Source organism: Pedobacter sp. MR22-3 (genome assembly GCF_026240075.1).
Classification (GTDB): domain Bacteria; phylum Bacteroidota; class Bacteroidia; order Sphingobacteriales; family Sphingobacteriaceae; genus Pedobacter.
In genome coordinates this window covers 230,687-288,357 of the sequence record NZ_JAPIVF010000005.1, presented here as the reverse complement: position 1 = coordinate 288,357, position 57,671 = coordinate 230,687, and the positions used below count along the sequence as shown (strand labels likewise).

Genomic DNA, 57,671 nt, shown 5'->3' with positions numbered 1-57,671 from the left:
TTGCTTTCGGCTTTAAAGGTTTGATGATCTGCCCAAAATTTCTGCCACTTTTGTTCTATTTCTTTGAATTGGTAATCCATTGCAAGTTTTAAATTTTTAAAGGAGCGAAAATACGGAAATAAAAAGCTTAAAAAAACAGAATAGATGACTATTCAAAATCCTTTAGGTTTTTAAAACCCCATAAGGATTGAAATATAAAAAAGCGCCATTGGCTATCAATAACCAATGGCGCAAGCAAACACTAGGGAATTAGATTTTATCTGGTGAGGTAATATACCTTTACAATGTTGGTTTTATCTATTTTAGCAGTAAACTGAAATTGCGATTGTGTCAGGCTTTTAACGGTTGCATTTGAAACACCTTCGGGAAAAGACATCACGAAATTGTCTCCAAGGGAGGTTGTGTACGTACCTATAGTACGCTGATTATTTAAACTCAATTCCACCTGGTCATCATTATCAGATTTGAAATCCAGATAATCATTAATGGTATAATTAAATGTTCCGTTAAGAGATGGGTTTGTATTTCCGGAAACTTCGATTTTATTGACGGTCCATTTCCCCATGATCCGGGCTTTTAAAGAAACAGTATCTTTTTTACAGGATAATAATGCTGTTGTTGCAATAAATAATAAGCCAATTACGGTAATTTGTTTTTTCATTCAGAATAGATTTTAGGTTTTTACTAGCATTATAAACGCCTGATCTCCGGATTTCGTACCGGTTTCAAAAATTTGGGTACTGCGCTGCAATATTTTCAAGTGAACTAAATCACGGGCAGGGCCGTTATATTCATTTAGAATAGCTTTATATTGGTGTTTATCAGGTATAATTTATATTTTCGCAAAAACAAAATTGAAATACATGGAAGAATTCGAAGTAAGTGACGCATCTAAGAAAACCAAAACCGTATATATCTCTACCATTATTAGTATTGCGCTGGTTTTATTAATGCTGGGCCTGCTTGGGTTGGTACTTGTACATGCCAAAAACCTGTCCAATTACGTTAAGGAAAATATTGTTTTAAATATTATTGTTGATGAAGGTGCAAAAGAAACGGATGTGCTGGCTTTTCAAAAAGAATTAAATGCCAACCGTGCCGTGAAGCAAACACAATATGTAAATAAAGAACTGGCGGCGAGAAACCTGACCCAGGATTTAGGTGAAGATTTTGTTAACTTTTTAGGCTACAACCCGCTTACCTCTACTTTTGATGTTTATCTGAAAGCGGAATATGCTAATAATAAAAGTATTGAAACTTTAAAAGCCAACATTGCTAAAAACCCTGTTGTAAAAGAAGTGGTATATCAGAGTTCTTTAATTGATATGGTAAATAAAAATATCAATACCATTGGCTTAATTATCCTGGCATTTGCGGCATTGCTTTTAATTATTGCCATTGCACTGATTAACAACACCATACGCTTAGCCATCTACTCACAAAGATTTTTAATTAAAAGTATGCAGCTCGTTGGTGCAACGAAAAATTTTATCCGACGTCCTTTTCTATTATACGCAGCCTTACATGGTTTAATCGCAGCTTTCATCGCGATTATTATCTTACTGGCTACATTAATATATGCACGGAAAGAAGTTCCTGAAATTATTATTTTAAACAACTATAAAGAGTTTGGCTTTGTATTCGTTGGCTTAATTATTATGGGCATTTTTATTACAGGCATTAGCACCTGGTTTGCGGTAAGCAGGTATTTACGTTTAAAATCTTACAATCTTTATAGATAATGGCATTAGAAAAAAAGACAAGTCCGGTAACGAAGGACGTAAAAAGTGAATTGGTTTTTACCAAAAAAAATTATCAGCTATTGTTAATCAGCATGGGTATTGTAGCACTGGGCTTCATATTAATGATGGGCACCACTGGCGATATTTATGATTTTAGAAGGACCTTACTCGCACCCCTCGTTGTGCTTTTTGGCTTTGCCTTCGGCATTTATGCAATTCTTAAAAAATAACTTTGCTTTAAATAAAGTCTTTTTTTAACTTTATGATATGACGACTACAAATCTGCAAATAGAAATAAATTCTTTGCCCTTGGATCTGAGACAGGAGGTGGCAGATTTTGTAGAATTCTTAAAAACGAAAAAAGCAAATAAACCAAAATTAAAGTCACGAGAATTTGGTTACGCAAAAGATAAAATCAAGTTAGCGGATGACTTTGGTGAACCATTGGAAATGTTTTCAGATTACATTTAATGGCTTTTTTGTTAGATACACATACTTTCCTTTGGTTTGTTGCCGGCGATAATCAATTGTCTGAATTGATAAGAAAAAAAATATTAAACCTTAATGAATCTTGTTTCCTAAGCATTGCATCACTTTGGGAGATTGCCATCAAAAAGCAGATTGGAAAATTAGTATTAAATGTAGGTTTTGATGAATTATCTAGATTTGCAGAAAGAAATCAAATTGAAATCGTTTCAATTAATGAAACCCATCTAACAACTTAACTAACTATTGCCTTGATCACCCATGACCCGTTCGATAGAATTATTGTATCTCAAGCACTATCAGAAGATTTAACTCTCATTTCAAGAGACAAAAAACTCAAAAATTATAAGATAAAATTACTTTGGGACTAACCCACATTTACCTACTATGAACTATTTCCAAGCCATTATCCTTGCCATTATTGAAGGACTGACGGAGTTTTTGCCTGTATCAAGCACCGGCCACATGATTATTGCGTCATCATTTATGGGCATTGCTAGCGACCCCTTCGTAAAGCTCTTTACAATTGCCATTCAACTGGGTGCCATACTCTCCGTAATTGTATTGTATTTCAAAAGGTTTTTCAAATCAATCAACTTTTATATTAAACTTTTGGTAGCTTTTATCCCGGCAGCGGTTTTCGGATTGCTTTTAAGTAAAAAAATTGATGAGCTTTTAGAAAGCCCGATGGCAGTTGGCATCTCTTTACTCGTTGGCGGAGTAATCCTTTTATTTGTAGATAAATGGTTTAATCAACCTACCATTCATGAAGAAGAAGAAATAAATTATTTAACGGCCCTGAAAATTGGTTTTTTTCAATGTATTGCCATGATTCCAGGTGTTTCACGCTCCGGAGCCACGATTGTTGGTGGCATGAGCCAAAAATTAAGCCGAAAATTAGCGGCAGAATTTTCATTCTTTTTAGCCGTGCCAACCATGTTTGCAGCAACAGGCAAAAAACTATTTGATTTTTATAAAGAAGGAAATACCATTACGCATGATCAGGCTAATCTTTTAATTATTGGAAATGTAATCGCTTTCATTGTCGCACTTTTAGCCATTAAAAGCTTTATCGGTTTTTTGAATAAGCATGGTTTCAGGGTATTTGGCTGGTATCGTATTATTGCAGGTTTAATCCTCATTATTCTATTGTACACCGGACATAACTTGCAAGTGATATAATCCGTATCTTTGCGGAAAAAAGATTTGTGAGTACAGAAAATTCTAAGTTTAAAGATTTCAATTTTGCCGAGGGCGAACTGCTTTTAATTAATAAACCCTACAAATGGACTTCATTTGATGTGGTGGGCAAAATCCGTAACGCTCTAAAACCATTAAAACTAAAGGTTGGTCATGCGGGCACATTAGATCCGCTCGCTACCGGCTTATTGATCATTTGTACAGGGAAACTCACCAAGCAAATAGATACTTTTCAGGCTGAAGAAAAGGAGTATACCGGAACCATGATGCTTGGTGCCACTACCCCATCATTTGATATGGAGACAGAAGTTGATCAGACCTTCGACATTTCAACCATCACTCCTGAACAGATATACAATGCTACAGCACCATTTATTGGTGATATTGAGCAATATCCGCCTGCACATTCAGCTGTAAAAATCAACGGCGAACGTTTATATGTCAAAGCCCGTTTGGGTGAGGCCGTAGAATTACGTAAACGTTTTGTAAGCGTTCCGGAATTTGAAATTACCAGAGTTGAACTGCCCGAAATAGACTTCCGCATTGTTTGCAGTAAAGGCACTTATATTCGTTCTTTGGTGTCTGATTTTGGGAAAGCATTAAATAATGGTGCCTATCTATCTAAACTCACCCGAACAAGAAGTGGAAACTTTTTGCTTTCAAATTCGTTTGAGGTTCTGGAGCTCGTTAATTATATTCGTAGCAGGAAAGAGGAAACTAAAATCCAGGAGTAAAAAATGAACCGAATAAAAAACAAGAATGCCCGGTTTGCAAAAGAAATTCTCTTAATTGTGGCGGGCGTTACTTCAGCTTGTTTTGGTTTAAAGAGTTTCCTGATGCCCAGTCATTTCATTGATGGTGGCGTGACGGGTATATCCCTGCTTTTAAGCACATTAACCGGATGGAACCTCTCCTACCTGATCGTCATTATCAATATACCTTTCGTTATCCTGGGTTTCAGGCAAATTGGGAAGGGCTTTGCCATTAAAACGGCAACAGCCATAGCAGCCTTATCCATGGCCTTAATTTTTTTGCCGTTTCAACCCATTACCCATGACAAACTCCTTATCGCCTTCTTCGGTGGTTTGTTTTTGGGAGGAGGAATTGGCATGGCCATGCGCGGCGGTTGTGTGATTGATGGAACAGAAGTACTGGCACTTTATATCAGTAAAAACAGTATCCTCACTGTGGGCAATATTATCCTGATATTAAACATCATCATCTTTGCCTTTGCAGCATACTTTTTAAATATCGAAACGGCACTTTACGCCATATTAACTTACCTCTCAGCCTCGTATACCATAGATTTTATTATCAACGGTATAGAGCAATACACCGGCGTAACCATTATTTCAGAACATCAGGAGGAAATAAAAGATTATATTATTACAGAGATGAAACGTGGTGTAACCATTTATAAAGGAGAGGGTGGTTATGGAGAAAGAAAAGATATTGACATCCTTTTTACAGTAGTCACCAAGTTAGAAATGAGCAAATTGCAAACAGCCATCAGAAACATAGATGCTGATGCATTTGTGATACAACAACAAATTGCAGACTTAAAGGGTGGTGTTGTAAAACGCCATGCTTTGCATTAATAAATATAATTATAGAAATTTGGGCGTGCCCCCAAGCTATGCAAGGGGCGGGCTGTACGCGATATCTTTTTCGTTTTTATGTACTGATATTATCCGTTAGAACGAAAAAGTATATCGCTTCCATCCCTCACGCAAACCCCATAGTTTAAAAAGATTATCCCATTGAAAATATACCATAACCTATCCGAATTTACCAGGCTTAGCAACGCAATCGTAACCATAGGTACTTTTGATGGTGTTCATTACGGACACCAGAAAATCATCAAACAGTTAGTTGCAAAAGCAAAAGCAGATCATGGTGAAAGTGTTATTTTAACTTTCTTCCCTCATCCACGGCTGATCATCGATCCCGAAAATCAGGATCTTAAAATGATCAATACCATCAACGAAAAAGCTGAAATCTTAAAAAGCCTTGGTGTTGATCATTTAATCATCACCCCTTTTACACGCGATTTTTCAAACCAGCTTCCGGATGATTATATCAAGGATACATTGGTTAATAACATCGGGACCAAACATATCATTATTGGATACGACCATCGTTTTGGAAAAGACCGTACCGGAAACCTTGCTGATTTAAAGGCAGCAGGTATTCATTTTGGTTTTACCGTTGAAGAAATTATGGAGCAGGATATCCACGATGTTGCGGTGAGTTCAACTAAAATACGGCAGGCACTTCTAGCTGGCGATGTCGGCCTTGCATCAGATTATTTAGGCTATGCCTTTTCTATTTTCGGGCGCGTAATTAAGGGCGATAAAATCGGCAGAACCATTGGTTTCCCAACGGCCAACATTTTTGTAGAAGAAACCTATAAACTGATTCCAGGCGATGGCATTTATGCGGTAACGGTTGAAATGGATGTCCGGATCCAGAAGTCGGGAGTTAATGCCTCAGCCCCTCAACCCTCAACCCTCAACCTTCAACCTTCAACCTTTAAAGGTATGGCATATATCGGTCAAAGGCCAACCATCAATGGCATGACGAGAAACATTGAAGTAAATATCTTCGATTTTAATCAGGAAATTTATGGGCAGGATATCAAAATGAATTTCTTAAAATTTCTACGCCATGATGTAAAATTCACTGGTTTAGAAGCTTTGAAAGTTCAACTTCAAAAAGATAAAGAAGATACACTGGCTTTCTTTTCATCTCTTAAATAGTTAAGCTTAATCGAAATTTAACTTTCAAAAAAGCCTCATTTTCGCTATATTAGCAGCAATGAGGCTTTTTTATATCCTATTTTTTTTTAGTACGCTGGTGAGTTTCGCAAACTTTGCTGCTCCAAAAAAAGATAATGCCTTAAAAATTAAATTGGTGCAGCGCGCTCCTATCTTAAAAAAAAGCATTTTTAAATTGCACTTTGGTAATAATCAGGAAAGTCTTCAAAAAGACCTGATCGATCATACCTTAGCTAAAATCCGTTTAGATCTACTTATTGTTGTGCTGATTGCTTTGCCTTTCTTTTTCTATTTGAAGATAGATGAGTTGGTATTAAGTCAACCTAGATATAAATATTGGTTTCTACTTAAAATGCTTTACCCGAAACACGTTTTCTGGTAATTCGCAAAGCCCACCACCATCAGGTGGAATACAACAACCGGTTTAGCCGGAAATCATTTTACCATTATACCGATTACCACCAATGCACTTACCAGATTTAATTGCCGATTTAGGATTAATCCTCGCCGCAGCGGGAATTACCACACTCATATTTAAAAAAATTAAACAGCCACTTGTTTTAGGTTATATTTTAGCAGGCTTATTGGTTGGCCCGCATTTAGATTTTTTTCCCTCCGTTACCGACACCAAAAATATTAATATCTGGGGCGAAATTGGTGTGATCTTCCTTCTATTCAGTTTAGGACTGGAATTTAGTTTTAAAAAACTGGTTAAGGTTGGCGGTTCCGCATCGGTGACGGCCATTGTCGAAGTTGTTTTTATGCTTTTAATCGGTTTCTCTGCCGGCAAATTGATGGGCTGGAAAACCATGGACAGTATTTTTCTTGGTGGAATTTTATCTGTTTCTTCTACCACTATTATTATCAGGGCTTTTGAAGAACTTGGCGTAAAACATAAAAAATTCGCAGGTCTGGTTTTTGGTGTGCTCATTGTAGAAGATTTAGTGGCCATCTTGCTACTCGTTCTCCTCTCTACCCTTGCGGTGAGTCAGCAGTTTGCCGGTAGCGAAATGCTGATATCAATCTTAAAACTGGCATTTTTTTTAGTGCTCTGGTTTTTAGGCGGAATATTTCTGATCCCGTCTTTCCTGAAAGCTACCAGAAAGCTGATGAATGACGAAACCATGCTGGTGGTTTCACTTGCCTTATGCCTGTTAATGGTGCTCCTGGCTGTAAAGGTTGGATTTTCTCCTGCATTAGGTGCCTTTATTATGGGCTCCATCCTTGCCGAAACTACACAGGCCGAAAAAATAGAACATTTAACCAAATCTGTAAAAGATTTATTTGCAGCAGTATTTTTTGTTTCAGTAGGCATGCTCATTGATCCAAAAATACTGATAGATTACAGCATCCCGATTGTTATTGTAACACTAGCCACTATTTTTGGAAAGTTTTTGAGTTCTAGTCTGGGCGCACTCCTTTCCGGCCAGCCGCTCAAAACTTCTGTTCAATCTGGAATGAGCCTGGCACAAATTGGTGAATTTTCGTTCATTATTGCCACATTAGGATTAACCTTAAAGGTAACCAGTGATTTTCTCTACCCGATTGCCGTGGCGGCATCAGCCATCACTACTTTCACTACCCCCTACCTCATTAAACATTCTGAGGCATTTTATAATTTCCTTAACCGGATTCTGCCTAAAAAATGGCTGGATGGGATTTCAAGATACAGTTCCAGTACGGCAGGAATGACCACCTTGAGCGACTGGAAAATTCTTTTGCGGAGTTATGCCTTTAATACAGTTATCCATTCCGTTATTATTGTGGCAGTTATTTTTCTGGCATCCCGCTATATTCAGCCCTTCATTGCCAAAAATTTTGTAAATGGAATTAAATCGACCATTATCAGCCTGGTGGTTTCATTTATTATCATGGCGCCTTTTTTATGGGCATTATCCATCAGAAGGATTCAAAAAACGGCTTATTCACACTTGTGGCTGAATAAAAAATATACCCGAGGACCATTAATCGCGATAGAAGTATTCAGAATAGCACTAGGCATCTTTTTCGTTGGATTTTTAATGTACGAATTTTTTGATACCTGGATTGCCGCCGGAATTGCTTTAGCTTTGATTGTGCTGATGATGTTTATTTTCTCCAGGAAACTCCAGGCTTTTTACAACCAGCTGGAAAAACGTTTCATTTTAAACCTGAACGCACGAGAAAATCAGAAACCAGATATTTTACCCTGGGATACCCACCTGACAGAATTAACGGTTTCGCCAGAATCTGAGGTGGTAGGACAAACACTCGCAAGCCTGATGATCCGTGAAAAATTTGGTGTAAACATTGCCATGATTGAACGTGGCAGAAACAGCATCCCCACACCTGGAAGAGATGAAAGACTTTACCCCAATGACAAATTGCTGCTCATCGGTGCAGACGATCAATTGGCAGCAGTAAAGGCAATTTTAGAGGTGGATGTACCGGAAACAGAAAGTGAGAAAAACTTCCCTGATAAGGAAATGACATTGCAGAAAGTGGTGGTAAATCTGGAATCTCCGGTTTATGGACTGAGCATCCGGAATGCAGGAATAAGAGAAAAAGCACAGGCATTAATTGTTGGCATTGAACGCGGATCAGAACGCATTTTAAACCCCTCATCAGACTTCACATTTGATAATGGGGATATCATCTGGATTGTGGGGAATAATAAGAAAATTAAAGAGGTGATATAGGTAGTCCAGAGTTTTTAGTCAGTAGTCTGAAGTCGATATAACCTCCTGACTTCAGACTTATTTTTATATCTTCGTGATAGAACCTAACCTATGAAAGTTGATATAGAAAAAAGTGAGTTTCTTAATGAGATGATTGAGCAATGGCAAAACGATGGCTTAATTAACGAAGAAACAGGCTACAAACTTCGACAAAGCTATGAAGCTAAAAATTTCGACTGGTTAAGACTTGCCCAGTATGCTTTTTGGGTAGCATTGGCCTGTGGTTTTATCGCTTTAGGATCGCTCTTAATTGATAACGCTATACTCAATTATCTTAAACGCGTTTACAATACTCCAAATATTGTTATTGCACTGGTATCTGCCGGGATTGCCGGATGGCTTTATATATTGGGTTTCCGAAGGAAGAAAAAATTGCCTAATCTCAGATTTAGCAATGAGGCCATTGTATTTTCAGCCATTTTACTTACGGCGAATGCCATTGCCTATTTTGGCAAATCACTGGATAACGGTTCTGGAAATTTCACCATTCTGATATTAATTTCTGTATTTATTTACGGCGGGCTTGGTTACTTCTTCAACTCAAGATTGATCTGGATATTTGCATTAATATCTTTAGGCGCATGGTTTGGTACGGAGACAGGTTACCTTAGCCGTTGGAATTATTATTTCCTGGGTATGAATTACCCGCTCCGGTTTGTCGTTTTTGGAGCCGTTTTAACCGCTGCTTCCTTTATCATGAAGGCCTTACCTAAAACCAGGCAATTTTTTCAAGTCACCTACATTGCAGGAATGGTTTATCTATTCATCTCATTATGGGCCTTATCGGTTTTTGGCAATTTCGCCAGTTTAGAAAAATGGTATGCAGTGCGACAGTTAAGTTTATTTTACTGGGCTCTAATTTCTGCGGCGGTCTGCGTACTCAGTACCTTATTTGGGTTAAAATACCGTGATGACATCGCAAGGGAATTTGGGATTACATTTTTGTTTATCAACCTCTATACCCGTTATTTTGAATATTTTTGGGATAGCTGGCACAAGGCGCTTTTCTTTTCGGTATTGGCCGCTTCATTTTGGCTGATCGGCAGAAAAGCAGAGAAAATATGGAATGTAGAATTTTTAAAGTAAGTCTTTCTTTGTATTAATTTATTGAAAGATTTAGCCAGATGTATTATGAAAATCGACAATCAAAATTTGTACAAAAAGGTAATTGAACTACTCAACCAAGCCAGACAAAGTATAGTACAAACTATTAACAATACAATGGCCATGACCTACTTCGAAATTGGTAAAATGATTGTAGAAGAAGAGTAGCATGGTAAAGAAAAATCTGAATATGGAAAACAAGTTTTAAAGGAACTTTCAGAAAAGTTAGTCAATGAATTTGGCAAGGGCTTTTCGGAAACTAATTTAAAGCAAATGCGGCAATTTTATATCAATTATTCAATTCGTCAGACGGTGTCTGACCAATTCAAACTTACCTGGTCTCACTATCTTAAACTCATGAGGATAGCTGATTTGAATGAGCGTAATTTTTTTTACGAAATAGAAGCCATAAAAAATAATTGGAGCTTATGAGAATTACAACGCCAATATGATTCTGCATTATATACGCGTTTAGCCTTAAGTAAGAATAAGAAAGAAGTGATTTCTCTTGGACAAAAAGGTCAGATCATTGAGAAAAACAAAGATTTAATAAAAGACCCTTATATTTTAGAATTTTTAGGCCTGCCAGATAAAAGTTTCTACTCTGAAAGCGATTTAGAGCAAAACTGATTGATAAATTAGAACACTTTCTATTAGAGTTAGGTAATGGTTTTACCTTTGTAGCCCGCCAAAAAAGAATAACCTTTGATGAACGTCACTTCAAAGTAGATTTGGTTTTTTACAATAGGATACTTAAGTGCTTCGTATTAATAGACTTAAAAATTGGCGAATTGAAGCATCAGGATATAGGCCAGATGCAGATGTATGTAAACTATTTTGATAGGGAAGTAAAACTTGATGATGAAAACAAAACTATTGGAATTATTCTTTGCCAGGATAAAAGCGAATCTGTAGTCAGATATACGTTACCAGAGAATAATGAGCAAATTTTTGCCAGTAAATACCTTACCGTATTGCCTAGTGAAAAAGATTTGATCCAAATCATAGAAAACCAATAAAAGTAACAACTAGCTTAATAGCATTATAATGCCTACAATAAAATAATCAATTGCTTCACTACTAAATAAGCTGCCAGCACATACAAAAATATGGCAATGGATTTATTGATAATCAGGCTGCTCAACGCAAATTTCTCCTGAATAAAAGTGGCAAAATGAGCATATACATATAAAGCTCCCGCAGAGCCAAAGCCTGATCCGATAGCAAAGACAATTAATGATAAATAATCTGTTTTAATCCATTCGTGCAGGATGACATAATTACCAAAAAATAGCCAAAAAGGAATTTGAACCGGATTTAATACCCCTAATATTAAGCCATACAGTACACTCCCACTTCGCTTATCATCTTTTTTACTACTGGTTTTCGGAACTTTTTTACGATTTACCCAAGTGATGGTTCCCATGACAATAAACATGAGAATCATGAAACAATCAACCAGTGTTCCCAACCGCACTTCACTTACCGCCTCATTGGGATTGATATCACTCATCGCCCAACGGGCAAAACGCATCATCCCGAAAGTAAAAAATACTTCTACACAGGAAAATGAGAAGATAAAGTACCATACCTGCCGCATGCCTTTATTAATAGTCAGCTGTGCAACCGTCAAATTAATGTTACCAGGGGGAATATAACCCATGGCGTTGAGGAGGATGCCTATAATAAAGGTTAGAAAAAGCATTGCCGAAATTATGGATTTAAATTTAAATGCGATGCTAAATATTTACCTGTATAAGAACTTTTCTCTTTTACCAAGTCTTCAGGTATACCTTCGAATACTAATTTTCCACCGCCATCACCACCTTCCGGACCAATATCAATCACCCAATCAGCACATTTGATCATATCCATATTGTGCTCAATAACCAATATCGTATTACCTTGTTCTATTAATGTATTCAATGCCTTCAATAATTTTTTGATATCGTGAAAATGCAATCCGGTAGTTGGCTCATCAAAAATAAATAATGTTTTATTGGCATTATTCCCCTTAATTAAAAATGAGGCCAGCTTAATCCGCTGCGCTTCTCCACCTGATAAGGTGTTTGAAGACTGCCCTAAATGCACATAGCCTAAACCCACATCTACCAGTGGATTTAATTTATTTAATATCTTCTGTTCGTCCTTAAAGAAATCAACGGCCTCATCAATGGTCATATCCAGGATTTCAGAAACATTTTTTTCTTTATAGGTTACATCTAAAACTTGTTGCTTAAACCGCTTTCCGCCGCAAGCCTCGCAAGGCAAATAAATATCCGCCATGAACTGCATTTCGATTTTAACCTCTCCTTCACCCTGACAAACATCACAACGGCCACCTTCTACATTAAAAGAAAATGCAGCCGGTTTTAGTCCTGCCGCTTTGGCTGCAGCCTGTCCTGAAAATAACGCACGAACATCATCCCAGGCCTTCACGTAAGTAACCGGATTGGAACGGCTTGATCGACCTATTGGATTTTGATCTACCATTTCTACAGCACTGACCAAATCTACGTTCCCAAAAATCCCATCGTATGCACCAGTTTGCTCACCGGCATAATTACCGATGGCCTTTTGTAAGGCCGGATAAAGTATTTTTTTTACCAAACTGGTTTTACCAGATCCTGAAACACCACTTACGGCAGTGAAAACGCCAAGCGGGAATTTAACATCAATGTTCTGTAGATTATTTTCTCTGGCACCTTTAATCAGGATGTGATCCTTCCACTTACGACGCTTCTGCGGAATGGCAATTTTTTCAATTCCCGCCAGGTAGCGGCCGGTTAAACTGTTCTGATCTTTTAGAATTTCTTCATAATTACCACTGAAAACCAGGTTTCCCCCATGCGTACCAGCTTCAGGACCAATATCAATGATGTAATCGGCAGCACGCATCATCTCCTCTTCATGCTCTACAACAATTACGGTATTCCCAACATTTCTTAGTGAAATTAAAACTTCAATAAGTTTGTTGGTATCTCGCGGATGCAGACCGATACTGGGTTCATCCAGAACGTAAATCGAGCCTACCAAACTGCTTCCTAAAGAAGTTGCCAGGTTAATCCTTTGCGACTCACCACCAGATAAGGTATTTGATAAACGATTAAGCGTCAGATAACCTAAACCTACATTATTTAAATAAAGGAAACGATTATCAATCTCTGCCAGTAAACGTTTGGCAATTTTCGCATCATTTGCACTTAACTTCAGGTCATTAAAAAATACCAGTGCTTTTGACAAGGGCATCAGCACGATATCGATAATGGACTTTTCAGCAATTTTTACATAAGAAGCATCTTTACGCAAACGCGATCCTTTACAATCCGGACAGGTGGTTTTGCCACGGTAACGGGATAACATTACCCGATATTGGATTTTATACGTTTGCTCTTCCAGTTCCTTAAAAAAAGCATCAAGTCCTGAAAAGTGTTTATTTCCCGTCCACAACAAGCGTTGTTCTTTGGCCGTTAACTGGCTGTAAGCCCGGTGAATCGGAAATTCAAATTTTGGTGCAGCCTTAATGAAATTCTGCAGCCAGATACTCATTTTTTCACCACGCCATGGCGCAATGGCATTATCATAAACACTTTTACTCTTATCAGGTATCACCAAATCTTCATCAATACCAATTACATTTCCATAGCCTTCGCAACGTTTGCAAGCACCATACGGATTATTGAAAGAGAAAAAATTTGGCGTTGGTTCTTCAAAGCGAATTCCATCCAGCTCAAAACGATCGCTAAAATGTTTGGTTTTTCCTTCAGCCTCTACATAACAATCGCCTTTACCTTCAAAGAAAGCCGTTTGTACGGAATCAGCCAGCCGGCTCAAAGTTTCTTCTTCCTGATTGGTAACCAGGCGATCAATCAGAATCTGTACCGTTTTATCGTCAGTCAATTCTGCATCCTTAAAGTCTGCATCATCCAGCACCGATTCAATTTTTAATATTTTATGATTAATCAATACCCTTAAAAATCCCTTTTGCAATAAAATGGCAAGTTCTTCTTTAATGGTCCTGTTGTTATGTGGATAAAGCGGACAAAATATAGTAACGGTAGTATCCTCGGGCAGCGCACCCACATAATCAACAACCGTACTTACAGAATCTTTTTTTACCTCCTTCCCGGATACCGGGGAGATGGTTTTTCCGATACGGGAAAACAATAACTTCAAATAATCATAAATTTCGGTAGATGTGCCTACCGTTGAACGGGGATTAGAGGTTATTACCTTTTGTTCGATGGCAATGGCAGGCGCAATTCCTTTAATGTAATCTACATCAGGTTTATTCATCCTACCCATAAACTGACGGGCGTAAGAAGACAGACTTTCGACGTAGCGACGTTGTCCTTCAGAATATAAAGTATCAAATGCAAGCGAAGATTTTCCCGAACCCGACATTCCCGTAACCACCACCAATTTATTTTTCGGAATAGCAACATCGATATTTTTAAGGTTGTGCACACGGGCACCTTTTATGATTATATTTTTATGCGGATCTTTTTCGGCCTCTTTTTTGCTCATGTATGGTTAAGAATATATAATGAAAACCCAAGAAAGTAATTTGGGTTTTAAGATGATACAAAAATAGGGTACTGAGATGGTTAATTTATTTTTTAACATTTTATTTTTTGCATTTTGGTAAAAAATAACTTTCTTTGAACATTAACGACCTCAGAACCAAACTAACTCAATCAAAAAAAACATAGGAGATCAGCTATAGAAATTAAACATCTACAAATTAATTTTTAGCAAACAGTACGGGATTTAGTGTAGGTAAACCTATGAATTTACAATCATATAACGATCAGGACCTTGTAAAGGTATATATTGCCGGAGACGAGAATGGATTGCAGGAACTTTTACGAAGACATAAAAGCAAGATTTATACATCCATTTATTTATTGGTTAAAGACCAATATCTGGCGGAAGATATTTTTCAGGATGCTTTTATTAAGGTGATCAATACCCTTCGATCAGGAAGATATAACGAAGAAGGTAAGTTTTTACCATGGGTAATGCGTATTGCGCATAACCTTGTCATTGATTATTTCAGAAAAGAAAAACGAACACCCATTATCACCAGTGCTGATGGAATGGATGTATTCAATATGCTACACTTTTATGATGAGAGTGCAGAAGAAAAAATGCTTCGCGATCAAACCCATAAAGATTTAAAAGCAATGATTCATTTATTGCCTGATGAACAGAAAGAAGTATTGTTAATGCGCCATTACGCCGATTTAAGTTTCAAGGAAATTGCTGATTTGACTGACGTGAGCATTAATACCGCTTTAGGCCGTATGCGCTATGCACTAAGCAATCTTCGGAAAATGCTTAAAACAAAGGAAATGACATACAAGGGGTAGCATAAAAGTTACAGAAATTATTCCGGGGTTTAAAATAAAGTATCTGAAGTACCGTTAAGTTTATAAACTTATCACATTCAGTGCTTATGACAAAAACCTCTACATCAAACTCAAGTGTAAATTCACCAATTCAAAACATGTTTCAGCCAAAAACTGACATAGAATCTGACACAGAGATCGACTTATTTTATGATCAAATAAAAGGTAAGTTAGATCGGTTAGCTAAAGATCCTCAGGATGAAACCATCAGGAAGATTTTAGCCTACAGCAGAAAAAAATAAGAATTTACAAGAGCTAAGGAAGGCTGTTCTACAGGTGTAGGGCAGCCTTTTTTTTGCTTTTTGATTGAGCTAACATTTTAATCATAGAAAATTCTCAACCCGTCTTCCTTTTTAAGATGTCCCGATTTTTACAATTGAAAAAACAAAAAACCATACCTTTGCATAGTGTAATTTTAACACTAAGCACAAATGAATAAAAATCTTCTTCCACTCACTTTAGGTGGTTTGGGTATCGGAATTACAGAATTTGTAATGATGGGATTGCTTCCTGATATAGCTAAAGATTTAACCGTATCTATTCCAAAGGCCGGCCATCTGATTTCGGCATATGCTTTAGGTGTTGTAATTGGTGCACCACTCCTTATAATAATTGCCGGCAAGTATCCACCTAAAAAGATACTAATCGCCTTAATGGTGATGTTTACAGCATTCAATGCCTTTTCAGCATTTGCGCCTACATTTAATACCTTATTTATTGCCAGGTTACTTTCTGGCTTACCGCATGGTGCCTTTTTTGGTGTAGGTTCAGTAGTCGCTAGCCGCATTGCACAAAAAGGAAAAGAAGCACAAGCCGTTTCGATGATGTTTATGGGTTTAACCATTGCGAATATAATTGGCGTTCCGCTAGGTACATATATTGGGCATAATTTCTCCTGGAGGATCTCTTTTGCGGTAGTGGTAGCTGTTGGATTAATTACTTTGTTGAGTCTTAAATTATGGTTACCTGCTTTAGAGGCGGCTAAAAACCGTGATCTGAAAGCTGAACTTGGCTTCTTCAAAAAGAAAGAAGCCTGGATTATTATTTTAATGATCTCCATCGGTACCGGTGGTTTGTTTACCTGGTACAGTTACATTGCACCACTAATGACAGAGGTTGCCGGTTTTTCGCCAGGAGCAGTTACCTATATCCTGATGCTGGCAGGCTTAGGCATGATGGCCGGAAATTTTATTGGTGGCTTACTGGCGGATAAATACTCACCAGCCAAAGCATCGGCCGTATTGTTGCTGGCCATGATGGTTGCCCTAACCATTGTACATTTTGTTTCTGCAAACCAGGTGCTGGCGCTGGTGATGACTTTTATTACAGGTGCCGTGGCCTTTTCCCTGGCCGCCCCCATTCAAATGCTCATGATCCAGTCGGCCAAAGGCTCAGAAATGCTGGCAGCATCTGCCAGCCAGGCCAGTTTTAATATTGGCAATGCATTGGGCGCATTTTTCGGTGGACTTCCGCTGGTTTATGGTTTCGACTACACCTCACCTGCTTATGTTGGTGCAGCGATGGCTTTAATTGGCGCTTTCTTTGCCTTCTGGTTGATTAAAAGCAAATCAAATAATAACATTGCCGAACCCAAACAAAAATATGCTGTGATGCATTAATTATTGTAATGGATAGCCAACATTAATGGCTTATCAGCAATTTGCTTATTATATTTGTCCATGCTTAAAAAAGAACGTTATAAACTTTTTGTAGAACATTTTTCGGCTAAGCAGCCTGATGCGGAAACAGAGTTACATTATCATAATCCTTATCAGCTGCTGGTTGCAGTAATTCTTTCGGCACAATGTACTGATAAACGGGTGAACATGGTTACGCCAGCCCTATTTCAGCGTTTTCCGAATGCAAAGGCCTTAGCTGAAGTCACTCCGGATATTGTGTTTGATTATATTAAAAGTATCAGCTATCCGAATAACAAGGCTAAACACCTGGTCGGAATGGCGAATATCCTGGTGAATGAATTTAATGATGTTGTTCCTTCAGGAATAGATGATTTACAAAAAATGCCGGGTGTGGGTCGGAAAACGGCAAACGTCATTGCTTCAGTGATTTATAATGCACCAGCGATGGCTGTGGATACACATGTATTTCGTGTAGCAAACCGTTTAGGTTTAACCAATGGCAAAACACCATTGGCAGTTGAAAAAGATTTGGTTAAAAATCTGCCTGAACAGGATATTCACATTGCGCATCATTGGCTGATTTTACATGGCCGATATGTTTGTTTAGCTAGAAATCCGAAATGCAAAGTGTGTGAGATTACATATATGTGCCGCTATTTTGAAAGATTAACCGCACAAACAGAACGTGATCAACTAAAAATGAAAATAATTTAATTTTACTATTGACATTAGCTAAAAAACAATTAACTTAGCTAAATATTTTAGCATTACAAATTATTAACATCAGTATATTTAGCCGACAATTCAATTATATTTACGGAATCAAATCTTAAAAAAATGGCAAGCGCAAATCCAGATAAATTAAAAGCATTACAGTTAACCTTAGATAAATTAGAAAAATCTTACGGTAAAGGAACCATCATGAAACTTGGCGATACCGCTATTGAACCTATTGATTTTATTTCTACAGGTTCCATTAGTTTAGATATTGCTCTGGGCATTGGTGGTATTCCAAAAGGAAGGGTTATTGAAATTTATGGACCGGAATCTTCGGGTAAGACAACTCTGGCTACACACATTATTGCAGAAGCACAAAAAAAAGGTGGTATCGCTGCATTTATTGATGCGGAACATGCCTTTGATCAGTTTTATGCCAAAAAATTGGGTGTTGATACTGATAACCTGTTAATTTCTCAACCGGATAACGGTGAACAGGCATTGGAAATTGCTGATAACTTAATCCGCTCCGGTGCCATTGATGTTATTGTGATTGACTCTGTTGCAGCATTGGTTCCTAAAAGTGAGATTGAAGGTGAAATGGGCGACAGTAAAATGGGTTTACATGCCCGTTTAATGAGTCAGGCACTTCGTAAATTAACCGGAACCATTTCGAAAACCGGATGCTGCTGTATTTTCATCAACCAGTTACGGGATAAAATTGGGGTGATGTTCGGTAATCCGGAAACGACAACGGGTGGTAATGCATTAAAATTCTATGCTTCGGTACGTTTAGATATTCGTAGGATCTCTCAAATTAAAGATTCTGATGAGGTTTCAGGTAACCGTGTTAAGGTTAAGATTGTTAAAAATAAAGTGGCTCCGCCGTTCCGGATTGCAGAATTCGATGTAATGTTTGGGGAAGGCATTTCTAAAAATGGTGAGATTGTAGATTTAGGTGTTGATTTCGGCATTATCAAAAAGGCAGGCTCATGGTATTCTTACGGAGATACCAAATTGGGTCAGGGTAGAGATGCCGTAAAACAATTATTAAGCGATAATCCTGAACTGGCTGAAGAACTGGAAGTAAAAATTAAAGCTGAAGTAACAGGTGAACACTTGCAAGAGAAATAATTAAAGTACTTTCATACATAAAAAAGCGTCCCGATGTAAAACCCGGGACGCTTTTTTGCTTTCATTAACCTGGCATTTAATAGCTTACTGAAATACCAAAATTGACAGAAGTACCTCTACCCTTCGAATAGAAACCAGGCTGCATAAACCACTGTGCCCTGGCAGGAAAATAATCCTGGTTAAAAATATTATCCACACCCAGTGAAAGTTTTGTATTCTTTTTAACCTGATAAATTCCTGCAAAGCTAAATAAGTTATATGCCCTTACCTCACCTTCGTTTCCATTGTATACACCATTGCTGTTTTTCTCAAATCTGTTACGGGAACCGATTCCGGTAAAATTCATGGTTAAATCCAATACCTTTAACGGGCTATAGGTTAGGGAAGCGGTAACTTTTGGTGCGGCAATACGGCGGCCATTAAGGTAAAGGTCTGCAGCATCGTTATATTGACCGTTTTTGTCGATATCGCGTTTACCTTCCGTATAACTATAACTTGCTGATAAACCAAGGCTCTCAAACAAACGGTAATTTGCAGCGAGTTCAAAACCGTATATTTTTTCCGGACTTCTCGCTGTATTAAACAAACCAGTCGCCGGATCATAAACGACTTCAATGCCCAATTTGGAAGTACTGATGTAAGCAGAAGCAGAGAGGATCAAGCCTCCTATTCTACTTTCAAAACCTGCTTCATAATTGTTAACCTTTACGGCATCAGTATTGATTTTATCTATGCTGTTTACTTTTGCATCACGCAGGGCAAGACCAATATCCATTACCGAAAACCCTTGTGAAAACCCAACAAAAGGGCTGAAGATATTGAACTTATTATACCTTAACCCTGCATTAAAAAGATATGTACTGTACTTTAGATTCCCTCCTTTTACATCAAAAGATGGCGTAATGGTGGTATTGTTAGCACCAGTAGTTCTTAAAGTACGGTAGTCATCAACAGCTATAGCAACATTTTCATAACGCAGGCCGGTTTTAAATACAAGATTATGCAGGATATTAAAATCTACTTGTGCAAAAGGGGCTACATTGGTCATGTCCATCGTCGGCACCCATATCCTGCCATCTACCAATGGCTGTGCTGTCTTATCTTTCATAAAATCAGCACCATAGGCAATGCTGGCTTTTAAAAAGTTAAAGTTGAGCAATGGTGTTTCCAAAAATAAACGCGCACCTTTTTTATCATTTCTTGCCAGCGACTGTCCATCTCCCCCATCAAAACGACCTAAAGAAACGTAGAACACATCTTTTCTTGTTTCATAATATACATCTGCATTTAAACTGGACTGAAGAAAAATGCTGTCAATCTTATATGATAAGTGCAGGTTGTGGTTATAATCTACACCAGTTGGAATACCCAAGGGTTTACCCAGCACACCCGTTGCTTTCTGCCCGGTTGCCAGATTACCATTAACAAGGGTAAAATTGCTGTTTTGCAAACTGCTGTAAGTGTTATAGGTAAACTGGATACGCTGGTTCATTGCCGGCACATAGCCGATTTTTGCAAAAGCATTGTAGCTATCTGTTTCACCTAAACTGTAATTTGGCCCTACCACATCGCCTTTAGCATCTTTATATTCACCGGTTTGTTCATACATCCCACTTACCACATAATCGAACTTGCCCAGTTTTCCGTAAAACATCTGGTTGATCCTGCCACCTGCTGAATTTTTAACTTTCACCATTGATCCGTTGAGGTTGACCTGAGTTTTACCTGCAAATTTTACAGCCGTATCCGGAACCATAGTGATGTAATTGACCAAACCTCCGGCAGCACCATTGCCATAAATTGCCGTTGCCCCTTTTACTACCTCAATTCGTTCGAGCACTGACGGATCAATAGACCTTAAATCTACTTCCGCATTCCTGAGCGGCGAAGATTGTGAAAAACCATCAATCATCACCAACATGGGGCGGCCACGCAGATTCTGCCCCACATTATTACCGGTTTGTGCGGTTGGTGCAAAACCAGGTACCTGATTGGCCAATATGGTACTTAAATCCGGGTTGATCGCCATCTCCCTCGAGAGTTTTTCCTTATTTACGATACTGACTGAAGTGGTAATGTTTTTGACATCCTCTGGCTTTCTGGAAGTAGATATCACAACGTCATCCAGTTTGTTAGGAACTGGATCTAAACCAATATTAATAATGGTATCACCGCTAAGGGATAAAACGTTTTTGGTAAATGCTTTGTAACCTACAGCCTGTGCACTCAGTATAAATGGAATACCACTTTTAATATACACAGCATAATAGCCCTTGCTATCAGCCTGAACTTTTTGCCCTGAAAAAGAAATGGTTACATAAGGGATTTCGCTTTTATTATCTTTAACATATCCCTCAACCTTTACATTTTGTGCATGCAAACGGAGAATATTTAGCGAGATGAGTACAATGATGAGTAGGCTTTTTTTCATCTATATTTGAATTTTTTCGCCAAATATAGTGAATCATACCTATCTAGATTAGATCTAAATAAAAATTAAGTCAGTAATCTAATTCTGACTGAATACAGCATTGAAATCTTTCGTGACATAGACAATCACCAAAAGTGCTGCGATAACCAAAGCACCTAAAATAATTACCCCCCAGCTTCCTTTCAGTTTATTTTTATCCTTCCGGATCAGGTAATATAAAATTCCGACAAGTGGTATTGCACAAACAATCCAAAATACCAATGATGCTCCAGTCATATATACGATTTTACTATTTCTTTTTTGTAATTACTCTTTCTTCAGCCAACTCAATACCTAACCAACTTTAACCTAAAACTCCATCCGTGCCATTGGCGATACTTCCTGTCCGGCAAAATCTTTCGCCAAAAACTTTTGATAACCGGCAATGGCAATCATTCCGGCATTATCTGTACAATACTGAAAAGCAGGAATATAAATTTTCCAGCCCAGTTCATCAGCAGCTTCCTGCAATCCCTTTCTTAAGCCCGAGTTGGCCGATACGCCACCTGCAATGGCTATTTCCTTAATATGATATTGCTTAGCCGCCTTTTTAAGCTTGTTTAATAAAATTTGAACGATACTATGCTGTACAGATGCGCAAATATCATTTAAATTTTCGGCAATAAAGTTTGGATTCTCTTTTTCCTGCTTCCTGATGAAATAAAGGATAGAGGTTTTAAATCCGCTGAAGCTAAAATTAAGTTCAGCAATCTGTGGTTCGGCAAATTTAAATGCTTTAGGATTACCCATTTGAGCATGTTTGTCAATTAATGGACCACCGGGATAAGGCAGCTGCAATATTTTAGCCGTTTTATCAAAGGCTTCCCCCGCGGCATCATCAAGGGTTTCACCAACAATTTCCATATCAAAATAATCTTTCACCAAAACAATCTGGGTATGCCCGCCTGAAACGGTCAGGCATAAAAAAGGAAAGTTGGGTTTAGGATCATCAATAAAATGCGCCAATATGTGCGCATGCATATGATTGACAGAAATTAAAGGTATATTTAAGGCGAGTGCAAAAGATTTTGCGAAGGAAACACCCACTAAGAGAGAGCCAAGTAAACCTGGGCCCCGGGTAAAAGCCACGGCATTAATGTCCTGTTTTGTAACCTTCGCGTTCTTTAATGCCTGCTCAACAGTTGGGACTATATTCTGCTGATGTACCCTGGATGCCAATTCAGGGATTACACCACCATAATTTTCATGAATTGTTTGGTTCGCAATAACATTGGCCGTAATTTTGCCGTTGTTACATATGGCGACTGAAGTATCATCGCAAGAGGACTCGATAGCAAGTATAACAGACAAATTATTTAAATTTTAAGCTGCAAAATTATTAAAAAACTATTTAAAATACTCCTTTGGGTAATTGCATCAATAATTTTGCTGCTTGCGCTTATTATTTTCTCACTACAATTTAAACCAGTTCAGACTTATGTTGCTCAAAAAGCCGCGGCATATTTATCTAAAGAGCTGAACACCACTATATCCATTAAAAGCCTTTACATCAAGCCTTTCAAATCAGTCGTACTGGAAGATCTGCTGGTTCTTGACTTACAAAAAGATACTTTACTGCGCACGCCACAGTTTATGGTAGATATCAATTACCTCTCACTGGAGAAAAAAATAATTGATATCAGTACCGTTCAAATCAATAACGGACAATTTTTCCTAAAGGAATTCAAAGATAAGTCATCTAACCTCGATTTCATCATAGACTACTTCGATTCCGGTAAACCTACTGTAAAGAAAAAGAAAACAAAGCCTTTTGATGTTAAGCTGGGCCGGCTCATTTTAAACGAATTTGCCTTCCGCTATACTAATTTTGCGGCAAAAGATCTTAAACAAGGCACAAGTGTAAACTTTGATAATGTTGATGTGAAAGCTTTAAGTGGCATTTTTGAAGGCTTAGATACTAAAAACCACTTATTTAAAACACAGATTAAAAACCTGACTCTAAAAGAAAAGAGTGGCTTTTACCTTAAAAATCTGACTGCCCAAACAACCGTTGACAGCAATGCCATAGAGCTAAGAAACCTTTTATTGGTAACTGATCATAGCCGGCTGACGAATTATTACCAAATGAAGTTCAAATCTTTTAAGGATTTTAACCATTACATCGATAACATCAGGATGAAGGCCGTTTTTAAAGACAGCCACATGTCATCCAGAGATGTGGCATTTTTTGCCCCGGAATTAAATGATATGAAACTGGACCTGGATATCGATGGGCAAATTACAGGCCTGGTGAATAACCTCAGGGCTAAAAAATTATCCATCAAAGCGGGTAAGGCCACTTATATTAAAGGAGATTTCGTACTTCGCGGACTTCCTAAATGGCGGGAAACTTTTATGGACCTTAAAATTGAAATGGCCGGAACCAATAAGACAGATCTGGACCAAGTTCTGGCGGGTATTACCAACAGCAAAAAGAAAATTATCCCTGTCATTGTAAATAAGTTTGGGAATATCAATTTTAATGGCAGCTTTACTGGTTTTCAAAATGATTTTATCGCATACGGTGAGTTTAAGACTAAATTAGGTAGAATCGTTTCGGATGTAAATATGAAGATTGACAAAAATGATGTCCCTTCTTATACCGGCAACGTAAAAACCTATGATTTTAACCTGGGGAACCTGATCGATGAAAAGTCTTTAGGCAAAATCACTTCTTCATTATACGTGAAAGGCCGCGGCACTGAACTTAAAAACCTGACCGAGAAAATTAACGGGGATGTTGATTATATCGATTTCAATAAATATAGATATCGCAACGTTAAAATTGATGGTACATTTGATAAAAAATATTTCGACGGAAAACTCAGCATTAATGACCGGAATGTTAAGCTTGTTTTTGATGGCGGTGTAAACCTGAATCCAAAACTCCCTGTATTTAACTTTAATGCAACCATTTCAAAAGCCAGGTTAAAGACTTTAAAATTAATGAAAGACTCTTTAACGGTTGATGCCAAATTCAGCACCAATTTTTCAGGAACCAACCTGAATAATATTGAAGGCAGTTTACTGGTTGAAGCAATCAGGCTTCAGAACCCCAAAGGCATTTACCATATTGACTCGGTACAGTTAATGGCAGAAGGAACGGGCATTAACAGGAACCTGAACATCAAATCAGATATTTTAGATGCCAGCATCAGCGGACAATATGATCTCAATTCTATTGTTTCCTATTATAAGGCCATAGCCAAAACTTACATCCCATCACTTAAGGCGGATATCATCAAATACAATAATCAGATCTTCAAGTTTAATCTGGTGGTTAAAAAGTTTGAACCACTGGCACAATTTATCTCTCCGGGTCTTGAGATGGAAGAAGGTGCCACCATAATCGGCGATTTTGATTCCAGGAACAATACGGCAACACTGTCTGGCTTTGTCAAGAAAATGAAGTACAATGGCATTGTAGTAAACAATATTATACTGGATGAAAACACCACAAAAGAGCAGCTTCAGCTAATTGTTACTTCAGATCGGGTACAGCTAAATGACAGCTTATTCATTAAGGATGTGAACATTTCCAATATTCTCCGAAATGACAGTCTCGCTTTTAACATTAAAATGTCTAACGCTGATGAAGCCAATCAACTGGATTTAAACGGATTGGTGGAATTTACCAAAAATCAGGATACCACAGCCCGGCTAAGCCTTTTACCTTCCATCTTAAAAATTAACAGTGAAGAATGGAGAATACAGGAAAAGGTAAGAATTATCCTGAATAATGGTAAAACACTCATCAGTAATTTTGATTTAACCAACGGGAACCAGCAGCTTACCGTTGATGGCTTATTATCTGCTGATCCAAAAGATTTGCTTCAGGTGGGTTTTAAAGATTTCAGTCTGAAAACGCTTAATCCATTTACAAAAGGCTTTGGGGTAAAATTAAGTGGAAATGTAAATGGCGATACCAAACTGTACGGCATATTAAAATCACCAAGAGCAACTGATAACCTGAAGGTAGACTCGCTTAATTTTAATGACATCTACATCGGAACACTTCAGGATACCTCTTCATTTAATGGCGAAAACAGTAAAGTGAATATTTTCACCAGAATAACAGCCGATGATACGGAAACTTTTAAACTCACAGGTAACCTGGATTTAAATGAGAAATTCATCGACATGAATGTTAAAATGAATGAAAGTAAACTAACCATTTTAGAGCCATTTGTAAAACAACTGGTCTCCAACCTGAAAGGAAATATATCGGCTGATTTAAGCGTAAAAGGAAGTTTAGATAAACCTGCCATTAATGGAGACCTGTCATTAGATGAGGGACAGTTAATGGTAAATTACCTCAAAACAACCTATGTAATTACGGATAAGGTAAATATTGAAAACAGTATCATTAACCTGGATAAATTCAAAATCCGCGATTTAGAAAATAATGAAGCCGTTGCAGATGGATCCATTGATTTGAATAAACTTGATGATCCTACGCTAAATATCCTGGTTAAGGCAAATAACTTCATTTCCTTAAATACGACGGCTAAAGATAATGCTGTTTATTTCGGAAAGGCTTATGGTACAGGCGAATTTAAGTTTAGCGGGCCAACCAGCAGGATGAAGATTGATATTAAGGCCAAAACCGAAAAAGGAACAGTTTTCAATCTTCCTTTAAACAGTTCTGAAACCGTTTCAGATAAAGACTTCATCAACTTTATCAGCCGCGATTCGAGTAAGGTGGTGAAAAAAACCACCAGTTTTGATGGCCTTACACTAACCTTCAAACTCACCATCGATCCCAACACCACCGCTAATATTTTCACTACGCTGGGTAATCTGAGTGGAAAAGGAAACGCCGAGCTGAACCTGAATATCAACAGCCTGGGCGATTTTGAAATGTCTGGCGATTATATCATCGAAACCGGTAGCTTCGATTTTACGGCACAAGAAGTGATCAATAAAAAATTCGAGATCAGGCAGGGTGGAACCATCAGGTGGACAGGTAACCCTACTGCTGCTCAGATCAACCTGAAAGCCGTTTATGCCTTACGTGCGAATTTAAATGAACTGTTTAAGGCCGCCAACAGGGATGCCAGTAGTAATGCCAACCAGCGGGTAGATACCGAAGTTGAAATGGGATTAACAGGATTACTGCTCCAGCCGGAAATTAAACTGGACATCAACTTTCCCTCACAACCTTCCATCAAAGAGCAACTGCAAACTTATCTGAGCGACCAGAATAACCTAAATTTACAAGCTTTCAGTTTAATCATCAGAAGGAGTTTTGCTTCAGGAAACGGCGGGGAATCAATCGGGAATCAATTGAGTTCTACCGCAACAAGTACGGCTACAGAGCTTGTATTCAACCAGTTTAACAACGTACTCTCTTCACTAAACCTGAACTTTGTGGATCTGAACGTACGTTCATTGAACGAAGCCAATGCTTCATTTAAATTCTTTAACAACAGGTTGATCATTAATGCCGGTATTGTCGACCGAAACAGTGTGAACGATTTTAATGTCATTAATTTCAACAATGATAATGTTGGCCGGGAGGTTGAAGCTCTCTTTTTAATCCGGAAAGATGGTAGCCTGACAGTGAAGGCTGCCAATAAACCACCTACGCAACAGAGTATCTTCCTGAATAGCGGAATCAGTCCGACTGCAAACGTAACTTCATTTGGACTGGTATACACCCAGCAGTTCGATACTTTTAAGGAGTTTATTCAAAAAATTTCAGGTTCTTACCGCAGAAACCTGAAACGCAGACAAAGTGAGGCACCGGTTAAAGTTAATAAATCAATCAGTAAAGAGGCGATTATCAATCAAAGCAAGGGAAATCAGCGGAAGTAAATTTTAGTTATCCGTTGATAGCTGGAGCCCGCTCTTTTTAAGGAAGAGCGCCTTACCAACAAATTCGTTATGAAGAGAAGGCTTCTTTACAAATGAGATTACTACCATTTATATAGCCCCCCTATCCACCTATCGGCACGGTTACCGATATAAAATCGGCATGTACCCCAGAAGGGAAAAGGCTCTGGGAAAAAAGCAATCCCTATTTGATCGACACTCCTCTAATCATAAAATACAGTAAATAAAAAGACCAGTGGTTAAACCACTGGTCTTAATTATTCTGAACGCCTGATTGCGGATTGAACCATAAACAGCATCTATCCTTTCATAATCGAATGCCCCATTTTATCGCGTTTGGTTCTCAGGTAACGCTCATTATGTACGTTGCTTTCAATTTCAATGGGAATATTTTCGATAACCTCTAAACCATAGCCAATCAAACCGGCTCTTTTAGTTGGATTATTGCTCATTAAACGCATCTTGGTAATGCCTTCTGACCTGAGTATTTGTGCGCCCACGCCATAATCGCGTTCATCTCCTTTAAAACCCAGTTTAATATTGGCTTCAACGGTATCAAAACCCGCATCCTGAAGATTATATGAGCGCAGTTTATTAATCAGTCCGATGCCCCTACCCTCCTGGTTCATGTACACCACAATGCCTTTGCCTTCCTTCTGAATCATTTCTAATGATTTATGCAACTGCGGACCGCAATCGCAGCGGCAGGAGCCAAAAATATCACCGGTAACACATGAGCTGTGTACCCTGGTCAGTACAGGTTCATCCTCTTTCCATTCCCCTTTCGAAATGGCCAGGTGTGTGGCATTGTTATCCAGCTGTGTGTAAGCTGTCATTTTAAAATCGCCCCATTCTGTCGGCAAATCAATGGTTACTTCCCTTTTAATTAAACTGTCTATGTTTAAGCGGTAAGCAATCAGGTCTTCAATAGAAATGATCTTTAACTGGTGTTGTTCTGCAATCTTAAACAGATCCGGGAGCCTGGCCATTTCGCCATCCTCTTTCAAGATTTCCACCAAAAGACCAGCAGGTTTCATTCCCGCCAAGCGGGCCAAATCTACCCCGGCCTCAGTATGACCAGCACGACGAATCACGCCGCCATCCTTCGCAATTAAAGGAAAAATATGTCCTGGTCTTCCCAGTTCTTCCGGTTTGGTTTGAGGATTGACCAGCGCCAGCATGGTTTTTGACCTGTCGCTTGCCGAAATCCCCGTGGTACAACCATGGCCTACTAAATCAACTGAAACCGTAAAATTGGTTTCGTAGGCTGCTGTGTTTTTCCCCACCATTAAATCCAGGTTTAATTCCTTACAACGCTCTTCAGTAAGTGGTGCGCAAATCAAACCCCGCCCATAGGTGGCCATAAAGTTAATGACTTCGGGCGTTGCATTTTCTGCGGCGGTAAGAAAATCGCCCTCATTCTCCCTGTTTTCGTCATCAACAACAATAATTACTTTACCTGCTTTAATATCAGCAATGGCTTCCTCTATGGTGTTTAATTTTGTTTGCATTTGTTCAAGGCATATTTATCTAGACTGATCAGGTTATTTACAAGGTGCTAAATAACATACAACTAATTTGCCGATACAAAGGTACAACCTTAACAGACAAAAAAATCTTTAAAATATCATTTATAAGTAAAGGAAAACGGCTATTGTTTTTGCTTAATCCGGAATAGTTTAATGAAGAACTGCTTATAATAATTGACATCAAACAAGGCCGAATCAACTGTAGCTTTATAAGTTAAAAATGCTGCCAGCGGAGACAATACAATCACGGCAATCCACATGGCTACGATTGGATTGGTTGAACCTTCACGGGCTGATTTTTCAGCAACTGTGGTGATGATGTGGTACACCAGGAAAAACGAGATGGCAATCACCACCGGCAGGCCCATACCGCCTTTGCGGATAATGGCACCCAGAGGCGCACCAATAAAAAACAATAGGATACAGGAAGCTGCCAGGGTAAATTTTCGCTGGTATTCTATCCGGGTAAAGATAAATTCGCCTACTAAATCGGCATGTCGCGGTGCCGTGTTAGATAAATTCTGCATCATTCCGGCCACGATGTTCACGGCATTGTCAAGGCTTGCCTGTTTTGACCCGTTCGGAATATCTTTAATAATGTTATCGCTGATTTTTTTCGGCGTAACCTTTAAACTGGAGTATCCTTTGGTGGTGGTATATTGTTTCAGGTTACCAGAGGCCATTCTTACGGAGTATCGCCCCAAGGTATCCAGTACCCTGGTTAATGAATCGCCTTTTTTAGCTATCCCCCTTAAATTCAGCATCGGTGTACTGTTTCCGAACGCATTAGGGTCTGTTCTGTTCATATCAAATGATTCGAGGCTAAACCTCGGCTCTGTTTCTTTAAAGCGGGTGCGGTTCAAAATCTGCCGTGGATTGTACGCCCCACTGGTACTGGCCTGCTCCTCATATTGTACGCCGTCTTTTAATTTAAGCAACAGGTATTTACCATCAGAAGTTTTATTCATTTCACCTTCTTTGGCCATGATCACTTTCGGAATCCCATTGTTGCCCCTGTGGTCGTATATGAGGATGCCGCTTAATTTTCCATTTTCATCTTTGGCATCTACCCGAATGGAGAAATTCGGAATACTATTGTTGAATACGCCGGGTTTGATCAGAAAAGATAGTTTTTTATTACGGATGTCGTAAAGCAATGAACTGAATTTCAGGTTCGCCTTAGGTAGCATGTAATTGGAAAAAAGAAAGGAACTGATCGTGAGCATGATGATCACCACGAACAAAGGTCTCATGGCTTTCTGCAATGAAATACCGGCAGATTTGATGGCTACCAGTTCATAATTTTCACCCAGCGTACCAAATGTCATGATGGAAGAAAGCAAGACAGACAGCGGTAATGCCATGGCTACGTTAGCGGCCGAGGCATAATACATCAGCTCTAAAATAGTATACCACTCAAAGCCTTTGCCGATTAAATCATCAATCCACTTAAACAGGAAAAACATCAAAAGGATAAACATTACCACAAAAAAAGTGGCAAGGAATGGCTTGATGAATGCTTTAATAAGAAGAAGGTGTATTTTTTTCACCCTACAAAGGTAAGCAATACGGCATTAAACTAGGCACCTAAAACGCTAATCAAATAATCAATTTGATTATCCCAGATCAATTTTTTCTCTGCTAGTAAGTCATCGGTGGTAAAATCGGTAATGGCCAGTGCTACATCATTGGTGAGTTCGTCCTGCACAATTTCCATTTCAAAATAGCATTGTGGTTCGTCATCCAACCACTTAAACTTAACCAGTTTGTTTTCTTTGATCGAAACCAGTTTAGCTTTCAGTTGCTCATCATCCCAGGTAAAGGTATAAACCTGATCGCGAAAATTTACATCGTCGGCAAACCATTGTGATAAGCCATTTGGCTCACTGATAAAGCTATACAAAATTCGTGGTGACGATTTAACCTCGTACTCAAGCGTAAATTTTTTCTTTTCTGCCATGTTCATTCATTACCAGAATAAATCTGGATGTATTTTTTTTTATTTTATTTTTCTAAAGAAAGGTAAATTATTCTATATTTGCAACTCCAAAAAATAACCAGCTAAATATTTGATATTATACACAAATATTTATACCCGGCGGGGTAGCTCAGATGGTTAGAGCGCAGGATTCATAACCCTGAGGTCGGCAGTTCGATCCTGCTCCCCGCTACCGAATCGGCAAAAGAGGCATAATCCAGAGATAATTCTGGTATGCCTCTTTTCTTTTTACTGATAAGTTGCTGAAAATAAGCTATATACAAAAACACTAAATTTATTTCAGTGGTTCGAACTTTATCATTTTTCTTATCATAACTCATACCACTAGGGAACAGTAATGTTTGGAGTTGTTGCTTAGTATGGTAATCACCAGAAAGCCAGTTTAAAGGTAGCTGAGTAGCATATTCTATAGCCAACCTAACACATTTTAAAAGGTTCGAACTTTTATTAGACAGGATGAGCAAATTCTGCTCAATTTCTCTTTTTTCGTCCGAATATTTCTCATGGTACTTTGTGTAAAGTTCCTGACTTATATCTTCTTCAATATATCTTTCCTCTAATCGCTCCACCTTCTTCTTAACTTCTCTGTGGCTGTTCTCCAACTCTAAAAGATCCGCTTGCTTATTTTGAGTCAACTGGTTAAATGTTGCAGCAACCTGCTCAACCAATAGTTCTATATATTCCTTGGCAATGTCAATTTTAAAGAAATCAAGTATATCTGCAAATCTGGAATTAAGAGAATCAGCATTTTTGTTATTACAGCAAGCTTTGGTTTTGCATTTATAATAATGTATATTCTTTTTGCGTGCGAGGTAGCCACTCAACGGCTTCCCGCATTCGGCACATACCATAAAGCGCTTCAAAGAAATGTGCACATTTTCTTCATTTAGTGAAAAACCATGGGGAATTTTTTCTAGCATACCGTTAACCTTTAAGAAAAGTTCCCTGCTAATTAATTTCTCGTGATTGCCCACAACCACTTGTCCCTCCAACATATTGTGCACCATCAAGCCACAATAGAATGGATTTCTAAATATTTCTGAGATACGCTGATGAATCAATTTTAGTCCTTTAGCCGCCAACCTATCGCGAATTACCTCATTTGACACATTTTCATAAGCTTTCCATTCAAAGGCCTGACGAATGAGCCTTCCCTTCCCATTTATGACAATCTGCCTTTTGTTCTTCGATCTGTCAATCTCAAATCCTAAAGGGGGATTAGTCGGCCAATCACCACGCAGTAACATCTCTTTTATACCAGCACTACATTTTTGCTTTCTCAATTGATTGTCAAACTCGCCAAACAGGAACAACAACTTTTGTTGCATCTGACCCGAAGCACTCGAGGTATCAATAGGTTGTGTTACGGAAATTATTTCTATACCTAAGCGCCTCAATTCTCCGCTAAGCCAGATTGAGTTGTCATTTCTTGAAAACCTCTCCAGACTATACACTAAGATAGAAGATATTTTTCCTTTGAATTTTTTCACGAAAGAAAGCATGGCGGTAAATTGCTTTCTCTCATCGTTCTCAGCGCTTTCGTAGGTTCCCCCAAACTGAGCGGCAATATTAAACCCAAATTTCTCTGCGTATAGCATACATGCCTTCAATTGGGTTCCCAGGCTTAAATTATCAGCCTGCTCTTTACTACTAACCCTTGTATAGATAACGCATTCCAAGCTTTTGGAAACTTTTTTATTTTGTTTCCCTTTTGCAAATGAGTCGAAAAAAAAGATGTCTGACATAAATAATACTTCTTTGATTACACTATAAGATACTAATAATCAATTATTTTATCAAGTTTTTTGCTCCTTTTTTTCACTTGCATTAAAAATGATTATAGACATTTTTTTGATAGTAAGGATCACATCATTAGCCTGCTCCTCGGTAAAATGTGAAAACATTTGCTTTGAAAGCACCTCTTCTATGGTTAGATCATGCTGGCGCACAATAGTTTCTATATTTAAATCAAACTCCATATCCATGACGTTTATTTTGAGTAACAAATATTTTTAGAAAGGTATTCTGAAGAATAACAGGATTGGATAATCACAATTAATTACGCTCCTGTTAGAAATAGATGCAAATAGGTATAAACTGGGGTACATCTATCATTAATGTACTCACATTTTGAGATGAGCACATGAGTCTCCTGTTAATAATTTATCTTTGCAAATCTGAATGATCTATCGCCAAAGAATCAATTACGCCATCGCGGATCACCTCAAATCCCGCTACACGATCTGTATTGTATATCGCGACTGTTTTTGGTGGCCAAAGTTTCGGGTCGTTTATTTTATCCCAGTCAATCCCAATGCCTGACGGATAATAATCCCAGTTCTCCCAGGCTCTCTCTTTAATTAAAAGTTCGTCGTAACCCAGTACCCTTGTAAGATATTCATTACGGTTACCTTCCCAGTTCATCCCGTAGCAGAGCAGATCAGCAACCTTGTAAAAATCAGAGAGCTGGTCATCGTGCCGGTGATTTAGGTATCGCTCGGAAACTCCTGCGCACAGCAAAATACTCCGGACGCGAGATGCGTCCAGAGCTTTGTCAGCATCCAAAATGCTGGCATCCTTACTGAGTGTTATCTTATAGATTTTGGCATATCCAAGATTATCAAACCCTGCTTCACCGTTCAGTCTTGACTTCTGGAGTACGAGATGGCTAAAAAGACAGGCGGCGTCCTCACTTATTGAAGTATAAAATGCATTTCCCAAAGTGAGAGCATTCCAGCCAACTCCTTTACCGGACTGGATGTTTATTTTCATACCGTCCAGTCCAAGCGAACCATGATAAAGTGCCAGCAATTCTGGGTTTATTTCCTTTACTTTCAAACTCCAAATTCCGTCTTTAGGTCTATCGGGTAGTTAGCTGTTAGCACCTCCGTCTTGCTTTTCTGCTTTCCTCCTTTTGCATTAACGGAAACCTGTTGCTTTACCGACCATTGATGCCAGCCATGTTCTTTGGCATATTTTTCCAATATTGGAGAGGGGTAGGAAGAGAGCAAAAACTTGCCTTTTATTCCGGCCAGTAAAAAAAGAAGGGCTTCAAAATCCCCTTCAGAATAACCGTCATAGTGACCACAGTCAGAGTTGTAGTAGGGCGGATCACAGTAAAAGAAACTATCTGCGGTATCGCGGCTTGCGATGATGTAAAGGGCATCTGCGCATTCTATCTGGCAGTTCTGGAGCCTGATAGCCATTTCTTCAACAAATCCTTCTTTCTTGGAATTTATTTTTTTTGTGGTGGTATTACCTGATTTATCATATCCCCAACTGCTGTCAAGCTGCGAAGAAAAGCTCTGTGATGAAGTCAACCAGACTGCCCATGCCCTTTTTATCTCCGAAAACATATCCGGATTGTTATAGATCACCGAAGCCTTTCTGTGCAGATCCCTGGAATGAAGAGAGATCCTGATCTCCTTTTCTAGTGAAGTAAAATCCTCCTTCGCTACCCTATAAAAATTCATCAGTTCTTTATTGGTATCATTAATTACCTCAACCTTTGATTGTTCTTTAGCAAAGAATACCGCCGCGCCACCAATAAAAGGCTCACAATAAAGCACATGTGGCGGAATTACCGAAACAATGCGTTTGGCTAATTTTTGTTTACCCCCATAATAGCTTATGGGGGTTCTTAATTTTAGTTTAGTCATAAATTCTAATACAAGTCGTCAATGCTTAAATCAACTTTTTTCCCCTCAACCATTACCGACACCCTGCACTTGATATCGGGCGTGGCCATACTTTCCACATGATAGCGCTTGCCGTTTAAGTTATGTAGCGGGTGATCTTCCTTGAGATCAAGGGTAACCCATCCGCTTGCGCGGATGCGGTCTATCTTAGCTAAAAGCTTTCTCATTTTTTCTTTGCTGTTACAAAGGATTATCTTCCTATTTCCTCGCTTTGGGAGGTATCACCATCCCGCTGGTTTTCCCAGGGAAACCGCTCTTCTGTATTGCTGGCATCGATTTCGCTTTTTTTGGAAGTTCTTTGCTCAGCCGAGGCCGTGCTTTCTTTTTGCTCTTCTTTTTTAGGAAAGATTTCATCCTGGCGGATAATGGCCATGTTCTTATCATAAACATCAAGTCCCTTAAACTGGGGATTCGCGGTTACCATTACAGCAACGGCTTTCTTACCCACCATCATCTCGGCCGGTGCCAGATGGCCACTTCTCAGCATTTTCATCATACCATCCTTTCCAAGTTCAGTAAGACCCTTGAACGGATATTTGTCTATGGCATCAGATAGCTCAAACTTGAATTCGGGGTAGAATTTTTTCAGGGGATGATTCCCGTAGGCATCCTGAATATCAAGGTTGAGCTTAAACCAAACCTTTTTCTTTTCCGAACCCTCACTGTTTTCCAATTTGGTGTAAACATCCCGTTCAAGTGAGTTCCCAGAGAGTAGTTTATAGGCCTGTAGCGCCGTAATCCGATTGTCCCTTTCCAGATCAAAGACTTGTCTGATAGGCAAGGCACTTCCGGCCTTATTCAGAGTTACCTCATAATCGTTCAGAAAATACATATCGCTCTGCTTGGAGCGGTTGAAGTTCAGCATGAACCTGACCTGATCGGAACCAATTGCAGGATTCTTTTTGGCGTTGGCAGATGTGTAGCTTTGCGTAACTCCGAGGGTAAAAGCAGGGAGTTCCCTGGAAATTGCTGATTCAAGAACATCGTTGAGTTTTGTTCCAAAGCCCAGATAGTCCAGGCTCTTTTTTAGATAATCTAAATTTTGTTCATTCATAAGAATATGTTATTAATTAATCAAAATAGGCTAAGCTGTTGCTCAGGCTGGGGAGGGCTATAGCCATTTTCCCGGGCGAGGTGTTCGCCAAGGGAGACTGCCAGTTCCTCGATGGACGCATATCCGCAATCCTTTAAAAAAGCAGAAAAGAGAAAATGTGACCGGTAGCCGGTGCTGGATATAATATTGGAATCTGAGCGAAACTCCAGGTGTACAACGGTTGGCTCTTTTTCATCATTTCTTTTGCTGGGCCAGTTGTACACATAATTGACATTGACATCGAATCCGAATACGCGGATATCGAGACCTATATCCTGTTTGAAAATTTCTGGAATCATGGGAATGGATTTTACCGGATTTGCAAAGGCCTTAGATTAGTCCTAAATCCGGTGATCTTACAAAACCTATTAAGTGAAAAGAGTGATTCCGCACATGAAAATTCGCATGACTTAAAAGTGAAAATCACATGATGGGATAAAACCAGAAAAGTTGCGTCAAATCCTTTCAGCCATAGCGAAATCTTACAGGTTAATACGATTGCAGGCAGATCATCTCCGAATACAGTCACGAATTTCGCATTGGGAAATACCAAGCTGATGCGTATTATACCTTCCGGAAGAGCAAGAAAACCAAACGTTGCCAGCGCGGCATCCCGAAATTTGACTGAGGTAGCATCTGATAGAACTTTTAGACAATCCCTTTTTTCATAAAAAAGATAAACGGTACGGATACATATCTCTGGCAGCCCGTAAGGAATCAGGTATGCGAAACCATCGCACATAACCCATTCTCTGTCCATATTTATCTGGATATGCTATGACTATAGCCGCGGCTATACTCGTTTTTGAACTCATCGAGTTCTCTCTGCTGCAACATCTCGTCTGAAATTGCGCCATCGTTTTTTTTCATTTCCAGGAATGCTGATTCAAAGCCTGGTGAAAAGGGAGTCTGATGAATACTTGAATCCATTATGGGAGCGAGATCTTTTAATAAAAAACCCGCGGCTTTACCGTCTTTCAAAAAAGTTAAGATAAGTGCTGTACGGCTGGCTACGATCCCCTTGGGCTCACTGGCCCTATGCTGAATCATCGTCCCATCGATTAGCTGCACAATGCGTCCTAGGGCAAAATCCTTACTTTTCTTTACATCTAGTTTCTCTCCGTTGATCTGAAATGGAACCTCTACCCCTTTTGGATCATAGGAAATGAACTCCCTGGTTTCACTATCATATTCAAATACGAGAGTCCTACTTGTGCCATCAGGAAAATTAATGGGTTTTGCAATATTCTTAACCTCTCCTGCGACCAGCGCATCAGCTTCAACATCCAATAAATCCGGAGACAGTTTCGGCTCCTTGTAAATAGGATGCAATTTTATCTCGTGGAGACTATCTTCATTTAGGTTTAAGGATAGCTTAGCATCCAGGCTATCAATAACAAAAGCCTCGCTGACCAGATTCTGTAGGTTCACTAAAGAAGTTCTCCTGCCCGAAAGAAGTGCAGCAATGTCTGTGTCGTCCAATAAGTACCTGGTCCCGTCGTATAGCCCTAGCCTGGATAGCTCTGCAACGGGCAGGGCCTCCTCGATAATTATATTTTTCATAAATTTCTTTTATCTGTTTAAATCAAGATGTGATTGGTTCACAGCTTCGCCAATTTGGTTAGCGTGCTTCTCATTTTGAAACTCAGCACCCATTTCGCGTTTGAGATATAAAAGCGCTGCGTAAAGTTTATCTTCCCGGCCCAATGTAAATGCATTGCCGTTCAGGCTTTCATGCATCTTCAGCCTTCCCTGTTTTAAATGGCCTAGAACCTCATAGACCGATCCGTTATATGGAATCTTATCTCCCGTGGTGAGATACCCAGAAGCTTTTCCGGGAGCAGGCTGCATCGCATTCAGGGAAACCTTTTCATCGGTAATCTCCTGCTTTCTTTCTATATCCATGATATAGCCAAGAATACGCTCGGCATCCATGGAAGCAGAAAAGATCTCAAAAGGATTGTTCTCCAGAATCGATATCCAGCTTTCCACATAGGCATAATGCTGTCCCGGGTCATGGCCTATACCAAGTTCCTGTCCAATAAGCATCGAAGCGATTTCTGCTCTGAGTTCCTCCCTGGCATAGCTCGCATCCCCAAAGCCTTTACCCATGTCTCGGTTCAACCGGTCTGGATGCCCCGTCCAGTGTCCCAGTTCGTGGAGCAGTGTAGCATAATATTTGTGGCTTTCAGAAAACCAGTCCTTGTAGGGAAGCGTAATAGCATCCCTTTTTGGGTCATAAAAGGCATTTGCGGAATATTGGTGAAAAATTACTGCGCCTGAGGAGGCAATGAGATTCTCTGCTCGCTCAACCGGTGCCCACTTCGTGCCTGGCTTTTCTCTTTCCAGTTTGGGCATGCCCTCGATCTGAGCGGCATTAAACACGTAAGCATTGCGAACAATGGCATGGGGAAGTTCCCTTGTTTCCTTTATGGGCTTTCCGAGCTCATCATGCATAACCTTTCCTGAAGCGTCGCGCCTGGTTCGCTCATCACTTGTTTTAACGAACTGGATGGGCATGGATTTCTCTCCCTTTCTCACCTGCATTCCGCTTTCCTCTGCCTGCCTGTAGGTCATCCATCTTGGATCTTCCCTACCTGCCATCAAAAGTGATAGCGCGTTGATTCCCTTGTATCTATTGCCGCTCTGAAAATTGTAAGGCATTAAAAGAGGAATGCCCGCTGAATCCCATGGAATCTGCCAGGGTGCGGTTCCGGCGCGGAGTGCCTCAATTACTTTCTCGGCAACCTGAACGTGCAGGGGTTTATGAACATCTTTTTTATCCATCTTGCTCTTCCTCCGTATCCGCAAAACCAATTCCGTAAACCCAGGCCTCGTCCTGATTCAGTTCCACTTCCTCTACCATCGCGAGTAGTTCCAGTTTTTGCCTTAGGGTCAAATAGGCTGAATTTTCCATAAAATTTATTTGATTAATTTTGGCTACTTTATAGTAGCGAAGAATAAAGTTTACAGGATCGATGTAGACTCGCCCGATGCGCAAACTAAAGTGCAGGTGTTCGCCAGTCACCCTACCGGTAGATCCCGTAACCGCTATAACTTCCCCAGAACGGACTTCCTCGCCCTTTCGAACCAGAATAATGGAGAGGTGGCCATATATGCTTTCAAGGCCTGAATGATCAATCCTTATAAATTTCCCCAGAATTGGATTAAAGCCTACGCCGGATACCTTTCCGGCAAGAAAAGAAAATACAGGCTCATTTCTTGCGTGAAGATCAATGCCACGATGGAAATCCGCAAAATGGGTAACAGGATGTATCCTTTTACCAAAAGCGCTATTTACCTTTATTGAATTCAAAGGGAAGGAGATTTGGGAGTAGCAGGATAGAGAAGAGCAAACAAAAATGAGAAGTACGCCTGCCAAAAGCCTAACGCTCAAAAGAAACCGCTTCGCTGACATTTATATTGTGATTTCGTGAAATATAGTCCTCCAGGGAAATCATGCTCCTTTTCATCACCTCTGGATTTTCGGCAGCAATCTTCATCGCAGCAGAAATGTGACCATAATCTGAATACTCCTGTTTCATATTAATATCGAGCAGGTCTTTAAAAGTACCGGCATCCATATCCTTTACCCCGGTCATAATATCCTGATAAAGCTCCCTTTTATCCTTTAGCACAAGGAGGGCATCTGAGGAATACCTGCCAAGTGGACCACCACCAAAGCCGACGCTAATGTTATCTTTTTGAACATCCGCTATTGCAATTACACCTATCTGACCCTGTCTGGAAACAGGATCTGTTGTCAGCTGAGGATTTACCACCACAAGCCGGCCGGTTAATTCTTCCATAAAAAATTGATTTTAAGATTGAAAAAAAATAGTTAGTTTATCTCTTCATACCGCCTGCCATGGAGGCTTTGGGACTTTCCCCATTTTTTGGGACGGTAGCCTCGGTTCTGAATTTTTTAACCAATACCTGTATTTCATCATTTATGCGCATGAAGTTTTTACGGAGAATCTCATCCTTTTTCCCTGCGAAATCATAATACAACGGCATATCAGGGTAAGCTTTTTCCTCTGTAGCTATTGCCTCCATATCAAGGTTCACCCTGCAGTTGATCGCCGAGGTATCAAATTTTCCGGTATATTCTTCTACCGCATCCGCTGCAAGCATACCAACGAGCTCTCCGGCCTTCAATGATGCGATCTTACCTGCAGGAATCAGCGATTCTAGTTTTTCCGAGAGCGACACCGATGTCTTGGTTCTATCAATGGACAAGCTCTCTGACTGTTGCTTAACTTTCCCAAAAAGCCGCTCCAGCCATTCGAGCGTTTCCTTGTTCCTTACCGAGCCAGAAAGTACATTCCCTACTACCGAGGTAATGGTGGTTGCGGTATCCTTTCCATATTGCTGCTGAAACTGTGGAAGCTCCTGGAGTCCCATGAGAACCGCTACCTTATTTGATCTGGCAGTGGCAATTAGATTTTCAATGCGGTGCACAAATAAGGTTGGCAGCTCATCGATAATCAAGGCCGAGGGCCGGTTTCCTTTAGAGTTGATAAGCCTGGTCAGCCTGTTGAGCACTACAGAATAGCAGGCGGAATTGATATTCTGTGTATTGGGGTCATTGGCAAGGACTAATATTGAGGGCTTCGCCCGGGATGAAATCTTTAAGTTGAAATCATCCCCGGAAAAAACCCAGAACGTCTCTTTAGTAGCTAAGCGGGAGATGAATACCTTTAGCGTTCCGATCTGCCCTTCTAGCTGGTTGAAAGCTTTAGCCTGCCATGCAGTGGCAAATGGAGAAAGTAAGCTTCCAAGCTCAGGATTGGAAAATAGCACCGAAAAAATCTGCTCATAACTGCAGTTCAAAAATGAAAGTACGTGCGGAAAAGTAGAATACTTCCCTCCCTGGTACTGAGAAAAGAAATAAATGCAGGAGGAGAGAAAATTTACCGCACTCTGGGTAAAGAACTGATCGCTACCACCGGATTTATCCCCTTTTTTCAAGGCTTCTACCAGTGCTTCCGCTGTTTCGCCAGCATCGGCCAGCGTTACTATGTAATCTGGTCTTAATACATTTATTCTCCTGCTCCGCTCTACTTGGGTTAAGTTGATGACATGAAAATCAAAGCCTGAGAGCCTGTCCTGCTTTTTACCCAGCAGGTAATGGTAATAGGCGATCTGACCCAGGTCGGGAAACTTAAAGTCATAACAGCAGATACAGAATTCCTTAAAGACAAGCTGGCGGATAAAGGGCATAACAATGCCAAAACTCTTGCCCGAGCCCGGGGTCCCGATCAAAAGCGTTCCGCGAAAGATGTTCTCTATGTTAATGAAGCCCGAATGTACTTTCTTGCGGTAATAAAAAAGTGAGGGGATGGTAACTGCAAATGGTCCGTTCACAGGCTTTCTTGCCTGCATAAAGGATTCTTCTTCGGTATTCCACTTATCCTTACCTAAAGAAGAGCTGATAATCTTGGAAACATTGTCCATCGCTAGGTGCACCAGGATCGTCCCTATCAACAATAAAGAGATATACCCGATATCCTGCCAGCTGGTCAGATAAAAAACCGCAGTCCCCTTTTCACCGAAAAAAAAGATACTGGCCGCCATTAAGACTAACCCCAACACGAGCGGATAAATGATCGCTGTTTTAGCATCAAGATCTTTTTCTTTTTTGCTCAGTGTCCCGATTGAAACCAGCGAGATAAGCAACAACGAGAAAAACCGGCTGTAGAGCGGGTGTTGGTAAATAATAATCCGTGACATACGCACCAGAAACCTGGCGAGCCCGATTTTCTCTGCACCAGAATCAGTTAACAGCTTAGTTGCATAGACAAACATGAGCACATCTAGCAAAAGGGCTAGATAAATGGCAAACTGAAGGAAGCGGTGCAGGCTCTGTTGTTCCTTGCTTTCTTCCATAATGAAACATTAAAAGGTGTCGGCGTTTAGGATATCGGAGTAAGTTAATGAAGCGCGAAGATTTCTTCCGGAAATCTGCTTTTCCGATAATTCAATACTGAATTCCTTGTCACCGGGAAAGGTGGTTTTTTTAAGGATATAAATATTACGATAGGATTTCGAAAATCTTTCAAAGGGATAAAGCTGAAAGACCGGCTTTAACTCTATGGACTGGACATTGGTGGATTTATTGATCTTTCTGTCGGCTATCTTAAACCTCAGCTCGTCGACATCAAAGATGAGATTTGTGGAGTTCTGGAAGCTCAGGTCAAGAAGGATGCAATCGCCAAGGGTATAAACCCGGTTGACAACCAGAGATATCCCGAAGGCTGATTCTTTTTTAATTCGGGAATCCCCTCTGCGCTCTAGCAGGGAAAGTGCATTGCTCTTCATTTCGTTCTGTGATAATCCTATCCCCGAAATATCAATGGATCTCATATAGGTTGGCAGGATATCGATTTGTGTGGAAACCAGCTCGGGATTGGTAGGCGATAAAAAGGAGAGTCTGTATTGTGCAATAAAGGTTTCTCCGACAATGGTAACCAAGCCAGCATCGCCGCTGGTACTAAGATTGGCAACAGAGTCTGGAATCGCCTTGATCCTGAGAATGTTCTTTTTCGGAAGGTCACCAATCAGCGAACTGCTGGATAGGTCTACATAGGAAATTTTCTCTGGCGAGATGAAATGGAGTGAAACTGAACCCGATATTCCGATTACCGGAATATCGGCAACGGTAACTGAGTGTGGCACTTGCGCATAAAGAGCCAGTGAGCTCAGGAAAATCTGAGCTAGGAACAATATTTTTTTCATGAAATTCTAATAAGATTGTTGTTTTCTTTTAAGCTCATTGGGATCAATGAGATAAACCTGGGTATTGTATCTGACCTTGACCTTATTGGACCTGATCAACTTGTTTACCGCTGTTGTTGTAGACTGGAACATCTTGGAAAGCACCCCCATAACGAGTTGATTGTTTTTTTCCGCCATCTGCTGGATGGTAATCCCTTGCGTGCTTGAACTGCTCATGTCCCTGGTAAATTCGCGAAAGGCGGATGATGGAACATAAATACCGGCCATTCCATCGTTGTCATAAACCTGAAGATTTACTGGCAGAATTTCCCCGCCATGGAATACAGATGAGATCACCAAGGATACCCTCTGGGCAGAAAACCCTGAAATAGTTGCATAGAGGTAGGTACCTTTATGGATCATAAACTTGCCGGCCATGATATCATCAGTCAGCCGTACTCGCAGGCGTGATCCTGAAAAGCCGGTAATATCCTGATCAATGATCGCAGAAATAGGGCATTCGCCATCTCCTGAAACTATGGTATTGAACGCCCCCGAAACGCCAGGCGATCTTTTGACCGGAATGATCTTCCTGCTTTTGGCTTCTGCTTCGGCCAGTTTCAGAGCTCGTTCTTTTTCCATATTCTCCCTTACGGCGGGATCATTAGCTTTCCCCATACTGTCCACAAGAGCCATCTGCGCCCGAAAAAGCTGCATGGGATCGGATGGGTTTTTAGAGTTATCAACCTCCTTATTCACCCTGTTCTCCTGCATTTTTATCTTCGAGAGTGCCGAGGCGAGTGCGATGTCCTGCTCGGTTTTGGAAGGGTTCCGTGACTTTACAAATCCCTGTCCTGCCGCAGAATATCCATGGCTCACATTTTCCGGTCTGCCTGGCATAGCATATTTTGCCTTCATTACCTGGTCAATGGAATCTAGGATACGCTTTTCCCTCAAATTGTAGGATGAGCTTACTTCTGCAAGCTGCTGGTTTTCTTCACCAATACTACCAACAGCAGTGTATCCATCGGCCTGCTTGAATTTATTTCTAAAGGCATCCAGCTTTCCCGAAAGCTCCTGGTTTCTCACCTGCTCGGAAACATTTGCCACGTTGGTCTGTAGCGAATCTCTTCCCAGGACTATTTTACCTTCTTTTCCAAAACTGCTTTTATAGACATAAAAGAAGAGAAAAAGAAAAGGCAGACAGATTATGGGAAGCGCGTACCTGGGCTTTTTTAGATCTATTTTTTTCATATATTTTAATTAATTCTTCGTGTGGCCGGCACGCTCAAGCTCGGCTACCATACTGACCATGAGCAGGCTGTCCTGGCTATTTAGCGTTTCCTTGGCCAATAAAACTTTCAGCGCTTCCCTAATTTCCAGAGTTCTTTTAAGCTTACTTACAGTTGTTCCTATCTCGCTAAGTCCGCTCTCAACTTTTAGCAGTGCTTTTTTTTCTACAGGGGCTTTTTTTGATTCCATTCTCAGCAGCGTAAAGCACAAGAGAAAGGAACTGGCTAGTAGCAGCACCATAGAAGAGAAGATAACCTTCGGATATTTTTTGAAAAAACCTGATATGGAGGCCAGGAGGCGTTCGATCAGATCAGAGAACTCATTTCTGAGCTCTGAAAACACAGTTGTCTTTTTCATTGGAATGCATTTTTATCTATAGTTGAAATATCCCTGTTCTCTAATGTCTTCCATCTGGTAATTAAGACCGCGTGGGGATTATTTTCAGATCTTGTTTCAAGATCGACCAAGCTTCCCTCCGTGGTAAGCGAGCGGGTGACGCTTGAGCTTCTCCTGTCTATTTTCTGGGTACCATAATACCGGAAATACATTCTTTTTTCATCTAAAAAAATAGAATCGGTGCGGAGCGTGAGTACAGCAGAGGAGGAGAGAATAGAGGTAAAAAAACCTTTTTCCTTCAGGTTATTATACTGAAGGGCACCACTTTCATCAATAAGGTACATGGCCTGTTTCATCTGATATTCTATGAACTTATCATCTGGTACCAGTGAAAAGAAAAGAGAATGGAATTTTGCAATATGTGCCCGGTATTCTGCTGCTCTGTTTAGCTGCACATCGGTCTGTTTTGCCAGGATTGGTGTTCCCGAGGGGTCAAGAATATAAATACTTTTACGAGAATCCCTAACATATCCATAGGCAAAAAAAGAAACAACAGCGACTACCGATAGACAGAGCAAAAAACTTCCCAGCGAAAGGAATGTGGCCAGACGGATTTTGGATTCGATACTTTTTATCATCATCTCTCTATCCTCCCATTATCTGTCCAGCAACCCTGGTCATGCTTGATGCACCTCTTCCCATAGAACTTGCGGCAGAAGACACACCCGATGTGGATACTATCCATGTTGAAATGCTCGGCACGGTAAGCATAGTTAGTGCACCGATGATAAAGGTTACGATTACCATTCCAAAGGAGAGAACTCCATTACTAGCAAACCAGCCGAGCTTTTCAAGGCTTGCCCCTCCAGTCCCAACAAGCTCCTGATAACGGGTAATTTCCGCCTCAAGTGCATAATGCTGGAAAAGGGACGCTACATACATCACCAGATATGCAATCCCTGAATAAAGGTTGACCGAAATGAACCTGGCAACCCAGGTCGAAAAGGAATCCCTAAAAGCTGGTAGAATGGAAACAGCTACTGAAAAGGGACCTAGAATGATGAGTATCGTGGAAAAAATGATCTGGATGATAAAGATTATGTAAGTACATATCCTGAGTATCCAAATCGCTAGCGTTTCCAAAAGAGAGGTAGCCAAAAGCTGCAGCCCCACCTCCAGCCGGTTTCTCATTTCCACTATCGGGTTCCAGACTTCGGAAAACCCTTCCTTTACCGAAGACTTAACAGATTCCCATGCATTTTCATACCAGGTATCCGCTTCTGTCTTTGCTGTCTGCGTCTCGGCCTGAATTTTATAGAGCTGATCAGAAACCTCTACCATGAGCTTCGCCCGCTGTAGCCTGAGATCATTGATCTCTGCCTGGCTGCCATCGAACATTGCTGAGGTATTCTGTTCTACTACATCGGTTGGATACGCAAGGACCCGGGTAAAGATGCTCCACCATAGAATCACCATGGTCAGACCGAAAGGACGGAGCAGCGGCATAATTTCAAGCTGTTTATCCCCGGAGATCATTTCATAGCTTTTGATAGCAAAAAAGATGAGCATAAAAATTGCCGCCAGTGCCTGCGCATCTGCAATAAAGGCATCATAATGAGTCCAGATCGTACTTTTCATCTCATGCAGAAAATGCATCATCCCCTCTTCATACACGCCGTTGCCCTGAAGAAAATTAAAAGTGTCCTTGAACGAATCGGGCACTGCCTGCACAAAAAAACCGGCTGTGCCGGTTATAACATTTAAAATATCCATTGCTTATAGTTTTGATTTTTTAAGAATATCATTGGCAATCTGGATATCGCTCTTTGGGGATGCTGGTCTATGAACTTCACCGGCCCGTAACTTCTGGACAGATGAGCGGATAGAGAGATAGGTTTTTGCCCTGGATTTCTTGGTTTCCCAGCTTGCCGAGAGTTTTCTGAATTCAGATAGCATCCTGTGGTAGGCCATTATCCTTGATCCCCGGTCTAAGGTAGTCGACCTCGCGATTTCCAGCCTTTCAAGAAGTGCACTGCTTTCCTCCCTGTACCAGTCAAACAGCCCCATAGAGATTATGTATTTCTGTTCTGCAAGCGAAAGGCCTGCAAGCATATCGGCATCTGCCTGATTTAATAATCCTTCAAACTCGTTGCGATAGTACATTAGCCAAAGGGGATCGGCAAAAGAAAGTGCCGAAGAATAATTGGATGCCTCGCTCAGCGCAGTATTGCGTAGGGTATCCGCATACAGTTTGTAGAGATTATCTGTGTTCTGCATGGCAGCTGCCAACATCAGCCGTTGCGTTTGTGGACCGAGCGGGCCAAGGGGTCTTAGATCCGTTTTGGGATAATTGGGGTGAAGCGCCCAGGTAATCCAGTAATCTGGATTAAGCCCCAAAAAACCTGGTTTGGGCGTAAACTTATCCGCATCCCATTGCTTGAAGACCATTCGTTCCTGCTGGTAGGTAATGTGTTTGTCGGTAATTTTCTTCTGTGCCCAGAGGAGCGTTGAGAGCAAACAGAGGAAAAGAAGCAAAAAAGGTTTTTTCATGGTTTTAAAAGTTTTGATTTGAATAAAATATCACTCCCGAGACGCAGATCCTGATTGATAAAGCCCTGATAGGGATTAAGCGAACGGAAGACTCCATTCATTTTTGCCCAGTACATGGATTTTTTCATGCTGAATACCAGGGCACGGATGACGCGGAGCTCTAGGGCAATTTTCTTAAGCAGCGCATCGCGCTTTTCGAAATCCATGAGGACGTTTTCGCCTTCCTTCAATACAAAAGCAGAGACTTCTGAAAATAGGTTTACCCCCCTATCTTTTACCTGGCGGGAAACCTCTTCTGCAAAAAGCAGCAGATGGGGATCTGATTTGGCGATATCAATCATCCCGGCACTTTCCGATGAAATCTCGGCAACCAGTGAGCCGATCTGTCTGACCGCGATTGCTGTTTTGAGCCCCTGATCAACTTCTCTTAAGGAAGACAGGATTAATGACTGAACCATAACGACCGCGCCCAGATTGAGATTAATATCCGAAAGGCGGTTGTTGATCGTATTTAAATAACTGTTATACGTATTTTCAGCTGCCAGACGTACTGCTCCATTTTCATTTACGATATTAAAATGCCCGCGGTCAAAAACTAGCCTTTGAGCTTTACTACGATAATGACCAATCAGCATTAAAAAAATTAAAATAAGCAATTTCATAACATCAGTTTTTTAGGATATCTTTTTTTCGCAGCATTTCATCTACCAATTTTTTATCGGTATTGATAAATTCTGAGAAAGGGTTTAGCTGATTGAAGACCTTTTTTCTTGAAGAATATTGAAGGGTTACCGCCAGTCCTGTGGATGCCCCGGCTATCAGGCGGAGTTCAGTGAGCACATGGGAAAAAAGCATTTTGCGGTCGCTCTGCTTCATCTGGTTGATGTCTTGCATAGAAAGAGCAAGTCCGTACAAAAAATTCAGCAGTTCATGTGCCCGATCCCCCATATCCAGCTCTGCCTGTATGGCCAGAACGGAAAGTACAGGATCGTCCTTGCATAAATCAAAAATCATCCCCTGGCTTTCGGTAATATCAGCAATCAATGGATAGGCTTCGATTCCGATCTGCGCCGCATCAATGGCAAGTCCCAAAGTCTTGAACCGGGACTGGATATCCCTGTATTTATTCTTTAATCTTACCATCAGGGTTTTGTTTGCCTCCTCATTTGCAGTGGATCCCGCCTGCCTGTCCCTCGCATCAGACTGTTTTCCGTGTTCTGTTTTGCTATTACCCACAAGCTGGTGCAAAAGCCCGACATTCAACTGCGCATGAGCAGCCATTGATATCAAAATCATAGCCGTGAAAAATGCTGCGCTTTTCATTGCTTGAGCCTCTTGGCATTCCTGATAATATCGTCCGCTATGCATTTATCAATATTGATATATCCTGCATAAGGGTTTAGGGAATTTAAGATTCCGCGCTGCTTTGCCCAGTACATCGTACGGTACATGCCGTAGGCCACTCCCCGGAGGATGGTAAGTTCTGTGACGATCCTATTGAGAAGCTTTGCCCGTTCACCGGAATCCATCAGTACCTCCCTCCCGTCTTTTAGTACAAAAGAGCTAACCTCGGTAGCAAGGTTGATCGAACGGGTTTTGAACTCCCTTGCGCCACCCTCAGCAAATAGCAGTAATACTGGGTCACCAGAGGCTAGATTAATCGCCTTATTCACATCAATAACAATATCCTGAGAAATCTCATAAATATCCTTAACGGAAAGCAGAGACCTCATTAATCCTGAAACCTCAGATAAGCCTCTGTAAATAGTGGACTGAAGGTCATTTACAATTCCAAGCTGACCAGTTACCGCGAGCTGTGCCCTTTGCACAAGAGTAAGGTTGTCGCTGGTTCGGGACAGACCGCTGTTCATCACCCCTGCATGGGCGGCCGTGGCCGCAGCGGTTGTTGGGTCAACGTATATTTGTGCGGAGGCCGATTGCACGAAGATTCCAAATAAAAAATAGATGAATATTTTTCGCATAAAAATAGAATTTAACTTGTGATCGATGAATTGACTTTCTTGACAAATTCGGGAAGAGAGATTGCGCTCATTTTCATATCGGCAACGAAATGTTCCAGTCCCAGAGGATAAGAACCGTAACGCTTGACATAAGATTCGACAGCAGTCTTTTCGGGTTTTTCGGTTGTGAAGGTTAAATACTGAAAAAGCGACACTTCAACGCCATAGACCTCCCCTATACTTCCGCGCTTAATGTAAACCTCCTTGAATTTCCCGCGTCCGGCCTTATTTTCAAGCGCATTGATGGTAAATATCTTTCGCTGCTCTACCTCACTGAGCGCCAGGAGCTTTGCTACCTCTGCATAATTCCCCCTGAACTTGGATTGATCGAGCAGGCAGATGGTGTCGGAACTGGCCAGAATGGAATCCTTTATTACAGCATTTCCGATAATATCGCCCAGTTCCTGCGTCACCACAATTGGCTCTCCCCAGAATTTCCTCATCGTTTTATAGAGGTAAAGAATGTAGTTAGCCATTAGCGGAGATGCGATTGCCTTCCACGCTTCTTCCAAAATCATCGCTTTTCGCTGGCCTGTACGGTGCCTCATTTTCTGCAGTACCAAATCCATAATCACCAGCGTCACGATTGGAAAAAGAACCCTATTTTCCTTGATTGAATCAATTTCGTAGACAATAAAACGCTCTGTAAAATCTGAAAGATCAGCGCTTTCGTTGAGCAGCCTACCGTACTCTCCGCCAAGACAGAATTTTTTAAGTACATAACGGTACTCATCAAGATCGAAACTGATCTTCTCATTTTCCTTGATCTCCGAAATCTTAACGATCGAATAATGGTAGAAAGAATCAAAACACAGCGCATAATCAGCCTCTCCTAAAAAGAAGTCTGAATAGTAGGCCGAGAGTACATTTGAGAAAACCGTATCCTCAATCTGCGATACGCTTCCCTCTGCACCCTTTAAAAGAAGTCCGATAAGTGTTTTGAGGAAATCCTTCTTTTCGATGTTATATTCTGCTTCAGAAATAAGAAAGGGATTCATCGTGATCGGATTCTCCTCGGTATAGGTGTAATACTTTCCTCCAAAATAATTGCATAGCCCGGAATAGGAATGTCCTACATCAACGATCACGATGTCGTAATTATAAAGCATATACTGTTCAAGCAGGCTGTTCATAAAAAAGGATTTACCAGTACCAGAGCTGCCCAGAACAAATTTTGAACGGTTGGTAATCCTGCCAGATTCCATAGGAAGATCTGCTGGATCTATGCCTACAGGGATTCCTCTCCTATCGGTAAAGCGCATGAGAAACTTGGAGGGCTCATCCCGCATCAGCCGTTCCTTGTAGAACAGGCAAACGGCCGCATCCGAAGTGGTGAGGAACCAGTCGTATTTTTTCAGTTCCACTGCATTTCCAGGCAAGGCACTCCTAAAGAGTTCCATCTGGTTATAGGCATTCTTGGAGGGGATAATCCCCTGCTGAAATAGGGAAGCTTCAATAAAGTTACAGCTGGTATCCAGAAGTGGAAGTTCGCAGCAGACCAATAAAGAATAGTGCGCATTGACGAGCAATTGGTTTTCCCTTGCCACATCGATGAGCAACTTATCGATATCCTCCACACACATCTGATTGGCTGGATCAGGAACTCCGGAATGCCGCTTGCGCTTCAGCTGCAGTTTGTTCAGGGTAATGCCCTGGGAAGGAATTTCAATTAATTGGTTATAAACAAGACTTTCAATACCCGGAACTGATGACAGGAAAGAAAGGTTGTCCATCGGAAATTCCTGTAGTCCTTTTCCGTCGTTCGCCATTAAATATGGCCCAATGGATTCAGGCATGTCAATGGAATCGATATTGACCAGGCTCATGCAGCGGATCACCTTTTTCCCAATACCTATTTCAGTATCCCCGGCCCTTAAGTTATTGAGCGAAAAATGGTCTGAGGAGAAATCCATGGCAAGCATCCGCGAAATATAGCGTTCTATCTCACCCTGGGGCAGTACTTTTGGTGATACCGATGCTCCTTTCAATAGTTCACAGACCTTGGCAATATTGGATACAAAATCCAAAAGGGCTTTCCTGTCATAAACGTACATTGCCCTTCGTTTGACCTGACGGGTTATAACCAGATAACTAGAGTGCTCAATATATTCCCTCCCTGAAAAATGCTCATCGTATTTTTGCTGAAGGGGTTCACTTTGCACTTTCGCCTGATAAGTTCTTTTAAAGAACACATCCTGTTTCTGAATGATATACCCTTCACTCAATATCTTGATCACATTGAGAAGCAGAAGATGAAAGGCCTGGTAGCCTGCCGGATCAGCGGAATAAATAAGCACCGGATTTTCGATAGAAAGAATTACTGAAAAATCGCCTGACTCACCATAAAGAACGGAAAGTCCGCCTATCTCTTCTATTCCGGCATATGGCAGTTTAAATTCCTGTTTTCCCATAACCTCGCCTTAAATAAATACGATGAATGAATATCTCCCTGGATCTGGTCTTATCATGAAGACCGGATGCCTGCTTGGAATATGTGTAGAGAAGCCCACCGGCTATTGAAAGAATGGTTAAGAGGCCACCGATATACATATTGAGGAGCGCACCGGCTAGGCCTCCGGTGACCAGCCCAAGACCTAAGGAAGAAATGCCATAAGCAATATACTTCCCCTTGAAACCCCGATAAACGAGGGGCTTTTGAAGCCCCTTGTAAACTGGATACATCCTCATGCTATACGCCAAAGAAAGCCTTGATCACTACCGATACCAGAACCAGAAAAAGGCAGGAACCTCCCCAGCCCATAATTTCTTTGTTGATGTCCTGATCTCCGGAATTCCATTTGATGTAGACACGTACCCCGCCGATAATACCTACCACGGCACCAATCGCAAGGGTGAGTGTAGAAACCGGATCTACATAAGAGGTCAGCGAGGAAGTCGCCGCATTAATTCCTGTTGTTCCTCCCCCAGTCTGGGCGGAAACTGCCTGCACTAAACCCAATAGCGCGGCCAATGACAAAAGTCTTTTGCTTTTTCTTGTCATAAAAAAATTGATTTAAATTGAATAAAATTGTATTTACAGTCCGAAAAGACCGCGCACTAATACACCGATGAGAGATAAAAAGAGGCATGAGAAGAACCATCCCATAACCTGCGCGTCGATGTGGTGCTTGCCCATCTGCCAATTGGCATAAACCCTAAGCCCACCTAGGATTCCTGCGATTGCGCCAATAACCAATACCAGATCCGAGAGCGAAAAATACCAGCCTTTCACCTCTGCAGAGGCGGAATAAAACTCTGAGATTCCTGGTTGAGCATTAGCGGAAAAAGTAAAGAGCAAAAAAAAAGCAACTGACGCTGCCCTTAAAAAGAATAAAGAAAACCTCATGGAGTTTAGTAAGGTATTGCCCGCGTATGTTCGATGAGGTTGTCCTTCGCAAGGGAAAAAAGCTGTTTTAGTCCAATGCCTCCACTTGAGCTAATTGGACCTGTTGGCAAATAAGGGGCTGGTTTTTCCTTTTTTTCTGAATCCGTAGCACCAGCCTCCTCTGCTTTCTCTTCCAGGGTAATCAGCTCAGGGGTAAATGTTTGTGCAAAGAAAAGCTCGTCTACCGCAGTTTCATCTACAGTGCCTCTTTGAGATATAAAAAGATCAAAAAATAAGTTCAGTAAATAATAAACCAGATATACAATAAAGATTATGGTCAAGAAATTAGTCCAGCTCATGGGTCATTTTTTTTAGGGTTTGTGAAATATATTCATTTAGCCAGGGGTGGCTTTTTAAAAACTGGTGGAGGGAAAAAACAATGACCCGCGTCATATCGATATTGGATGCGGCCTTTAATTGCCTCAGCTTGCTCATTGTACGATTATCAATCCGGATAAGGATTTTCTCCTGCCCATCCATATTAAAGTCCCGCAGGGATGAGAGAAAACTAGCTAGACGCTTGGCGTTCACGGCCGTTTCTTTGGATTCAGTTTTTTTTACACCAATCTTTTCAGCGCCATGACTGGCCTGGGATTTTTCCGGCAATCCCTTTTCTTCTTGGATCCTTGATTTCAATTGATCGGCAAGGGACTTGATTTCGCTCATGTCGATATACCTTTCTTCATAAAGCTGCCATAGATAAAGTCCATTGCCGGCATAAAAACTGGAATTAAAGAGGCCGGGACATGGATGGTTCCTACCCGCTGAAAATCGATGCGGTCAGAAATACCGGGAGAAATCTTTCCAAATCTGGATAGTACCTTGTCTACCTCTTCCCTGGTTTCATACTTTACGGTTGTTTTAATCCTATTTGGCACATACACCATGGGTGATAAATTATTGATCTCCCGACATACAAGCGAAAAGAGCACTGTACTGTCTACAGAAAATTCATCATAATTAAACGGGCAGATAATGAGTTCCGCGGAACTGATAATGGGAATCAATAGGTCATCGTCCATTTTACCCGGAAGATCAATGAGCACAAACTCATCCCTATTTTGGTTAAGCAGTTCCAGCAGAGCCGGGAAGTACTTAAGATCAGAGGGAATAACCTCGTAGAGGGGATCGTTCTCCAGAATTTTTGCCTTTTCAAACTTGCCTGAAATCGAAGCCTGGTAGTCCATATCCAGAACGGTAACCTTCTTTTTTTTAAGCATTGAGAGGAAATAGGCCAGTAACAGGCAGAGTGTACTTTTACCGGCTCCCCCTTTCTGATTTCCAATTAATATAACCATAAGCATAAAAATTTAACGTGTATTGGTTCTTGCTTTTTTTTGCCTGCGCCTATTCCGTCCGAGGATCTGCTCATCATCAATATCATCAGAGATGTCTATATCCAAAGAGAATTCGCCAATGGATATACAATCATGCATTTCAACCTCGTCAGCAGGAAATATTGACTCTGATGGATTTTCAAGGAGCATCTCTTCCTTTGGAGAAAACTGATTTTCATAAATACCCTCCGAAATGGGTATTAACGTTTTTAAGTCTTCGGTTTGGCGTAAAGTCTCCATAAACTTAGTTAGAGACATAATATCGCCACCTTTAAAAACTTCCTTGGTGGAATGGTCTAAAATGGTATAGCCATATGGCGGCTTGTCACCTTTAAAATGAAATACAAACTGAAGGCCGAATGAAGAAGATAATTTTTCGCTTAACTCAGAGTTATAGCCTATTACTTTTCCTTTCTCGCCACTTGGAAGATCTTCCCTGATCGCTTGAATTCTGGAATCGGTAATTGGCCTATACTTTGCAAAAATCTGTTTTAACTGTTCCTTTCTTTTCTGATCAGGTGAAAACCGGGCAATTTTTTGTTCTATTATGGTTAAGTTTATACTGCCTACTTTTTCACCATACTTTGACAGATCAAGCGTATCCTCAATAACTTTCAATGCATATCCCTGTCTTTCAAGCAACATCATAAACTGCGCCTTATTGGAGAAGCTGTATTGAAGTGCCTTTATCAAAGCTTTTTCGGCAGCTTGTTTCTCATCATTTCCGATAAGTTTATTGAGCACCCTGTAAGCCCTGATCTTCTCAAAGCTGTCGGAAATCTTTTTCCCTTCCAGGTCTATTCTTGAAGATACCATATGGATGTGATTATTCTGCGTGTCCTTGTGGAAAATGAGAAGGTAAGGCTGATTTCCATATCCCATCCCCTCTAGCCAACCTTCGGCCAGTGTAACTAGTTCCCCTTTGTCTAAGCTTCTGCCCTTTGGAGATATCATTGCATGAAATTGTGGATATACAACCCTGCGGTTTCTGCTCGCTAGGGATGAGAGGTAGTTTACATAATCTCCAGGCCTGATCTCAGATAGTCCTTGCAGCGCCCCAAAACCGGATACCTTTACCAGTTCTCCCTTATTTTTTTCAACTTTATTGGTATTGTACCTAACTGCCCTAAAAGTCTTTGATTTCCAAAGAATTTTTACAATCATAAATTAAGCCTTTAATAACCTGAGTAATTCCCTGGTTGCTCTCTCCATTCCTCTAAATATTGAAATGTAATCAGTAAAAATCGTGTTGAACTGAAGTACAATTTCAGCAGAGAGCATTCCTCGTTTATTTAAAAAGTTCGCATGCCGGGCAAGCTGGTTAATGTTGTTTCCTGACCTACCGATCTCTGCACCGATCTGGTTCAGGTGTTTTAAAACTTCGACAGCATTGATTTTATTTGAAACCGCAGAGGAGATTAAAAGCCTTTGCCGCAAGAAATCACTTTCTTTCAATCCAAGGGAAAGCCAAAGGTTTCGGAGTAAAGCATATTCTTCCTCGGTAAATCTGGCCTTAATGAACCTGGTTCTTTTACCATCTAATTTTAAAGGCCTCCCATTCTTTTTCTTGGTCATATTCAACAATTAAGGGACATCCTCCGAAGAAGAAAAAACTAGTTGCGACGTTTTTTCCATCCCGCTACGCCCAAAGGCGAAAAAAAAGCGGGCAAGTTATAGGGTTTTTGAGCAACAAAAACACAACTTGCAGGCTAAAAAACCAAAATACACCTACAATAACGAAAGGATAAAAACCAAAAAATTTAAGCTTGGTTTATTAGGATTTTGTTAAAAAGTATTCCGGCAAAACAGAAAGCCTAAAGCTATCTTTGCCAGATGGAGCTGCAGGAATTAGAAGAGTTTTTCAAGAATTGCCAGAGACCGGAAATGCCGGTGTTTTTAAATGAGGCAACAAAAGTAACTGACTTTGATTTATTTCTAGAGAGCCATTTCGGGCCACTTAGAGCTAATCCGGAAAGTAAAATCAATAAGCCACTATTAGTAAGACTAAAAATGATGAAACTTATCATTGAGTCTAACTAGCTAAATATATATCCACATATTTCTATATAAGAATATCCACATATACCGATAGAGGCATAGCTCAATATTTACATAGTTATATATTCATATATCAACGTGTTATACCAAAACCATTCTCTACACTAAAAGGCATAGGCTTAACAATAGATTTTTCAATTTGCCTTAGATCAGCCACAAGCTTTTCATTATAATCCTTAAACCCTGCATATTTGAACGAACAGTCTATACTTCCATGTACATCTCGGATAAATTCCTGCGCAGCAGATTTTCCTGCTTTATCATGGTCAAAATAAAGTTCAATAGAACCAAACTGGTTTGACCTACCCTTGGCAGCCTGTAGAAACGAAAGGGAATTTAACACCAATATGGATGCAGGATCCTGTGGATGTTCGACTTTCCAGCTCAGAAAATCAAAGTAACCTTCAAAGACACCTAGCCTGTCAACAGCCCCCTGCAAAAAACTCATTCCCTTGTGCCCCAGGCAACCCTTAAAATATTTGTTGCGTACCTCCCAGCCACCATTCTCATTTGGCCATGCAGAAGCAAAGTAATTCCTGCGCTTATTGCTGCTGTCCATGACCGAATAATAAAGTTCATATAAATAACCACCTGCAACGCTTTGCACTCCCCTGCCTTTAAGATATGAGCTGATGACATCGTTGCCGATTGATTCATTTACTACTTCTACTTCATATCTTGGAACTTTGAAGGGCAAGGGCCTTCGGGAATTATCAACAGGCACATCCGCGGTTCTCTCAAGGTTTATTTTTGCATACTCTACGATTTTTTTAAGAACCTCAGGAAAGCTTGAGGGATACCAATATGCGAGGCCAAAATCGATTATGCTTCCGCTTTTTATTCCCGATACTCCTGCACCGCCATGGTCAAACCAGACCCCCAGATTATCATTTACACAAAGTGAGGCAGTATATTCTTCACGCAACATACTTAGAAAAAAATACTCTCCCCCCGATACTTTCTGGGGACTGAACCCCAAGTTCTTCAAAAGATCGAGGAGCGATACTTTCTCCTTGATCTCATTAACGTTTAAAAAAGCTGACATACCGATTTAGTTTTAGAATTTTCAGAAACAAAAAAGGGGCTTATCGCCCCTTTAAGATAGAACCCAAAAAGAAGGGCCTCTATATATTGTAACTTCGGAACTACTCGCGTCGATTTCTACAAACCGGACTTATCGTCTGCCAATGCGCTTTCACCTTTTTGACGTCATCTCAAAGCTTCGCAAAATTCCCTTCAATTTAAAGGGTAATGTTTCATTCCTGAATGTCAAAGACCAACTCTTTTGTTGGCTCAAAATTCAGGAAGTATGCTGCGAGCATTTGACACTTTTCAAAAAGTGGGTACGATTTTTTAATTCCTTTAACGTAGCTTAATCGTAGTGGTTTTCGGAATGGAAATGTTGTAGCTTACCGATATTACCGTAAAACCCTCACATCGAAGCGTAAATTCTTGACAAAACTTTAGAACTTGCTAAAATCTCTACAAATCCTGGCAATAAGATTTTAACACTTTTTCAAACTTGTGTTATACTTTCACTACCAAACATTTTTAAAAATTTCTTTCCGGACACATAGCTTTACATTGAATTTGTTAGAAAAAATCCCAGAAGAATCATCTTAACTGAAGCGTTGTTTACTGATAATATGATTGTTGATTGCACTTCTCATACCATCGAGATAAACTGTATACCCTTTGCTCTTCCTTCTGGATATATCGATGAATTTTCGGTAGGCAACACCCAGGTCTATATTCAAGGTTCGCTCAAGAATATCCACGACCTGGGAAATGTCAGCTTTTCCATTGTTTAAAGAACCCATAAAGTATATGCCATAGGCGAGCTCAACCAGATTAACTTTGTCATCGGTCCATTTCAGCTCCGAATTTTTCGCAAGAAGGTGATAAAGGGAGGAATCGGGATTGTTATAAATCAAACGAATCCTGGTCAGCAAAAATTCGCGCAGCTGCTCGTATGCACGGAACTTTGCAAAAGTATAATCTACATTGGTATCAAATTCGTCGTATTTCAACGCTGGAAGAATCCCCTGCTTGTTTTTTCTGAGAAAATATTCCTGGTCCAGGGCAGTTTGATTGTTGAGGTAATATTGGTAAAGGAATTTATTTTGCTCAAAGTATCTTCTCAGGAAATCTATTTCCAGAACATAATAACTCCTAATTGCCTCGTCCGTATCAATCGGAATATTTGATAGAATATTGAATTGCTCCACAATCAAAATTTTACAGCAATAGAATTTCGGTTTGTGTTCTTTAAAGAATAATATCTCTTCCATTTCAGAAGAGAAACCCAATTGGTTTACCAACGTGTTCAAACGACTGATATCCTTTTCGATAATGTCTAGTGAGAATGAAAATCTGGTTAGGTCACTGATGGGTTCTTGTTTTACAGCATGCAGTTTTGCGG

59 protein-coding genes, 1 tRNA gene and 1 pseudogene (2 of these 61 running past the window's edge) are annotated in these 57,671 nt (G+C 40.3%); 20 read left to right on the top strand and 41 right to left on the bottom strand.

Going from position 1 to position 57,671, the window contains the following annotated elements; all coding sequences use genetic code 11:
- Both leuS and OQ267_RS13800 read right to left on the bottom strand, forming a co-directional pair.
- Positions 1 to 80 carry the start of a leucine--tRNA ligase gene (leuS, locus tag OQ267_RS13805; RefSeq protein WP_265836366.1) on the bottom strand. The gene continues 2,746 nt to the left of window position 1, outside the view, so only the first 80 of its 2,826 coding nucleotides appear in the window; it begins with the start codon at positions 78 to 80; the stop codon falls past the left edge of the window.
- A gap of 176 nt (positions 81 to 256) precedes the next feature.
- Complete coding sequence (locus tag OQ267_RS13800; protein ID WP_265836365.1) at positions 257 to 661, bottom strand: hypothetical protein; 405 nt, start codon at positions 659 to 661, stop codon at positions 257 to 259.
- Positions 662 to 863: 202 nt separating this feature from the next.
- Between OQ267_RS13800 and OQ267_RS13795 the strand changes: the two genes are divergently transcribed.
- The 13 genes and pseudogenes from OQ267_RS13795 (at position 864) to OQ267_RS13735 (ending at position 11,045) form a co-directional block, all read left to right on the top strand.
- Complete coding sequence (locus tag OQ267_RS13795) at positions 864 to 1,742, top strand: cell division protein FtsX (protein ID WP_088300315.1); 879 nt, start codon at positions 864 to 866, stop codon at positions 1,740 to 1,742.
- Positions 1,742 to 1,972, top strand: a complete 231-nt coding sequence (locus OQ267_RS13790) for a DUF3098 domain-containing protein (protein ID WP_265818994.1) — start codon at positions 1,742 to 1,744, stop codon at positions 1,970 to 1,972. The genes OQ267_RS13795 and OQ267_RS13790 overlap by 1 nt, the downstream gene beginning before the upstream one ends.
- 37 nt (positions 1,973 to 2,009) lie before the next feature.
- On the top strand, positions 2,010 to 2,213 hold the full coding sequence (locus OQ267_RS13785; protein WP_265836364.1) for a DUF2281 domain-containing protein: 204 nt from the start codon (positions 2,010 to 2,012) through the stop codon (positions 2,211 to 2,213).
- Positions 2,213 to 2,467 (top strand): type II toxin-antitoxin system VapC family toxin, encoded by a 255-nt coding sequence (locus OQ267_RS13780; protein ID WP_265836363.1) that lies wholly within the window; start codon positions 2,213 to 2,215, stop codon positions 2,465 to 2,467. The genes OQ267_RS13785 and OQ267_RS13780 overlap by 1 nt, the downstream gene beginning before the upstream one ends.
- 148 nt (positions 2,468 to 2,615) lie before the next feature.
- The gene (locus tag OQ267_RS13775; protein ID WP_088300319.1) at positions 2,616 to 3,410 is read left to right on the top strand and encodes an undecaprenyl-diphosphate phosphatase; all 795 of its coding nucleotides are present in this window, start codon (positions 2,616 to 2,618) and stop codon (positions 3,408 to 3,410) included.
- 26 nt (positions 3,411 to 3,436) lie between these two features.
- A complete protein-coding gene (truB, locus tag OQ267_RS13770; protein ID WP_088300320.1) occupies positions 3,437 to 4,162 on the top strand; it encodes a tRNA pseudouridine(55) synthase TruB in 726 nt (241 codons plus the stop codon).
- Between the two features lie 3 nt (positions 4,163 to 4,165).
- A complete protein-coding gene (locus OQ267_RS13765) occupies positions 4,166 to 5,026 on the top strand; it encodes a YitT family protein (protein WP_265836362.1) in 861 nt (286 codons plus the stop codon).
- Positions 5,027 to 5,188: 162 nt separating this feature from the next.
- Positions 5,189 to 6,187, top strand: a complete 999-nt coding sequence (locus tag OQ267_RS13760; RefSeq protein WP_265836360.1) for a bifunctional riboflavin kinase/FAD synthetase — start codon at positions 5,189 to 5,191, stop codon at positions 6,185 to 6,187.
- A gap of 58 nt (positions 6,188 to 6,245) precedes the next feature.
- On the top strand, positions 6,246 to 6,587 hold the full coding sequence (locus tag OQ267_RS13755) for a hypothetical protein (RefSeq protein ID WP_265836358.1): 342 nt from the start codon (positions 6,246 to 6,248) through the stop codon (positions 6,585 to 6,587).
- Positions 6,588 to 6,669: 82 nt separating this feature from the next.
- Positions 6,670 to 8,883, top strand: coding sequence for a cation:proton antiporter (locus tag OQ267_RS13750; RefSeq protein ID WP_265818998.1), 2,214 nt, complete (start codon positions 6,670 to 6,672; stop codon positions 8,881 to 8,883).
- A 90-nt stretch (positions 8,884 to 8,973) separates the two neighbouring features.
- Positions 8,974 to 10,008, top strand: coding sequence for a DUF2157 domain-containing protein (locus tag OQ267_RS13745; RefSeq protein WP_265818999.1), 1,035 nt, complete (start codon positions 8,974 to 8,976; stop codon positions 10,006 to 10,008).
- A 249-nt stretch (positions 10,009 to 10,257) separates the two neighbouring features.
- A pseudogene (locus OQ267_RS22455) lies at positions 10,258 to 10,458 on the top strand (DUF1016 N-terminal domain-containing protein); the annotation flags it as partial.
- Positions 10,459 to 10,652: 194 nt separating this feature from the next.
- Positions 10,653 to 11,045, top strand: coding sequence for a PDDEXK nuclease domain-containing protein (locus OQ267_RS13735; RefSeq protein WP_322974875.1), 393 nt, complete (start codon positions 10,653 to 10,655; stop codon positions 11,043 to 11,045).
- A gap of 32 nt (positions 11,046 to 11,077) precedes the next feature.
- On the opposite strand, the gene OQ267_RS13730 is transcribed toward OQ267_RS13735, so the two are convergent.
- Complete coding sequence (locus tag OQ267_RS13730) at positions 11,078 to 11,731, bottom strand: LysE family transporter (protein ID WP_088300327.1); 654 nt, start codon at positions 11,729 to 11,731, stop codon at positions 11,078 to 11,080.
- 8 nt (positions 11,732 to 11,739) lie between these two features.
- Positions 11,740 to 14,553, bottom strand: a complete 2,814-nt coding sequence (uvrA, locus tag OQ267_RS13725) for an excinuclease ABC subunit UvrA (protein WP_265836357.1) — start codon at positions 14,551 to 14,553, stop codon at positions 11,740 to 11,742.
- Between the two features lie 260 nt (positions 14,554 to 14,813).
- On the opposite strand from uvrA, the gene OQ267_RS13720 reads away from it, so the two are divergent.
- The 4 genes from OQ267_RS13720 to recA all read left to right on the top strand — a co-directional run bounded on the left by OQ267_RS13720 (position 14,814) and on the right by recA (position 18,928).
- On the top strand, positions 14,814 to 15,398 hold the full coding sequence (locus OQ267_RS13720) for an RNA polymerase sigma factor (RefSeq protein WP_088300329.1): 585 nt from the start codon (positions 14,814 to 14,816) through the stop codon (positions 15,396 to 15,398).
- A 470-nt stretch (positions 15,399 to 15,868) separates the two neighbouring features.
- On the top strand, positions 15,869 to 17,056 hold the full coding sequence (locus tag OQ267_RS13715; RefSeq protein WP_265836356.1) for an MFS transporter: 1,188 nt from the start codon (positions 15,869 to 15,871) through the stop codon (positions 17,054 to 17,056).
- Between the two features lie 60 nt (positions 17,057 to 17,116).
- Positions 17,117 to 17,791 carry an endonuclease III gene (gene nth / locus OQ267_RS13710; RefSeq protein ID WP_088300332.1) on the top strand — a complete coding sequence of 225 codons (675 nt, stop codon included), beginning with the start codon at positions 17,117 to 17,119 and terminating at the stop codon, positions 17,789 to 17,791.
- Between the two features lie 123 nt (positions 17,792 to 17,914).
- Positions 17,915 to 18,928, top strand: a complete 1,014-nt coding sequence (recA, locus tag OQ267_RS13705; protein WP_088300333.1) for a recombinase RecA — start codon at positions 17,915 to 17,917, stop codon at positions 18,926 to 18,928.
- Positions 18,929 to 19,004: 76 nt separating this feature from the next.
- Here recA and OQ267_RS13700 read toward each other — a convergent pair whose 3' ends face one another.
- The 3 genes from OQ267_RS13700 to tsaD form a co-directional block, all read right to left on the bottom strand.
- A complete protein-coding gene (locus OQ267_RS13700) occupies positions 19,005 to 21,359 on the bottom strand; it encodes a TonB-dependent receptor (RefSeq protein WP_265836355.1) in 2,355 nt (784 codons plus the stop codon).
- 78 nt (positions 21,360 to 21,437) lie between these two features.
- The gene (locus OQ267_RS13695; RefSeq protein WP_088300335.1) at positions 21,438 to 21,635 is read right to left on the bottom strand and encodes a hypothetical protein; all 198 of its coding nucleotides are present in this window, start codon (positions 21,633 to 21,635) and stop codon (positions 21,438 to 21,440) included.
- 72 nt (positions 21,636 to 21,707) lie between these two features.
- Positions 21,708 to 22,709: a tRNA (adenosine(37)-N6)-threonylcarbamoyltransferase complex transferase subunit TsaD gene (tsaD, locus tag OQ267_RS13690; protein ID WP_265836354.1), complete on the bottom strand. Its 1,002-nt coding sequence runs from the start codon at positions 22,707 to 22,709 to the stop codon at positions 21,708 to 21,710.
- A gap of 75 nt (positions 22,710 to 22,784) precedes the next feature.
- Here tsaD and OQ267_RS13685 point away from each other — a divergent pair, with 75 nt between their 5' ends.
- Positions 22,785 to 27,215 (top strand): translocation/assembly module TamB domain-containing protein, encoded by a 4,431-nt coding sequence (locus OQ267_RS13685; protein ID WP_265836353.1) that lies wholly within the window; start codon positions 22,785 to 22,787, stop codon positions 27,213 to 27,215.
- A 317-nt stretch (positions 27,216 to 27,532) separates the two neighbouring features.
- Here the strand turns inward: OQ267_RS13685 and OQ267_RS13680 are convergent, their stop codons facing one another.
- From OQ267_RS13680 to OQ267_RS13670, 3 genes are all read right to left on the bottom strand, one after another.
- Complete coding sequence (locus OQ267_RS13680; protein WP_088300338.1) at positions 27,533 to 28,744, bottom strand: bifunctional 3,4-dihydroxy-2-butanone-4-phosphate synthase/GTP cyclohydrolase II; 1,212 nt, start codon at positions 28,742 to 28,744, stop codon at positions 27,533 to 27,535.
- A gap of 140 nt (positions 28,745 to 28,884) precedes the next feature.
- Complete coding sequence (locus OQ267_RS13675) at positions 28,885 to 30,312, bottom strand: LptF/LptG family permease (RefSeq protein WP_088300339.1); 1,428 nt, start codon at positions 30,310 to 30,312, stop codon at positions 28,885 to 28,887.
- A gap of 29 nt (positions 30,313 to 30,341) precedes the next feature.
- Positions 30,342 to 30,722 carry an START-like domain-containing protein gene (locus tag OQ267_RS13670; protein WP_029284154.1) on the bottom strand — a complete coding sequence of 127 codons (381 nt, stop codon included), beginning with the start codon at positions 30,720 to 30,722 and terminating at the stop codon, positions 30,342 to 30,344.
- Between the two features lie 137 nt (positions 30,723 to 30,859).
- On the opposite strand from OQ267_RS13670, the gene OQ267_RS13665 reads away from it, so the two are divergent.
- Positions 30,860 to 30,933: transfer RNA gene (locus OQ267_RS13665), tRNA-Met, on the top strand.
- Here OQ267_RS13665 and OQ267_RS22565 read toward each other — a convergent pair.
- The 29 genes from OQ267_RS22565 to OQ267_RS13525 form a co-directional block, all read right to left on the bottom strand.
- On the bottom strand, positions 30,893 to 32,506 hold the full coding sequence (locus tag OQ267_RS22565; protein WP_416348660.1) for a recombinase family protein: 1,614 nt from the start codon (positions 32,504 to 32,506) through the stop codon (positions 30,893 to 30,895). The genes OQ267_RS13665 and OQ267_RS22565 overlap by 41 nt on opposite strands.
- A 51-nt stretch (positions 32,507 to 32,557) precedes the next feature.
- Positions 32,558 to 32,746 (bottom strand): hypothetical protein, encoded by a 189-nt coding sequence (locus tag OQ267_RS13660; RefSeq protein WP_265836352.1) that lies wholly within the window; start codon positions 32,744 to 32,746, stop codon positions 32,558 to 32,560.
- Between the two features lie 178 nt (positions 32,747 to 32,924).
- Positions 32,925 to 33,599 (bottom strand): hypothetical protein, encoded by a 675-nt coding sequence (locus OQ267_RS13655; protein WP_265836351.1) that lies wholly within the window; start codon positions 33,597 to 33,599, stop codon positions 32,925 to 32,927.
- Positions 33,596 to 34,420, bottom strand: a complete 825-nt coding sequence (locus tag OQ267_RS13650; protein ID WP_131535375.1) for a DNA adenine methylase — start codon at positions 34,418 to 34,420, stop codon at positions 33,596 to 33,598. The genes OQ267_RS13655 and OQ267_RS13650 overlap by 4 nt, the downstream gene beginning before the upstream one ends.
- Before the next feature lie 5 nt (positions 34,421 to 34,425).
- Positions 34,426 to 34,626: a hypothetical protein gene (locus tag OQ267_RS13645; protein ID WP_131535373.1), complete on the bottom strand. Its 201-nt coding sequence runs from the start codon at positions 34,624 to 34,626 to the stop codon at positions 34,426 to 34,428.
- Positions 34,627 to 34,649: 23 nt separating this feature from the next.
- On the bottom strand, positions 34,650 to 35,513 hold the full coding sequence (locus OQ267_RS13640; RefSeq protein WP_265836350.1) for a hypothetical protein: 864 nt from the start codon (positions 35,511 to 35,513) through the stop codon (positions 34,650 to 34,652).
- Between the two features lie 20 nt (positions 35,514 to 35,533).
- Positions 35,534 to 35,851 carry a hypothetical protein gene (locus OQ267_RS13635; RefSeq protein ID WP_131535369.1) on the bottom strand — a complete coding sequence of 106 codons (318 nt, stop codon included), beginning with the start codon at positions 35,849 to 35,851 and terminating at the stop codon, positions 35,534 to 35,536.
- Positions 35,852 to 36,314: 463 nt separating this feature from the next.
- Positions 36,315 to 37,115, bottom strand: coding sequence for a DUF4099 domain-containing protein (locus OQ267_RS13630; RefSeq protein ID WP_131535367.1), 801 nt, complete (start codon positions 37,113 to 37,115; stop codon positions 36,315 to 36,317).
- A gap of 9 nt (positions 37,116 to 37,124) precedes the next feature.
- Positions 37,125 to 38,339, bottom strand: a complete 1,215-nt coding sequence (locus OQ267_RS13625) for an ArdC family protein (protein ID WP_131535365.1) — start codon at positions 38,337 to 38,339, stop codon at positions 37,125 to 37,127.
- Positions 38,332 to 38,868 (bottom strand): M23 family metallopeptidase, encoded by a 537-nt coding sequence (locus OQ267_RS13620; protein ID WP_265836349.1) that lies wholly within the window; start codon positions 38,866 to 38,868, stop codon positions 38,332 to 38,334. Before OQ267_RS13620 ends, OQ267_RS13625 begins: the two co-directional genes overlap by 8 nt.
- Before the next feature lie 70 nt (positions 38,869 to 38,938).
- Positions 38,939 to 39,361, bottom strand: coding sequence for a hypothetical protein (locus tag OQ267_RS13615; RefSeq protein WP_265836348.1), 423 nt, complete (start codon positions 39,359 to 39,361; stop codon positions 38,939 to 38,941).
- A 37-nt stretch (positions 39,362 to 39,398) separates the two neighbouring features.
- Positions 39,399 to 41,441: a type IV secretory system conjugative DNA transfer family protein gene (locus tag OQ267_RS13610; RefSeq protein ID WP_265836347.1), complete on the bottom strand. Its 2,043-nt coding sequence runs from the start codon at positions 41,439 to 41,441 to the stop codon at positions 39,399 to 39,401.
- Positions 41,442 to 41,450: 9 nt separating this feature from the next.
- Complete coding sequence (locus tag OQ267_RS13605) at positions 41,451 to 42,290, bottom strand: DUF4138 domain-containing protein (RefSeq protein ID WP_265836346.1); 840 nt, start codon at positions 42,288 to 42,290, stop codon at positions 41,451 to 41,453.
- Between the two features lie 6 nt (positions 42,291 to 42,296).
- Entirely contained in the window at positions 42,297 to 43,523 is a 1,227-nt protein-coding gene (gene traM / locus OQ267_RS13600) for a conjugative transposon protein TraM (protein WP_265836345.1), read from the bottom strand.
- Positions 43,524 to 43,532: 9 nt separating this feature from the next.
- Positions 43,533 to 43,919: a hypothetical protein gene (locus tag OQ267_RS13595; RefSeq protein WP_265836344.1), complete on the bottom strand. Its 387-nt coding sequence runs from the start codon at positions 43,917 to 43,919 to the stop codon at positions 43,533 to 43,535.
- On the bottom strand, positions 43,916 to 44,539 hold the full coding sequence (gene traK / locus OQ267_RS13590) for a conjugative transposon protein TraK (RefSeq protein ID WP_265836343.1): 624 nt from the start codon (positions 44,537 to 44,539) through the stop codon (positions 43,916 to 43,918). Before traK ends, OQ267_RS13595 begins: the two co-directional genes overlap by 4 nt.
- Before the next feature lie 4 nt (positions 44,540 to 44,543).
- A complete protein-coding gene (locus OQ267_RS13585) occupies positions 44,544 to 45,671 on the bottom strand; it encodes a plasmid transfer protein (protein ID WP_265836342.1) in 1,128 nt (375 codons plus the stop codon).
- A 3-nt stretch (positions 45,672 to 45,674) separates the two neighbouring features.
- Positions 45,675 to 46,448, bottom strand: a complete 774-nt coding sequence (locus OQ267_RS13580; RefSeq protein ID WP_265836341.1) for a hypothetical protein — start codon at positions 46,446 to 46,448, stop codon at positions 45,675 to 45,677.
- Positions 46,445 to 47,110: a hypothetical protein gene (locus OQ267_RS13575; RefSeq protein ID WP_265836340.1), complete on the bottom strand. Its 666-nt coding sequence runs from the start codon at positions 47,108 to 47,110 to the stop codon at positions 46,445 to 46,447. The genes OQ267_RS13580 and OQ267_RS13575 overlap by 4 nt, the downstream gene beginning before the upstream one ends.
- 4 nt (positions 47,111 to 47,114) lie before the next feature.
- Positions 47,115 to 47,744 (bottom strand): hypothetical protein, encoded by a 630-nt coding sequence (locus OQ267_RS13570; protein ID WP_265836339.1) that lies wholly within the window; start codon positions 47,742 to 47,744, stop codon positions 47,115 to 47,117.
- Between the two features lie 23 nt (positions 47,745 to 47,767).
- The gene (locus OQ267_RS13565; RefSeq protein WP_265836338.1) at positions 47,768 to 48,430 is read right to left on the bottom strand and encodes a hypothetical protein; all 663 of its coding nucleotides are present in this window, start codon (positions 48,428 to 48,430) and stop codon (positions 47,768 to 47,770) included.
- An 11-nt stretch (positions 48,431 to 48,441) separates the two neighbouring features.
- Positions 48,442 to 50,880 (bottom strand): TraG family conjugative transposon ATPase, encoded by a 2,439-nt coding sequence (locus tag OQ267_RS13560; RefSeq protein ID WP_265836337.1) that lies wholly within the window; start codon positions 50,878 to 50,880, stop codon positions 48,442 to 48,444.
- A gap of 278 nt (positions 50,881 to 51,158) precedes the next feature.
- A complete protein-coding gene (locus OQ267_RS13555) occupies positions 51,159 to 51,470 on the bottom strand; it encodes a DUF4134 domain-containing protein (RefSeq protein WP_056095071.1) in 312 nt (103 codons plus the stop codon).
- 33 nt (positions 51,471 to 51,503) lie between these two features.
- Positions 51,504 to 51,815 carry a DUF4134 family protein gene (locus tag OQ267_RS13550; RefSeq protein WP_265836336.1) on the bottom strand — a complete coding sequence of 104 codons (312 nt, stop codon included), beginning with the start codon at positions 51,813 to 51,815 and terminating at the stop codon, positions 51,504 to 51,506.
- 5 nt (positions 51,816 to 51,820) lie between these two features.
- Positions 51,821 to 52,153, bottom strand: coding sequence for a hypothetical protein (locus tag OQ267_RS13545; RefSeq protein WP_265836335.1), 333 nt, complete (start codon positions 52,151 to 52,153; stop codon positions 51,821 to 51,823).
- Entirely contained in the window at positions 52,140 to 52,520 is a 381-nt protein-coding gene (locus OQ267_RS13540) for a hypothetical protein (protein ID WP_131538522.1), read from the bottom strand. The genes OQ267_RS13545 and OQ267_RS13540 overlap by 14 nt, the downstream gene beginning before the upstream one ends.
- Positions 52,517 to 53,152 (bottom strand): ParA family protein, encoded by a 636-nt coding sequence (locus OQ267_RS13535; protein ID WP_131538523.1) that lies wholly within the window; start codon positions 53,150 to 53,152, stop codon positions 52,517 to 52,519. Before OQ267_RS13535 ends, OQ267_RS13540 begins: the two co-directional genes overlap by 4 nt.
- Before the next feature lie 12 nt (positions 53,153 to 53,164).
- Positions 53,165 to 54,355 (bottom strand): relaxase/mobilization nuclease domain-containing protein, encoded by a 1,191-nt coding sequence (locus tag OQ267_RS13530; protein ID WP_265836334.1) that lies wholly within the window; start codon positions 54,353 to 54,355, stop codon positions 53,165 to 53,167.
- 3 nt (positions 54,356 to 54,358) lie between these two features.
- Entirely contained in the window at positions 54,359 to 54,766 is a 408-nt protein-coding gene (locus tag OQ267_RS13525; protein WP_056095082.1) for a plasmid mobilization protein, read from the bottom strand.
- Between the two features lie 258 nt (positions 54,767 to 55,024).
- Here OQ267_RS13525 and OQ267_RS13520 point away from each other — a divergent pair, with 258 nt between their 5' ends.
- Complete coding sequence (locus tag OQ267_RS13520; RefSeq protein WP_131538525.1) at positions 55,025 to 55,231, top strand: DUF6965 family protein; 207 nt, start codon at positions 55,025 to 55,027, stop codon at positions 55,229 to 55,231.
- Positions 55,232 to 55,322: 91 nt separating this feature from the next.
- On the opposite strand, the gene OQ267_RS13515 is transcribed toward OQ267_RS13520, so the two are convergent.
- Both OQ267_RS13515 and OQ267_RS13510 read right to left on the bottom strand, forming a co-directional pair.
- Positions 55,323 to 56,294, bottom strand: a complete 972-nt coding sequence (locus tag OQ267_RS13515) for a toprim domain-containing protein (RefSeq protein ID WP_082489583.1) — start codon at positions 56,292 to 56,294, stop codon at positions 55,323 to 55,325.
- Between the two features lie 574 nt (positions 56,295 to 56,868).
- Positions 56,869 to 57,671 carry the 3' portion of an RteC domain-containing protein gene (locus tag OQ267_RS13510; protein ID WP_265836333.1) on the bottom strand. Its footprint extends 40 nt past the window's final position, so 803 of the gene's 843 nt are visible here — the last part of the coding sequence; its start codon lies beyond the right edge, outside the window — the gene reads right to left on this strand; the stop codon is at positions 56,869 to 56,871.

Coding starts and splice junctions, on each gene's coding strand:
- OQ267_RS13800 (WP_265836365.1), bottom strand. CDS start 661: ATGAAAAAACAAATTACCGTAATTGGCTTATTATTTATTGCAACAACA.
- OQ267_RS13795 (WP_088300315.1), top strand. CDS start 864: ATGGAAGAATTCGAAGTAAGTGACGCATCTAAGAAAACCAAAACCGTA.
- OQ267_RS13790 (WP_265818994.1), top strand. CDS start 1,742: ATGGCATTAGAAAAAAAGACAAGTCCGGTAACGAAGGACGTAAAAAGT.
- OQ267_RS13785 (WP_265836364.1), top strand. CDS start 2,010: ATGACGACTACAAATCTGCAAATAGAAATAAATTCTTTGCCCTTGGAT.
- OQ267_RS13780 (WP_265836363.1), top strand. CDS start 2,213: ATGGCTTTTTTGTTAGATACACATACTTTCCTTTGGTTTGTTGCCGGC.
- OQ267_RS13775 (WP_088300319.1), top strand. CDS start 2,616: ATGAACTATTTCCAAGCCATTATCCTTGCCATTATTGAAGGACTGACG.
- OQ267_RS13765 (WP_265836362.1), top strand. CDS start 4,166: ATGAACCGAATAAAAAACAAGAATGCCCGGTTTGCAAAAGAAATTCTC.
- OQ267_RS13755 (WP_265836358.1), top strand. CDS start 6,246: ATGAGGCTTTTTTATATCCTATTTTTTTTTAGTACGCTGGTGAGTTTC.
- OQ267_RS13750 (WP_265818998.1), top strand. CDS start 6,670: ATGCACTTACCAGATTTAATTGCCGATTTAGGATTAATCCTCGCCGCA.
- OQ267_RS13745 (WP_265818999.1), top strand. CDS start 8,974: ATGAAAGTTGATATAGAAAAAAGTGAGTTTCTTAATGAGATGATTGAG.
- OQ267_RS13730 (WP_088300327.1), bottom strand. CDS start 11,731: ATGCTTTTTCTAACCTTTATTATAGGCATCCTCCTCAACGCCATGGGT.
- uvrA (WP_265836357.1), bottom strand. CDS start 14,553: ATGAGCAAAAAAGAGGCCGAAAAAGATCCGCATAAAAATATAATCATA.
- OQ267_RS13720 (WP_088300329.1), top strand. CDS start 14,814: ATGAATTTACAATCATATAACGATCAGGACCTTGTAAAGGTATATATT.
- OQ267_RS13715 (WP_265836356.1), top strand. CDS start 15,869: ATGAATAAAAATCTTCTTCCACTCACTTTAGGTGGTTTGGGTATCGGA.
- nth (WP_088300332.1), top strand. CDS start 17,117: ATGCTTAAAAAAGAACGTTATAAACTTTTTGTAGAACATTTTTCGGCT.
- recA (WP_088300333.1), top strand. CDS start 17,915: ATGGCAAGCGCAAATCCAGATAAATTAAAAGCATTACAGTTAACCTTA.
- OQ267_RS13700 (WP_265836355.1), bottom strand. CDS start 21,359: ATGAAAAAAAGCCTACTCATCATTGTACTCATCTCGCTAAATATTCTC.
- OQ267_RS13695 (WP_088300335.1), bottom strand. CDS start 21,635: ATGACTGGAGCATCATTGGTATTTTGGATTGTTTGTGCAATACCACTT.
- OQ267_RS13680 (WP_088300338.1), bottom strand. CDS start 28,744: ATGCAAACAAAATTAAACACCATAGAGGAAGCCATTGCTGATATTAAA.
- OQ267_RS13670 (WP_029284154.1), bottom strand. CDS start 30,722: ATGGCAGAAAAGAAAAAATTTACGCTTGAGTACGAGGTTAAATCGTCA.
- OQ267_RS22565 (WP_416348660.1), bottom strand. CDS start 32,506: ATGTCAGACATCTTTTTTTTCGACTCATTTGCAAAAGGGAAACAAAAT.
- OQ267_RS13660 (WP_265836352.1), bottom strand. CDS start 32,746: ATGGATATGGAGTTTGATTTAAATATAGAAACTATTGTGCGCCAGCAT.
- OQ267_RS13650 (WP_131535375.1), bottom strand. CDS start 34,420: ATGACTAAACTAAAATTAAGAACCCCCATAAGCTATTATGGGGGTAAA.
- OQ267_RS13645 (WP_131535373.1), bottom strand. CDS start 34,626: ATGAGAAAGCTTTTAGCTAAGATAGACCGCATCCGCGCAAGCGGATGG.
- OQ267_RS13640 (WP_265836350.1), bottom strand. CDS start 35,513: ATGAATGAACAAAATTTAGATTATCTAAAAAAGAGCCTGGACTATCTG.
- OQ267_RS13635 (WP_131535369.1), bottom strand. CDS start 35,851: ATGATTCCAGAAATTTTCAAACAGGATATAGGTCTCGATATCCGCGTA.
- OQ267_RS13630 (WP_131535367.1), bottom strand. CDS start 37,115: ATGAAAAATATAATTATCGAGGAGGCCCTGCCCGTTGCAGAGCTATCC.
- OQ267_RS13625 (WP_131535365.1), bottom strand. CDS start 38,339: ATGGATAAAAAAGATGTTCATAAACCCCTGCACGTTCAGGTTGCCGAG.
- OQ267_RS13615 (WP_265836348.1), bottom strand. CDS start 39,361: ATGGAAGAATTAACCGGCCGGCTTGTGGTGGTAAATCCTCAGCTGACA.
- OQ267_RS13610 (WP_265836347.1), bottom strand. CDS start 41,441: ATGGAAGAAAGCAAGGAACAACAGAGCCTGCACCGCTTCCTTCAGTTT.
- OQ267_RS13605 (WP_265836346.1), bottom strand. CDS start 42,290: ATGAAAAAAATATTGTTCCTAGCTCAGATTTTCCTGAGCTCACTGGCT.
- traM (WP_265836345.1), bottom strand. CDS start 43,523: ATGAAAAAAATAGATCTAAAAAAGCCCAGGTACGCGCTTCCCATAATC.
- OQ267_RS13595 (WP_265836344.1), bottom strand. CDS start 43,919: ATGAAAAAGACAACTGTGTTTTCAGAGCTCAGAAATGAGTTCTCTGAT.
- traK (WP_265836343.1), bottom strand. CDS start 44,539: ATGATGATAAAAAGTATCGAATCCAAAATCCGTCTGGCCACATTCCTT.
- OQ267_RS13585 (WP_265836342.1), bottom strand. CDS start 45,671: ATGGATATTTTAAATGTTATAACCGGCACAGCCGGTTTTTTTGTGCAG.
- OQ267_RS13580 (WP_265836341.1), bottom strand. CDS start 46,448: ATGAAAAAACCTTTTTTGCTTCTTTTCCTCTGTTTGCTCTCAACGCTC.
- OQ267_RS13575 (WP_265836340.1), bottom strand. CDS start 47,110: ATGAAATTGCTTATTTTAATTTTTTTAATGCTGATTGGTCATTATCGT.
- OQ267_RS13570 (WP_265836339.1), bottom strand. CDS start 47,744: ATGATTTTGATATCAATGGCTGCTCATGCGCAGTTGAATGTCGGGCTT.
- OQ267_RS13565 (WP_265836338.1), bottom strand. CDS start 48,430: ATGCGAAAAATATTCATCTATTTTTTATTTGGAATCTTCGTGCAATCG.
- OQ267_RS13560 (WP_265836337.1), bottom strand. CDS start 50,880: ATGGGAAAACAGGAATTTAAACTGCCATATGCCGGAATAGAAGAGATA.
- OQ267_RS13555 (WP_056095071.1), bottom strand. CDS start 51,470: ATGACAAGAAAAAGCAAAAGACTTTTGTCATTGGCCGCGCTATTGGGT.
- OQ267_RS13550 (WP_265836336.1), bottom strand. CDS start 51,815: ATGAGGTTTTCTTTATTCTTTTTAAGGGCAGCGTCAGTTGCTTTTTTT.
- OQ267_RS13545 (WP_265836335.1), bottom strand. CDS start 52,153: ATGAGCTGGACTAATTTCTTGACCATAATCTTTATTGTATATCTGGTT.
- OQ267_RS13540 (WP_131538522.1), bottom strand. CDS start 52,520: ATGAGCGAAATCAAGTCCCTTGCCGATCAATTGAAATCAAGGATCCAA.
- OQ267_RS13535 (WP_131538523.1), bottom strand. CDS start 53,152: ATGGTTATATTAATTGGAAATCAGAAAGGGGGAGCCGGTAAAAGTACA.
- OQ267_RS13530 (WP_265836334.1), bottom strand. CDS start 54,355: ATGATTGTAAAAATTCTTTGGAAATCAAAGACTTTTAGGGCAGTTAGG.
- OQ267_RS13525 (WP_056095082.1), bottom strand. CDS start 54,766: ATGACCAAGAAAAAGAATGGGAGGCCTTTAAAATTAGATGGTAAAAGA.
- OQ267_RS13520 (WP_131538525.1), top strand. CDS start 55,025: ATGGAGCTGCAGGAATTAGAAGAGTTTTTCAAGAATTGCCAGAGACCG.
- OQ267_RS13515 (WP_082489583.1), bottom strand. CDS start 56,294: ATGTCAGCTTTTTTAAACGTTAATGAGATCAAGGAGAAAGTATCGCTC.